This is a genomic window from Streptomyces sp. NPDC002787, from assembly GCF_053592095.1.
On record NZ_JBSFVC010000028.1, the window covers coordinates 57672 to 115004 of the forward strand.

At 70.9% G+C, this 57333-nt stretch carries 53 protein-coding genes and 1 pseudogene (2 of these 54 running past the window's edge); 42 read left to right on the plus strand and 12 right to left on the minus strand.

The features are described 5' to 3' along the window. The 3 genes from ACWD26_RS33165 to ACWD26_RS33175 all read left to right on the plus strand — a co-directional run. Positions 1-780, plus strand: partial view of a CobW family GTP-binding protein gene (locus ACWD26_RS33165; RefSeq protein WP_451275659.1) — the 3' portion only. 465 nt of this gene lie to the left of the window's left edge; only the last 780 of its 1245 coding nucleotides appear in the window; its start codon lies beyond the left edge, outside the window; it ends in the stop codon at positions 778-780. Between the two features lie 6 nt (positions 781-786). Beyond that, positions 787-1020, plus strand: a complete 234-nt coding sequence (rpsR, locus tag ACWD26_RS33170; RefSeq protein WP_451275660.1) for a 30S ribosomal protein S18 — start codon at positions 787-789, stop codon at positions 1018-1020. Between the two features lie 451 nt (positions 1021-1471). Then, positions 1472-1738, plus strand: coding sequence for a DUF397 domain-containing protein (locus ACWD26_RS33175; protein WP_451275661.1), 267 nt, complete (start codon positions 1472-1474; stop codon positions 1736-1738). Positions 1739-1820: 82 nt separating this feature from the next. Here the strand turns inward: ACWD26_RS33175 and ACWD26_RS33180 are convergent, their stop codons facing one another. Further along, the gene (locus tag ACWD26_RS33180; protein ID WP_451275662.1) at positions 1821-2336 is read right to left on the minus strand and encodes an ATP-binding protein; all 516 of its coding nucleotides are present in this window, start codon (positions 2334-2336) and stop codon (positions 1821-1823) included. A gap of 325 nt (positions 2337-2661) precedes the next feature. On the opposite strand from ACWD26_RS33180, the gene ACWD26_RS33185 reads away from it, so the two are divergent. The 6 genes from ACWD26_RS33185 to ACWD26_RS33210 all read left to right on the plus strand — a co-directional run bounded on the left by ACWD26_RS33185 (position 2662) and on the right by ACWD26_RS33210 (position 8189). Continuing rightward, positions 2662-3486, plus strand: a complete 825-nt coding sequence (locus tag ACWD26_RS33185; protein WP_451275663.1) for a helix-turn-helix domain-containing protein — start codon at positions 2662-2664, stop codon at positions 3484-3486. A 132-nt stretch (positions 3487-3618) separates the two neighbouring features. After that, entirely contained in the window at positions 3619-5079 is a 1461-nt protein-coding gene (locus ACWD26_RS33190; RefSeq protein WP_451275664.1) for an aldehyde dehydrogenase family protein, read from the plus strand. A 66-nt stretch (positions 5080-5145) separates the two neighbouring features. Further along, complete coding sequence (locus ACWD26_RS33195) at positions 5146-5295, plus strand: type II toxin-antitoxin system prevent-host-death family antitoxin (RefSeq protein ID WP_451275665.1); 150 nt, start codon at positions 5146-5148, stop codon at positions 5293-5295. A 357-nt stretch (positions 5296-5652) separates the two neighbouring features. Next, complete coding sequence (locus ACWD26_RS33200) at positions 5653-6294, plus strand: PadR family transcriptional regulator (protein ID WP_451275666.1); 642 nt, start codon at positions 5653-5655, stop codon at positions 6292-6294. A 111-nt stretch (positions 6295-6405) separates the two neighbouring features. Further along, positions 6406-7395, plus strand: coding sequence for an ATP-binding cassette domain-containing protein (locus ACWD26_RS33205; RefSeq protein WP_451275727.1), 990 nt, complete (start codon positions 6406-6408; stop codon positions 7393-7395). Continuing rightward, positions 7392-8189, plus strand: coding sequence for an ABC transporter permease (locus ACWD26_RS33210; RefSeq protein WP_451275667.1), 798 nt, complete (start codon positions 7392-7394; stop codon positions 8187-8189). The genes ACWD26_RS33205 and ACWD26_RS33210 overlap by 4 nt, the downstream gene beginning before the upstream one ends. A gap of 112 nt (positions 8190-8301) precedes the next feature. On the opposite strand, the gene ACWD26_RS33215 is transcribed toward ACWD26_RS33210, so the two are convergent. After that, complete coding sequence (locus ACWD26_RS33215) at positions 8302-9738, minus strand: glutamate decarboxylase (RefSeq protein WP_451275668.1); 1437 nt, start codon at positions 9736-9738, stop codon at positions 8302-8304. Positions 9739-9959: 221 nt separating this feature from the next. On the opposite strand from ACWD26_RS33215, the gene ACWD26_RS33220 reads away from it, so the two are divergent. The 3 genes from ACWD26_RS33220 (at position 9960) to ACWD26_RS33230 (ending at position 14216) form a co-directional block, all read left to right on the plus strand. Next, positions 9960-11906, plus strand: coding sequence for a helix-turn-helix domain-containing protein (locus ACWD26_RS33220; protein WP_451275669.1), 1947 nt, complete (start codon positions 9960-9962; stop codon positions 11904-11906). A gap of 422 nt (positions 11907-12328) precedes the next feature. Further along, the gene (locus tag ACWD26_RS33225; protein ID WP_451275670.1) at positions 12329-13090 is read left to right on the plus strand and encodes a MerR family transcriptional regulator; all 762 of its coding nucleotides are present in this window, start codon (positions 12329-12331) and stop codon (positions 13088-13090) included. A gap of 190 nt (positions 13091-13280) precedes the next feature. Next, positions 13281-14216 carry a DedA family protein gene (locus ACWD26_RS33230; protein WP_451275671.1) on the plus strand — a complete coding sequence of 312 codons (936 nt, stop codon included), beginning with the start codon at positions 13281-13283 and terminating at the stop codon, positions 14214-14216. 130 nt (positions 14217-14346) lie between these two features. Here the strand turns inward: ACWD26_RS33230 and ACWD26_RS33235 are convergent, their stop codons facing one another. Continuing rightward, a complete protein-coding gene (locus tag ACWD26_RS33235) occupies positions 14347-16077 on the minus strand; it encodes a threonine/serine ThrE exporter family protein (protein ID WP_451275672.1) in 1731 nt (576 codons plus the stop codon). A 139-nt stretch (positions 16078-16216) separates the two neighbouring features. After that, positions 16217-16708: an inorganic diphosphatase gene (locus ACWD26_RS33240; RefSeq protein ID WP_048819635.1), complete on the minus strand. Its 492-nt coding sequence runs from the start codon at positions 16706-16708 to the stop codon at positions 16217-16219. A gap of 79 nt (positions 16709-16787) precedes the next feature. Between ACWD26_RS33240 and dacB the strand changes: the two genes are divergently transcribed. From dacB to ACWD26_RS33295, 11 genes are all read left to right on the plus strand, one after another. Beyond that, a complete protein-coding gene (gene dacB / locus ACWD26_RS33245; protein WP_451275673.1) occupies positions 16788-18440 on the plus strand; it encodes a D-alanyl-D-alanine carboxypeptidase/D-alanyl-D-alanine endopeptidase in 1653 nt (550 codons plus the stop codon). Positions 18441-18588: 148 nt separating this feature from the next. After that, positions 18589-19713: a zinc-dependent metalloprotease gene (locus ACWD26_RS33250; protein ID WP_451275674.1), complete on the plus strand. Its 1125-nt coding sequence runs from the start codon at positions 18589-18591 to the stop codon at positions 19711-19713. Positions 19714-19904: 191 nt separating this feature from the next. Then, a complete protein-coding gene (gene tilS, locus ACWD26_RS33255; protein ID WP_451275675.1) occupies positions 19905-21071 on the plus strand; it encodes a tRNA lysidine(34) synthetase TilS in 1167 nt (388 codons plus the stop codon). A 93-nt stretch (positions 21072-21164) separates the two neighbouring features. Further along, a complete protein-coding gene (gene hpt / locus ACWD26_RS33260) occupies positions 21165-21725 on the plus strand; it encodes a hypoxanthine phosphoribosyltransferase (RefSeq protein ID WP_451275728.1) in 561 nt (186 codons plus the stop codon). Between the two features lie 201 nt (positions 21726-21926). Beyond that, positions 21927-23942, plus strand: coding sequence for an ATP-dependent zinc metalloprotease FtsH (ftsH, locus tag ACWD26_RS33265; protein ID WP_451275676.1), 2016 nt, complete (start codon positions 21927-21929; stop codon positions 23940-23942). 178 nt (positions 23943-24120) lie between these two features. Beyond that, positions 24121-24726 (plus strand): GTP cyclohydrolase I FolE, encoded by a 606-nt coding sequence (gene folE, locus ACWD26_RS33270; RefSeq protein ID WP_184905107.1) that lies wholly within the window; start codon positions 24121-24123, stop codon positions 24724-24726. Between the two features lie 60 nt (positions 24727-24786). Continuing rightward, entirely contained in the window at positions 24787-25653 is an 867-nt protein-coding gene (gene folP, locus ACWD26_RS33275) for a dihydropteroate synthase (protein ID WP_451275677.1), read from the plus strand. Beyond that, on the plus strand, positions 25650-26153 hold the full coding sequence (locus tag ACWD26_RS33280) for a nuclear transport factor 2 family protein (protein ID WP_451275678.1): 504 nt from the start codon (positions 25650-25652) through the stop codon (positions 26151-26153). Before folP ends, ACWD26_RS33280 begins: the two co-directional genes overlap by 4 nt. Positions 26154-26422: 269 nt before the next feature. Continuing rightward, positions 26423-26782, plus strand: a complete 360-nt coding sequence (folB, locus tag ACWD26_RS33285) for a dihydroneopterin aldolase (protein ID WP_451275679.1) — start codon at positions 26423-26425, stop codon at positions 26780-26782. Next, the gene (gene folK, locus ACWD26_RS33290) at positions 26779-27390 is read left to right on the plus strand and encodes a 2-amino-4-hydroxy-6-hydroxymethyldihydropteridine diphosphokinase (RefSeq protein ID WP_451275680.1); all 612 of its coding nucleotides are present in this window, start codon (positions 26779-26781) and stop codon (positions 27388-27390) included. Before folB ends, folK begins: the two co-directional genes overlap by 4 nt. A gap of 120 nt (positions 27391-27510) precedes the next feature. Further along, positions 27511-27996, plus strand: a complete 486-nt coding sequence (locus ACWD26_RS33295; RefSeq protein ID WP_451275681.1) for a DUF3180 domain-containing protein — start codon at positions 27511-27513, stop codon at positions 27994-27996. 45 nt (positions 27997-28041) lie between these two features. Here the strand turns inward: ACWD26_RS33295 and ACWD26_RS33300 are convergent, their stop codons facing one another. Next, positions 28042-29823: a phosphatidylglycerol lysyltransferase domain-containing protein gene (locus ACWD26_RS33300; RefSeq protein WP_451275729.1), complete on the minus strand. Its 1782-nt coding sequence runs from the start codon at positions 29821-29823 to the stop codon at positions 28042-28044. Positions 29824-30177: 354 nt separating this feature from the next. On the opposite strand from ACWD26_RS33300, the gene ACWD26_RS33305 reads away from it, so the two are divergent. Next, on the plus strand, positions 30178-31302 hold the full coding sequence (locus tag ACWD26_RS33305; protein ID WP_451275682.1) for an alpha/beta hydrolase: 1125 nt from the start codon (positions 30178-30180) through the stop codon (positions 31300-31302). Between the two features lie 357 nt (positions 31303-31659). After that, entirely contained in the window at positions 31660-33444 is a 1785-nt protein-coding gene (locus ACWD26_RS33310; protein ID WP_451275730.1) for a hypothetical protein, read from the plus strand. Between the two features lie 310 nt (positions 33445-33754). On the opposite strand, the gene ACWD26_RS33315 is transcribed toward ACWD26_RS33310, so the two are convergent. Together ACWD26_RS33315 and ACWD26_RS33320 are read right to left on the minus strand one after the other, a co-directional pair. Beyond that, positions 33755-35050, minus strand: coding sequence for a PH domain-containing protein (locus tag ACWD26_RS33315; RefSeq protein ID WP_451275731.1), 1296 nt, complete (start codon positions 35048-35050; stop codon positions 33755-33757). Between the two features lie 146 nt (positions 35051-35196). Beyond that, positions 35197-35703 (minus strand): PH domain-containing protein, encoded by a 507-nt coding sequence (locus tag ACWD26_RS33320; RefSeq protein ID WP_451275683.1) that lies wholly within the window; start codon positions 35701-35703, stop codon positions 35197-35199. 25 nt (positions 35704-35728) lie between these two features. Between ACWD26_RS33320 and ACWD26_RS33325 the strand changes: the two genes are divergently transcribed. After that, entirely contained in the window at positions 35729-36895 is a 1167-nt protein-coding gene (locus tag ACWD26_RS33325) for an NADH-quinone oxidoreductase subunit D (protein ID WP_451275684.1), read from the plus strand. Between the two features lie 15 nt (positions 36896-36910). On the opposite strand, the gene ACWD26_RS33330 is transcribed toward ACWD26_RS33325, so the two are convergent. Then, positions 36911-37858, minus strand: coding sequence for an SAM-dependent methyltransferase (locus ACWD26_RS33330; protein ID WP_451275685.1), 948 nt, complete (start codon positions 37856-37858; stop codon positions 36911-36913). 237 nt (positions 37859-38095) lie between these two features. Here ACWD26_RS33330 and ACWD26_RS33335 point away from each other — a divergent pair, with 237 nt between their 5' ends. From ACWD26_RS33335 to ACWD26_RS33345, 3 genes and pseudogenes are all read left to right on the plus strand, one after another. Then, on the plus strand, positions 38096-39298 hold the full coding sequence (locus ACWD26_RS33335; protein ID WP_451275686.1) for a sensor histidine kinase: 1203 nt from the start codon (positions 38096-38098) through the stop codon (positions 39296-39298). Between the two features lie 79 nt (positions 39299-39377). Further along, the gene (locus ACWD26_RS33340; RefSeq protein ID WP_451275687.1) at positions 39378-40049 is read left to right on the plus strand and encodes a response regulator; all 672 of its coding nucleotides are present in this window, start codon (positions 39378-39380) and stop codon (positions 40047-40049) included. Positions 40050-40075: 26 nt separating this feature from the next. Beyond that, a pseudogene (locus ACWD26_RS33345) lies at positions 40076-40608 on the plus strand (ATP-binding protein); the annotation flags it as partial. A 35-nt stretch (positions 40609-40643) separates the two neighbouring features. On the opposite strand, the gene ACWD26_RS33350 reads toward ACWD26_RS33345, so the two are convergent. Continuing rightward, positions 40644-41756: a DUF5937 family protein gene (locus tag ACWD26_RS33350; RefSeq protein WP_451275688.1), complete on the minus strand. Its 1113-nt coding sequence runs from the start codon at positions 41754-41756 to the stop codon at positions 40644-40646. Positions 41757-41855: 99 nt separating this feature from the next. After that, positions 41856-43046 (minus strand): threonine aldolase family protein, encoded by a 1191-nt coding sequence (locus ACWD26_RS33355; RefSeq protein ID WP_451275689.1) that lies wholly within the window; start codon positions 43044-43046, stop codon positions 41856-41858. A 177-nt stretch (positions 43047-43223) separates the two neighbouring features. Here ACWD26_RS33355 and ACWD26_RS33360 point away from each other — a divergent pair, with 177 nt between their 5' ends. The 10 genes from ACWD26_RS33360 (at position 43224) to ACWD26_RS33405 (ending at position 51584) form a co-directional block, all read left to right on the plus strand. After that, positions 43224-44180: a Rossmann-like and DUF2520 domain-containing protein gene (locus ACWD26_RS33360; protein ID WP_451275690.1), complete on the plus strand. Its 957-nt coding sequence runs from the start codon at positions 43224-43226 to the stop codon at positions 44178-44180. Further along, a complete protein-coding gene (gene panC / locus ACWD26_RS33365; protein ID WP_451275691.1) occupies positions 44177-45169 on the plus strand; it encodes a pantoate--beta-alanine ligase in 993 nt (330 codons plus the stop codon). Before ACWD26_RS33360 ends, panC begins: the two co-directional genes overlap by 4 nt. Beyond that, a complete protein-coding gene (locus tag ACWD26_RS33370; RefSeq protein WP_451275692.1) occupies positions 45166-46881 on the plus strand; it encodes an L-aspartate oxidase in 1716 nt (571 codons plus the stop codon). The genes panC and ACWD26_RS33370 overlap by 4 nt, the downstream gene beginning before the upstream one ends. Positions 46882-46886: 5 nt before the next feature. Next, positions 46887-47873 carry a carboxylating nicotinate-nucleotide diphosphorylase gene (gene nadC, locus ACWD26_RS33375; protein ID WP_451275693.1) on the plus strand — a complete coding sequence of 329 codons (987 nt, stop codon included), beginning with the start codon at positions 46887-46889 and terminating at the stop codon, positions 47871-47873. A gap of 14 nt (positions 47874-47887) precedes the next feature. Then, on the plus strand, positions 47888-48685 hold the full coding sequence (locus ACWD26_RS33380; protein WP_045562636.1) for a type III pantothenate kinase: 798 nt from the start codon (positions 47888-47890) through the stop codon (positions 48683-48685). 221 nt (positions 48686-48906) lie between these two features. Next, positions 48907-49599 carry a hypothetical protein gene (locus ACWD26_RS33385; protein WP_451275732.1) on the plus strand — a complete coding sequence of 231 codons (693 nt, stop codon included), beginning with the start codon at positions 48907-48909 and terminating at the stop codon, positions 49597-49599. 19 nt (positions 49600-49618) lie between these two features. After that, positions 49619-49810 (plus strand): hypothetical protein, encoded by a 192-nt coding sequence (locus tag ACWD26_RS33390; RefSeq protein ID WP_451275694.1) that lies wholly within the window; start codon positions 49619-49621, stop codon positions 49808-49810. A 123-nt stretch (positions 49811-49933) separates the two neighbouring features. After that, the gene (locus tag ACWD26_RS33395) at positions 49934-50395 is read left to right on the plus strand and encodes a BlaI/MecI/CopY family transcriptional regulator (protein ID WP_451275733.1); all 462 of its coding nucleotides are present in this window, start codon (positions 49934-49936) and stop codon (positions 50393-50395) included. 9 nt (positions 50396-50404) lie between these two features. Then, positions 50405-50938 (plus strand): amino-acid N-acetyltransferase, encoded by a 534-nt coding sequence (locus ACWD26_RS33400; RefSeq protein ID WP_451275695.1) that lies wholly within the window; start codon positions 50405-50407, stop codon positions 50936-50938. Between the two features lie 310 nt (positions 50939-51248). Further along, entirely contained in the window at positions 51249-51584 is a 336-nt protein-coding gene (locus ACWD26_RS33405; RefSeq protein WP_451275696.1) for a histone-like nucleoid-structuring protein Lsr2, read from the plus strand. A gap of 35 nt (positions 51585-51619) precedes the next feature. On the opposite strand, the gene ACWD26_RS33410 is transcribed toward ACWD26_RS33405, so the two are convergent. After that, positions 51620-52261, minus strand: coding sequence for an SCO3374 family protein (locus ACWD26_RS33410; protein ID WP_451275697.1), 642 nt, complete (start codon positions 52259-52261; stop codon positions 51620-51622). Between the two features lie 430 nt (positions 52262-52691). On the opposite strand from ACWD26_RS33410, the gene ACWD26_RS33415 reads away from it, so the two are divergent. Next, complete coding sequence (locus tag ACWD26_RS33415) at positions 52692-55223, plus strand: ATP-dependent Clp protease ATP-binding subunit (RefSeq protein WP_451275698.1); 2532 nt, start codon at positions 52692-52694, stop codon at positions 55221-55223. A gap of 506 nt (positions 55224-55729) precedes the next feature. After that, positions 55730-56332 carry a M23 family metallopeptidase gene (locus tag ACWD26_RS33420; protein WP_451275699.1) on the plus strand — a complete coding sequence of 201 codons (603 nt, stop codon included), beginning with the start codon at positions 55730-55732 and terminating at the stop codon, positions 56330-56332. 64 nt (positions 56333-56396) lie between these two features. Here ACWD26_RS33420 and ACWD26_RS33425 read toward each other — a convergent pair whose 3' ends face one another. After that, complete coding sequence (locus ACWD26_RS33425; protein ID WP_451275700.1) at positions 56397-57074, minus strand: TetR/AcrR family transcriptional regulator; 678 nt, start codon at positions 57072-57074, stop codon at positions 56397-56399. 166 nt (positions 57075-57240) lie between these two features. Between ACWD26_RS33425 and ACWD26_RS33430 the strand changes: the two genes are divergently transcribed. Then, positions 57241-57333, plus strand: partial view of an MDR family MFS transporter gene (locus ACWD26_RS33430; RefSeq protein WP_451275701.1) — the 5' end (the start) only. The gene runs 1527 nt beyond the window's last position; the window shows 93 of its 1620 coding nt (coding positions 1-93); it begins with the start codon at positions 57241-57243; its stop codon lies off the right edge, out of view.

Genomic DNA, 57333 nt, shown 5'->3' on the forward strand with positions numbered 1-57333 from the left:
ACCGTCGCGGACACCTTCGCCCGCCAACTCGAATACGCCCCGATCCTGGCCGTACTCGACTCGGAGGAAGCGGACGACGAGGACAGGGCCCTCCTGGCCCAACTGCACCCGACGGCGCAACGGGTGCCCATTCACAGCGGGGTCGGAGCGCAGGAACGGGCCGCAGGTCCGAAAAGGGGCGCGGGGAACTGCGCGACCAGCCACGAAGCACTTGCGCCCGACAACGTGCCCCACCCCCGACGGCGCCTGGTCGAAGCCGCGCTTGCCGGAGGCTTCGACGTTGAGGCCGCCGCCGCAGCCCAACACCCGGCGTGCGCCCTCCTCCCCACCGACGCCGACGAGCACGGCGTCACCACCCTCGTCTGGCACCGCCACCGCCCCTTCCACCCGGAGCGGCTGTACGCGGCGCTGGAAGACCTCTGCTGCGCGGCCGCCCGCAGCCGCGGCCGGTTCTGGCTCGCCGAGCGCCCCGACACCCTGCTGCACTGGGACGCGGCCGGCGGCGCCCTCTGCGTGGAGTCGGTCGGCCCCTGGCTCGCCTCGCTCCCGGACGCCGCCTGGGACATGGTCCCCCCGGTCCGCCGGGCCGCCGCCGCCCTCGACTGGCACCCGGAACACGGCGACCGCTGCCAGCACCTGGTCTTCACCTCCCCGGGCCTGGATCGCGACGGACTCGAACGGCTCCTGGAGTCCTGTCTGCTCACCGACGCCGAGTACGCCGCCGGGCGCGCCGCCTGGGAGCGGCTGCCACGCCCCTTCGACACCTTCCTGGAGGTCTGAACCGTCATGCCCCGCAAGCCGGAGCGCAAGCCCGCCAAGTCCCGCCCCAATCCGCTGGACCAGGCCAAGATCACGTACATCGACTACAAGGACACCGACCTGCTGCGGCGGTTCATCTCCGACCGCGGCAAGATCCGCAGCCGCCGGGTCACCCGCGTCACCGCCCAGCAGCAACGACAGCTCGCCCGCGCCATCAAGAACGCCCGCGAGATGGCGCTCCTGCCGTACTCCTCGCGCTGACGCCACCCACCGAACCACCGCCGCCCACCGAACCCCCCGCACCCGCCGAACCACCGCCCCCCACCCAGCCCCGGAGAGGTCCACCCACCTCCCCGGGGCCGCTCGTTTCCCGCCAACCTGCGCATGGCCGTCCCGCCGCCTGAACCGCACGGGCCCGCACCCCGTAGGGAGGGACAGGGGGACATGGGGACACGAACCAGGACGACATGAGCCCCGGATGGAACAGGAACGCCCCGGCGTACGTCTCTCCAGTGCGGTAACCGCAGGAACACGCCTCGTGCACGTGCATCTGCTCGTGCATACGCAGATGCATACGCTCCTGCATTAGCACATGAACAAAGCTATGATCCGGGGCAGTTGACCACCGCATCACTGGCATCAATGGCATCACTGGCCACACCAGTGCCGATGCGCATCAAGCGCACCACTGCACCACCCCGGGGAGCGACCTGTGGACCACGACGTGTACGGCGTGGATGACGTGTACAACGGCATGGCCGCGAGGGAGCTCACCGAGCTCCACGCGGTGGCCTGGCAGAAGAGCCGGCACAGCAACTCGCAGGGCAACTGCGTGGAGTTCGCCCGGCTGCCCGGCGGTGAGGTGGCGGTGCGCAACTCCCGCTTCCCCGACGGTCCGGCGCTCGTCTACACGCGCGCCGAGATCGAGGCGATGCTCCTGGGAGTCAAGGACGGCGAGTTCGACCACCTGGTGGGATAACCGCGCTCGGTGACGGGGGAGCCGACGGGCCCGACCCGTGTGACACGCGTAGAACCGCGGCACGGAAAAGTGCCGCGGTTCCTCAATGGGCGGACGGGCGGACCGGTGCCGACGGCACCTGGAACAGCGCCCACACCACCTTGCCGCTGAGCGCGCCGCCGAGTGGGTGCCAGCCCCAGCTGTCCGCGAACGAGTCGACCAGGAACAGTCCGCGCCCCGACTCCGCCGAGAAGTCCTCCGAGTCGCCGGCGACCGGACTGTCGTGGCTGGGGTCGCGCACCGCGCAGACCAGCCGCTCGGTCCAGCGCATCAAGTGCAGCCGTACGGGCGGGTCCTGGGCCGGACACGGTCCGTTGCCGGTGGGCAGGCCGTGCCGCAGGGCGTTGGTGACGAGTTCCGAGACCACGAGGCAGACGTCGTCGAAGTGGTCGTCCAGCCGCCACTGGTCGAGCGTGCCCCGGGTGAACTGCCGTGCCTCGCGCACCGCTTCGTAGCGGGTCGGCAGCGCGCAGGACGCGGCGTTGGACACGGTCGCGGGATCAAGTGGCGGGAGTCCCTGCCGTAAGGGTTCGAGCATGGTCGATCCATTCGTCCCCATGCGAGGCACTCCCGGGTGTTCGCGGTCGTTGCGATGCAGCGGTGGCGCGAGACCATGGTTTCTGATGCGCCCTGCAGATGCAAGGGCAGATGCACGTGCACGCGCCCGAAATGGACCTTCCCATACCGCTTGTTCAACATTTCTTCTGCGGCCTGCCCCGGGTGCTCCCTCGTCCCATCCGTCTCAGCTGTTGAAGACTTTCCCTTTCTGTAACCGCGCGAGTGCGGATCGGAGTGGTTTAGTGGCAGACTGCGGCCCTTGAAGAAGTTGGGGAGGCTGGACGAACGTGGGCGCCGGTGAATCGAGCGGGTCGGTGGTGAGGCGGATGCTGCTGGGCTCGCATCTCAGGCGGCTGCGCGAGTCGCAGGGGATCACCCGGGAGAAGGCCGGGTACTCGATCCGCTCCTCCGAGTCGAAGATCAGTCGGATGGAACTCGGCCGGGTCAGCTTCAAGACCCGTGACGTGGAGGACCTGTTGACCCTCTACGGCGTCACAGACGAGACCGAGCGCACCTCACTGCTCTCCCTGGCGAAGGAAGCCAATGTCGCCGGCTGGTGGCACAGCTACTCGGACGTCCTGCCCAGCTGGTTCCCCACCTACGTCGGCCTGGAAGCCGCGGCCCACCTCATCCGCAGCTACGAAGTCCAGTTCGTGCACGGCCTGTTGCAGACCGAGGCGTACGCCCACGCCGTCGTCGCCCGGGGCATGAAAGGCGCGAGCGAGGCCGAGATCGACAAGCGGGTGGCCCTGCGCATGGAGCGCCAGAAGTACCTGGTGTCCGAGAGTGCCCCCGAGTTCCACTGCGTCCTCGACGAGGCCGCGCTGCGCCGGCCGTACGGCGACCGGGAAGTGATGCGGGGTCAGCTCCAGCATCTGATCGAGATCTCGGAGCGCCCGAACGTACGGCTGCAGGTCATGCCGTTCAGCTTCGGCGGCCACTCCGGCGAGAGCGGCGCCTTCACGGTGCTGAGCTTCCCCGAGTCCGACCTCACCGACGTCGTCTACCTCGAACAGCTCACCAGCGCGCTCTACCTGGACAAGCGCGAGGACATCGCCCAGTACGAGCGGGCGATCAAGCAGCTCCAGGACGACAGCCCGTCCCCGGCCGAGAGTCGGGACCTGCTGCGGGGACTGCTCCAGCTCTCCTGAGGCACGTCCTGAGGCCCGCCGGCTCCCCTGAGAGTCTTCACGGAGTCTCCCGAGTAACTCTCCAACTCCCCTTACTCACAAGTACGATGACGTGTGATCAATCTTGATCGATGCCGACTGATTGAGGATCACATGTCGTCCTACTTCACCGACCTGGCCCAGCAGTACATCGGTGGCGAGTGGCGCCCGGGCTCAGGCTCCTGGGACATCATCGACTTCAACCCGTACGACGACGCGAAGCTCGCCTCGATCACGATCGCCACGGTCGACGAGGTGGACGAGGCCTATCGGGCCGCCCAGGCCGCTCAGAAGGAATGGGCCGAGGTCAACGCCTATGCGCGTCGTGCGGTCTTCGAGAAGGCCCTGAAGGTCATCGAGGAGCGCGAGCAGGAGATCACCGAGGTGATCATCGCCGAGCTCGGCGGTACGCGTCTGAAGGCCGGGTTCGAGCTGCACCTCGCCAAGGAGTTCCTGCGCGAGTCCGTCCAGCTGGCGCTGCGCCCCGAGGGCCGGATCATCCCGTCGCCGATCGACGGCAAGGAGAACCGCCTCTACCGGGTGCCGGTCGGTGTGGTGGGCGTCATCAGCCCCTTCAACTTCCCGTTCCTGCTCTCCATCAAGTCGGTCGCCCCGGCCCTCGCGCTCGGCAACGGCGTGGTGCTGAAGCCGCACCAGAACACCCCGATCACCGGCGGCACCCTGGTCGCGAAGATCTTCGAGGAGGCCGGCCTGCCGGGCGGTCTGCTCAACGTCGTCGTCACCGACATCGCCGAGATCGGCGACGCCTTCATCGAGCACCCGATCCCCAAGCTCATCTCCTTCACCGGCTCCGACAAGGTCGGCCGCCATGTCGCCACGGTCGCCGCCTCGCACTTCAAGCGCTCGATCCTCGAACTGGGCGGCAACAGCGCGCTGGTGGTCCTGGACGACGCGGACATCGACTACGCCGTCGACGCGGCCGTCTTCTCGCGCTACGTCCACCAGGGCCAGGTCTGCATGGCCGCCAACCGCGTCCTCGTCGACCGCTCGATCCAGGCCGAGTTCACCGAGAAGTTCGTGACCAAGGTGAAGTCCCTGAAGGTCGGCGACCCGAGCGACCCGCAGACGGTCATCGGCCCGGTCATCAACTCCTCCCAGGCGGACGCCCTCTCGTCCGTCGTCGAGCAGGCCCTCGCCGAGGGCGCCACGGCGCTCCTCCGAGGCACCACGACCGACAACCTGGTCGAGCCGTCCGTCCTCACCGACGTGCCCGCCGACTCCGCCCTCCTCCGGCAGGAGGTCTTCGGCCCCGTCGTCTTCCTCATCCCCTTCGACGGCGAGGAGGAGGCCGTCCGCATCGTCAACGACACCCCGTACGGCCTCAGCGGCGCCGTCCACACCGGTGACATCGAGCGGGGCGTGCACTTCGCCAAGCAGATCGACACCGGCATGTTCCACGTCAACGACGGCACCGTCCACGACGAGCCCCTCGTCCCCTTCGGCGGCGAGAAGCACTCCGGCATCGGCCGCCTCAACGGCGAGACCACGGTGGACGCCTTCACCACCCAGAAGTGGATCTCGGTCCAGCACAAGCGGAGCTTCTTCCCGTTCTGAGGTTCGCACCTTCCGGACGCCCGGGACCGCACGTAAGAGACATGCATCTAGCCGGACACTAGGTGCATGTCTGCCACGTATCCGATCGCGGAAGCGCGGGGAAGACTCGGGGAACTCGCCCGCCGAGCCGCCCAGCACGAGCACATCACCCTGACCGACCGCGGCGTTCCGGCCGCCGTCCTCATCTCCCCCACGGAGCTCGAGGAACTGCACTGACAGGTGCTGTGGGAACCGGCGGCGCTCAATACGGCTGCCGGGTATCTCAAGGACGACCCGGGCAGTCCGACGCGCTACTGCGGGCCACCGACCCACTCGCCGCGAACGAGCGGCCGTGGGCTCGCGTGCCTGGGGTACGGACCACCACCGCCGCCGCCTGCACCACGGCCCTCGGCGCGTCCTGTCCCGCGTCGACTCGGAGGCACGCACACCCCACCACAGCGAGCACCTCGGCCGCACCGGCGCGAAAGGCGCCCCGGGGACCGGGGCCCGGGGCGATAGTCGGCGGCTTTCGAGGCCGCCCGTCGGGGAGCGGGGCGTGTCCCGCCGCTGACCTGGCGGCCCTACGCTGGGCCCATGTCAGCGATCCGTCTTCTCGTGCTCGGCGCCGTGCGCCAGCACGGGCGGGCCCACGGCTACCAGGTACGCAACGACCTGGAGTACTGGGGCGCGCACGAGTGGTCCAACGCCAAGCCCGGTTCGATCTACCACGCCCTGAAGCAGATGGCGAAACAGGGACTGCTGGTCGCGCACGAGATCGCCCCCTCCACGGTCGGCGGGCCGCCCCGCACGGAGTACACGATCACCGACGCCGGCACCGAGGAGTTCTTCGCGCTGCTGCGGGAGTCCCTCGCCACATACCACCAGAAACCGGACGTCCTCTCGGCCGGGCTCGGCTTCATGGTCGACCTCGGCCGGGCGGAGGTGCTCGGCCTCCTGGAGGAGCGGGTGAAGGCCATCGGCGCCTGGCGCGAGGGCATCACCGACTACTATGCGCCCGAGGAGGGCCCGGCCCAGTTCGGGCACATCGGCGAGATCATGAACTTCTGGCTCGACACCTCCGACAGCGGCGCCGCGTGGACCCGCAGCCTCATCGAACGCATCCGCGGCGGCGCCTACACCTTCGCGGGGGAGGGCGAGCCGTTCGTCGGTGTCCTCGCGGAGGGCCAGGACAACCCGTACGCGACGGGGGAACGGCACCCGGGGGACGACCACTAATCAAGTTTGACCACCAGCCTTCGAGGCGTTATCTTCATCTGTGTAGTCAAGTTTGACTGCCATGGGCGAAGGTGAGCGGTGAAGCGAAAAGCGATCGAGGGGAAGGTCCCGATGGCGGACGCGGCGATCACTGTTGAAGGGGTGCGCAAGACCTACGGCGGCGGAAAGAGCGGCAAGGGCGACCAAGGGGGCAAGGTCGCCCTCGACGGACTCGACCTACAGGTGGCGCGTGGCACCGTGCACGGGGTGCTCGGGCCCAACGGCGCGGGTAAGACGACCCTGGTCAGGATCCTGGCGACCCTGCTGCGGCCCGACGCGGGCCGGGTCGAGGTCGCGGGGCACGATGTGGTGGCGCAGGCACGAGACGTGCGCTTCCGCATCGGCCTGCTCGGCCAGCACGCCGCGCTCGACGAGGAGCTCGGCGGCCGGCAGAACCTGGAGATGTTCGGCCGCCTGTACCACCTGGGCGCCCGCCACGCGCGCGTGCGGGCCGACGAACTCCTGGAGCGGTTCGGCCTCGGCGACACCGGCCGCAAGGCCGTCAAGCTGTACAGCGGCGGGATGCGGCGCCGCCTCGACCTCGCCGCGTCCCTCATTACCGAACCGGAGGTGCTCTTCCTGGACGAACCGACGACCGGCCTCGACCCGCGCGGCCGCACCGAGGTCTGGGACTCCGTCCGCTCCCTGGTCGGCGGCGGTACGACGGTCCTCCTCACCACCCAGTACCTGGAGGAGGCCGACCAGCTCGCCGACCGGATCTCCGTGGTCGACGGCGGCCGGGTCGTCGCCGACGGCACGGCGGACGAGCTCAAGCGCCTGACCGGCGGCGACCGCATCGACATCGTCCTGCGCGACGCCAGGCAACTGGGCGCAGCCGTCGCCCTGTTGCCCGTCCCCGAGGACGACGTCTCGGTCGACACCGACCGCCGCCGGCTCAGCGCCCCGGTCACCGACCGCATGACGGCCCTCACCACGGTCGTACTGGCCCTCGCGGACGCCCGCATCGAGGCCGAGGACATCGCCCTGCGCCGCCCGACCCTGGACGAGGTGTTCCTGCACCTCACCGGGGACGACCGTACGAAGGAGGCCGTACGCGCATGACCACGACGACACCGACGACCACCCACACGGGCGTGGGCGTGCACGCGTTGATCGACTCCTGGACCATGACCCGCCGTGAACTCGCCCACTGGGCGCGGCAACCGGTGCAGCTGCTGGTCGGGCTGGTCTTCCCCGTGATGCTGCTGCTGATGTTCGGCTATCTGATCGGCGGCGGCCGCGGGGTGACCGGCGACTACCTCGACTACCTGGTCCCCGGCATGCTCGCGCTCACCATGGCCTTCGGTCTGGAGGGCACGATGCTCGCCGTCACCCAGGACCTCAACAAGGGGGTGATCGACCGCTTCCGTTCGATGCCGATGGCCAACGGGGCGGTCCTGGTGGGCCGTTCGGTCGCGGACATGCTCCAGTCGGCGGTGGGCCTGGCCGTTCTCATGGCGGTCGCCTTCGCGCTCGGCTGGCGCGCGCACGGCGGGCCCGCGGCCTTTCTCGGCGCGGTCGGACTCCTCCTGCTCTTTCGCTTCGCCATGCTGTGGATCGGCATCCACCTCGCGATGCTGGCTGGCCGACCCGAACTCCTCACCGCCGTACAGATCCTCGTCTGGCCGATCGGCTTCCTCTCCAACGCCCTCGCCACCCCCGCCTCCATGCCCGGCTGGCTCGGCACGGTCGTCGACTGGAACCCGATGTCCCACACGGCGACGGCCGTACGCCACCTGTTCGGCACGCCGGGCGTCGAAGCCCCCCACCTCTGGACAGCGATCGCCTGGCCCCTGGCCTTGCTGGCGGTGTTCTTCCCGTTGGCGGTCCGTAGGTTCGCCCGCCTGAGCAAGTAGGGCCCCGGGCAGAAAAGCACGGGGCGCAGCCCCGGCTTTTCTGCAGGGGCGCCGGGAACTGCGCGAGAACCCCCACCGAACCCGCACGCACCCACCCCGAACCGCCCACCCCCTAGTGGTGAAACCCCGTCGCCGCTCCCCTGTCCCGCACCGTCGGCCCCGACTGCCGCCGAAGCTCGGGCAGCAACCGCCCCAGATCCTCCAGGAACAACCCCGCCAGATCGGAGGTGAACCCGTTCCGGCACACCACCCGCAGCACGGACAGATCCTCCCGGTTCTCCGGAAAGGTGTACGCCGGCACCAGCCACCCCCTCTCCCGCATCCGCCGGGCCACGTCGAAGACGTCGAACGCGCTCACCCCCTCCGCCGTCGTGAAGGCGAACACCGGCAACTCGTCCCCCCGAGTGAGCAGCCGGAAGTCACCGAACCCCCCGATCTCCTCCGCGAGCCCCCGCGCGACATCCCGCGTGGACTGCTGCACGGCCCGGTACCCCTCCCGCCCGAGCCGCAGAAACGTGTAGTACTGCGCGACGACCTGCGCCCCGGGCCGGGAGAAGTTCAGCGCGAACGTCGGCATGTCCCCGCCCAGGTAGTTGACCCGGAACACCAGCTCCTCCGGCAACTCCGCGGCGGACCGCCACAACGCCCAGCCGACCCCCGGATACACCAGCCCGTACTTGTGCCCCGAGGTGTTGATCGACGCCACCCGGGGCAGCCGGAAGTCCCACACCAGCTCCTCGTCGAGAAAGGGCGCGACCATCGCCCCGGACGCGCCGTCGACGTGCACGGGCACATCCAGACCCGTACGTTCCTGAAGGTCGTCGAGGACCGCGCACAACTCGGCGATCGGCTCGTACGACCCGTCGAAGGTGGAGCCGAGGACGCCCACGACCCCGATGGTGTTCTCGTCGCACAGCGCGGCCGCGGCCGCCGGATCGAGATGGAACCGGTCGCCCTCCATGGGCACCTGCCGGGCCTCCACCTCCCAGAAGTTGCAGAACTTGTCCCAGCAGACCTGGACGTTGACCCCCATGACGAGATTGGGCCGGGCCTCCGGCGAGGGATACCGGTCGGCGTTCCGCTTGGCCCACCGCCGCTTGAGGGCCATCCCGGCGAGCATGCACGCCTCACTGGACCCGGTGGTCGAACAGCCGACGGCGGCGGCCGGGTCCGGCGCGTTCCACAGATCCGCGAGCATCGACACGCACCGCCGCTCCAGCTCGGCCGTACGCGGGTACTCGTCCTTGTCGATCATGTTCTTGTCCCGGCACTCACCCATCAGGACACCGGCCTCCGGCTCCATCCAGGTGGTGACGAAGGTGGCGAGGTTCAGCCGCGCGTTGCCGTCCAGCATCAGTTCGTCGTGGACGAGCTGATACGCCGTCGAAGGGGCCAGCGGGGCATCCGGCAGCCGGTGTCGGGGCGGGGCCTCGGCCATCCCGCCGACCGGGTTGGCCTGGCCGTAGAAGGGGTTCACGGGGAGCCGGTGTCGCTCGTCGCGGTCGTGTCCGTCCTGCGGGGCGGCGCTGTCCCATCGGTGCAGTGGCATGCCTTCGACGGTAGGTCCGGCGGGGAGCCCGCGCACGTCACCGCAGCGTGTAAGGGGTGCGAGTGGCCTGTGGGCATGATGTGTGGTTCGTCGCCCGCGTCCATTACGCTGCCGAGGCACACCACGGGGGACAAGAACAGACACGGCAGGCGGAGTTGAGCGCCCTGTGGATCCACACGCGTTGACCGGGGAGGGACGGCGAGTTGCCCACCCTTGAGTACTTGATCAATGAGCGGCCCGCGCTGCGGCTGCGCTTCCTGCAGCCCGGCCACGCGTCCCGCTACGGCGCGACCAGGGTCACCGATGTCGTGGCCCGGCCGGTGACCGAGCCGCCCCACCCGCTCGGCGACTCCTCGTTCGAGAACGGGACGCTGTTCCTGGTCACCCTGGACACACCCCAGCTGTCACGAACCGGCGTCCAGACCCTCGACCACCTCATCCGCCTCCTGGCCCGTGACAAGGCGGCCGGGCTGGTGCTCAACACCCCCGGCCACGACCTCCGGACCCTCCCCGAGGCCACCCTCGCCGCCGCGAACCGCCTCCAACTGCCCCTGCTGGCGACCTCCGCCGAGACCACCGCGTGGGACCACGTCAACGAGGATCTGCGGCTGCGGCGCGCCCAGTTCGCGGAGCGGCAGGTCGCCCACCTAGACGGTCTCCTGAACCGGCTGCCGGCCCGGCTGGCCGACCCCACCGCCGTACGGCGCATCGTCGACTGGCTCTCCGTCGCCCTGGACGCCGAGGTCCTCGTCTCCTCGGTCCGGCGCGGCGTCCTCGCGGCCGCGCCCGACAGCGCGCCCGCCGGTCTGGCCCACGCCGTCATCACCGGCGCCCACGAGGCCACGCCGGGCGCCCCGGGGACCACGCCGGGCGCCCCCGGCGGCGCCATGCACACCAGGATCGTGTCCATATCCCCGGGCGGCGACGACGAGGCCCGCCTGGCCATCGCCTCCCACACCCCCTTCGACAGCGCGGGCACCACCCTCGTCCAGCACGCGGCCAAGCTCCTGGGACTGTGCGACCAGGCCCGCCGGGAGCACCAGACCAGGGTGGAGACCCCGCGAGCCGTACGGCACGCCGCGTTCCAGCTGCTCATGCGCGGCGAAACGGTTCTGGCGCAGGTCGTCTACACGGGCGCCGCACAGGCCCTGCTGGACACCGACACCGCCCGGGTCTTCGTCGTCGACACGGGACCGCAGGAGCGCGAGGAGACCCTGAGCTGGTGCGAGCGGGCCCTGGCGGAACAGGCCATCGTGTCGGCCTGCCCGGGCAAGCCGAAACACATCCTCATCCTCGACCCCGTCCGCGACAGCGACCGGGTCGAGACGGTCCTCAAGGACATGATCGCCGCCCGCCAGGGCCATCTGCTGGGCCAGAGCCGGCCGCACCCGCTCGCCGAGACCGCGGTCGGCTATCTGGAGGCGCTGACGGCGGTGGGCGACGCGGCCGGGACCCCGCACCGCATCGGGCTCGGCGGCTCCAAGGCCAAGTTCGCCCCACTGCTGCCCAGGCGGGAGGCCAGGGCCTGGGCCGCCGCCCTCATGTCCCCGCTGCTCGACGCCTTCCCGGGCCGGGGCGACGAGCGGAAGCTGCTGCTCGAAACCCTCCCGACCGCCCTCAGCTTCAAGCACACCGAGGCCGCCGGCGGCCTCGGCGTCCACCGGAACACCGTCACCCAGCGCCTCAACAGGGCGGGGAAGATCCTCTCCCTCGACCTCCGAGGCTCGGCCAACGACCGCATCCTCGTCCTCCTGGCCCTCGACATCCTCGCCCTGCCGCACCCGCCCGGCCCCGCCGGGATGCCCGCCCCCGCCGAGGAGGCACCCGACTTCGCCGCGCTGATGGCGGCCGGCGCGGCGGACGGCGGGCCCCGGGCCTGGGCGGAGGAACGGCTCGGAGCCGTACGGGCCGATCAGCGGGATCTCGTCGGGACCCTCTGCGCCTGGCTGGAGAACAACCTCAGCACCAAGGAGACGGCCCGCGCGCTCGGGCTGTCCGAGGCCACCGTCCGCAACCACACCCGGGACGCGGCCACGCTCCTCGGCATGGACTTCTCCACGAAGATGGTCGGCATCACCGACACCGACGTGGTCACCGTCGCGGACATCGCCCTCGCCCTGCACGTCCTGCTGGGCCGTCCGGCACTGACCCAGCCGGCCCGCCGCTGACCCTGCCGGTTCACACCGGGAGGCGACCCTGTCCGCCCACCTGGCCGAACGCCTGGCCCGCACCCCCGTGACGGGCCACGCGTTTCGTCCACGGACACACCGGACCGAGCAGTGGCCGACTCGTCCGGACCGCCCCACGGGACGGCTCCGGACGAAGTGCGCCCAGCGTAGGAAGACCCCGGGGGAGCGGACCATTGCACATGTGCACGGTCTGCGCGCCGGGCCTTTGCGTTGTGCACAGTGAGACGCCTGTGACAGATGAGCAGTGCGTTTCGCGAAGGTCCCGCCTTGCGGAAGTGCACAGTCCGCTACGCTCCCGCGCCCGCCGACGGATCCCGGCGTACGGGGCGGGCCAAAGGACTTGCACCTCACGTGACGTGAGGACCCAGCCTGGAACGCGTACCGAGAAAGGGAGCGGAAGCATGAGCTACACCGTGGGGCAGGTCGCGGGCTTCGCCGGGATCACGGTGCGCACGCTGCACCACTACGAAGAGATCGGTCTGCTCGTAGCGAGCGAGCGCACCCACGCGGGTCACCGCCGCTACGGAGACGGCGACCTCGACCGGCTCCAGCAGATCCTGTTCTACCGGGAGCTCGGCTTTCCCCTCGACGAGGTCGCGACCCTGCTCGACGACCCGGACGCGGACCCGCGTGCGCATCTGCGCCGCCAGCACGAGCTGCTGACCGCCCGGATCGAGAAGCTGCAGCAGATGGCCGCGGCCGTGGAGCACGCCATGGAGGCACGCAGGATGGGCATCAACCTCACCCCCGAGGAGCGGTTCGAGGTCTTCGGCGACAAGGACCCCGAGCAGTACGCCGAGGAGGCCGAACAGCGCTGGGGCGGCACGGAGGCGTACGCCGAGTCACAGCGCCGCGCCGCCACGTACACCAAGGAGGACTGGAAGCGCATGCAGGACGAGGTGGCCGACTGGGGCGCGCGGTACGACGCCCTGATGACCGCCGGCGAGGAGCCGACCGGCGAGGCGGCCATGACCATGGCCGAGGAACACCGGCAGCACATCTGCGGATGGTTCTACGACTGCCCGTACGAGATGCACCAGGGCCTCGGCGAGATGTACGTCGCCGACGAGCGCTTCAAGGCCTTCTACGACTCCATGCGCCCCGGGCTCGCCGAGCATCTGCGGGACGCGATCAACGCGAACGCGGCCCGGCGGCGCCCCTGACCGCACCGCTGACCACACAGCTTGGTCTCGGTGCGCCCACAGGGCACTCTGGAGGAACCGGTGGAACCTATGGGCGTGACCGTGCGTTGATAGCTTTGGTCACCCCTATGGGTCCCGCCCCCTGTGCGACCCGCCTTTGGGTCCTCACCCACAGGCCTTCACTTTCTCTCACCCCCAGGAGTCCGGAACCGTGCAGACGATCGCCCTCGGACCGAGCTGGCTGGATCCGGACTACCTGCTCAACTCTTTCGGCATCTGGGGCCTGCTCCTGATCGTGTTCGCCGAGTCCGGCCTGTTCTTCGGGTTCTTCCTGCCCGGTGACTCGCTGCTGTTCACGGCCGGCATGCTCATCACGTCCGACACGCTGGACTTCCCGCTGTGGCTGGCGATCGTGCTGATCTGCGTCTCGGCGATCCTGGGCGACCAGGTGGGGTACATGTTCGGCAAGAAGGTCGGCCCCTCGCTCTTCAGCCGTCCCGACTCCCGCTTCTTCAAGCAGGAGAACGTCACCAAGGCCCACGAGTTCTTCGAGAAGCACGGCCCGAAGTCCCTGATCCTGGCCCGCTTCGTGCCCATCGTGCGGACGTTCACGCCGATCATCGCGGGCGTCAGCGGCATGCGGTACCGCACGTTCCTCGTCTTCAACGTCGTCGGCGCCATCCTCTGGGGTGCGGGTGTCACCCTCCTCGGATCGTGGCTCGGTCAGATCGAGTTCGTCCACAAGAACATCGAGGCGATGCTGATCCTCATCGTCTTCATCTCGGTCCTTCCGATCATCTTCGAGCTCCTCAAGGCGAGGAAGGCGAAGAAGAACCAGCCCCAGCAGTCACAGCAGCCCCCCGCCGCCCCGGTCCTGGACGACGCGACGACCCAGCTCCGCCGCATCCCCTCGACCGACCAGCCCCAGCAGCAGCCCTACGACCAGAACCAGGGCTACGGCAACCAGGGTTACGACAACCAGGGCTACCAGCAGCAGGGCTACCAGGAGAACTACGGCTACCAGCAGCCCCCGCAGCAGCCCTACGCCCAGCAGTACCCGCAGGGAGGCCAGTACCCCCAGGGCGGCCAACACCCCCAGAACCAGAACCAGCAGGGCTACCAGGACCAGGACTACCCGCGCTACTGACAACCAAGGTCCCGCGCCCCGCTTTTCAGGGGCGCGGGGCTGTGTCTATGTGCGGCTCCGCCGCGTGGGCGCGAGAAGCCCCACGAACCCGCGGCCGCCAACACCCCCGCACCCCCGAGCTGTCGGGCGCTCAGAACCCCCGCGTCCTCTTCGCCGCCTTCCGGCCGGCCCGCGCAGCCCCCGGCAGGAACAGCCGGAACGTCTCGGACCCCAGGTTCACCCCGATGGCAATGGCCATGGCCAACGCCGCGGCCTTGGTGAGCGAAACCAACCCCGCGTCCACATCGTTCTGCGCGAAGGCCAACAACCCGAAGTACGTGGCCGATCCCGGCAGCAGGGGCCCGATCGCCGCGGTCGTGTAGGGCAGCGCGGAGGCGAAGCGGTACCGCGACAGCAACTGCCCGAACAGCCCCACCACCCCCGCGGCCACCGCCGTGGACGCCACCGGCGAGATCCCGCCCGCCTCGTGCATGGCCCCGTACACGGCCCAGGCGACGCCCCCGTTGAGGGTCACCGCCAACACGGTGGATCGTTCCTGCTGAAGCAGGATCGCGAAGGTCAGCGACAACAGCATCGACGCCCCGAGCTGCCACAGCGGCCGGTCGGCGCTGCCCAGCGCCGCGTCGGGGTTCAGCTCCGCGCCCAGCTTCACACCGAAGTACAGGACGAGCAGCACCCCCACCACGATGCCCACGAAGAGGTACATGACCTCCAGGAGCCGGGCCGACGCGGTGATGTAGAAGCCGGTCAGCCCGTCCTGCACCCCCGCCACCAACGCCCGCCCCGGCAGCAGCGCGAAGAGCCCACCGGTGACGACGGCGGACGCCTCCACGTCCACATGGGCCACGGTCAGCGCCACCCCGATCGCGGCCGGAGGCATCGCCGCCACCAGGAACTGGTAGAACTCCGGCAGCCCCCGCCCCGAGCACAGCCACGCCAGCCGGTCGCCCAGCATCGCGCCCACCGCCGCGGCGACGAAGACGACGACCCCACCGCCGACCAGCGCGGACGCGGCGCCCGCGAGCAGTCCGCTCGCCGCGGTCAGCGCCCAGCCGGGATACGGGTGCCGGTTACGCCGTATCTCCGCGAGCCGCCGGTACGCCTCCTCCAGCGAGATCGCGGTCTCCGGGTCGCTGAGGTCGTCCACCAGCCGGAAGACGGCCGCCAGCCGGTTGTAGTCGGTGGCCCGGCGCCGGACGATCCTCGACGCCGTGACCGGGTCGTCCACGAGCGACGGCTGGTAGGTGACCGACAACTGGGTGAAGGTCACGGTCGGCTCGCAGCGGTCGAGGCCGTAGGACCGGCAGACGGCGAACATCGCCGCCTCCACGTCCTCCGCGCCCTCACCGCCCGCGAGCAGCAGCTCGCCGATCCGCAGGGTGAGGTCGAGCACGCGCGGCACGGCCGGCCCCGACTCGCCCTCGACGCGCGCCGCCGCCCACTCCGGCGCCGGCCGTTCCGCCACCGGCATCCGCAGCATCGTGCGCATCCGGTCCTGCCAGGGCACGTCCTTGGTCAGGCTGACGGCCGGAATCCCGCTGGGCGGCGTGAACGCGACCGGCGCGTGCCGCGCGCTGTAGGTCCGGGGCACGCTGAACGCGGACCCCTCCTGGTCGACGGCGACCGGCTCGGGCGGCGCCAGCCCCTTCGGCAGGGCGAACTCGGAGGTCGTCTGCGCCTCGGAATCCGCCCCGGCGGCCTGTACGTCCAGCCCGGCCGGGATCGCGAACTCCGAGGTCACCGACCCATCGCCGTCGATCCCCGGGGCGATCCCCACCTGCACGAAGGCGCTGCTCGCCTCGTCCGACACGGGCTTGCGGTCCTCCTTCGGACCACGGTCCTCGGGTTCCGTCACTCCCACTCCGCCGCGCTCCCTGTACGACACCTCCGGTACGCCTCAGTATGCGCACCGACAGGCACTGATACGCGAACGGGCCGCGCGCCCCACAAGGGAGCACGCGGCCCGTCCGTGACAACAGTCGGCAAGTCGGCCCGGAAGCTCAGTGGCCGCCCTGCTCCTTGAAGCGCTTGTACGACTTCTCGACCTCGGCCTCCGCCTCGGCGCGGCCGACCCAGTCGGCGCCCTCGACGGACTTGCCGGGCTCCAGGTCCTTGTAGACCTCGAAGAAGTGCTGGATCTCCAGGCGGTCGAACTCCGAGACGTGGTGGATGTCACGCAGGTGCTCCACACGCGGGTCGGTTGCCGGGACGCACAGCAGCTTGTCGTCGCCGCCGGCCTCGTCCGTCATCCGGAACATGCCGATCGCACGGCACTTGATGAGGCAGCCCGGGAAGGTCGGCTCGTCCAGGATGACCAGCGCGTCCAGCGGGTCGCCGTCCTCGCCGAGGGTGTTCTCGACGAAGCCGTAGTCGGTCGGGTAGGCGGTCGAGGTGAAGAGTCGACGGTCCAGGCGGATCCGACCGGTCTCGTGGTCCACCTCGTACTTGTTCCGCGAACCCTTCGGAATCTCGATCGTGACGTCGAACTCCACCGGTGGCTCCTCCATGATCAACACATAGTTCTGGTGGTTAAGTGTCCCTCACGCAGGTGTGTGATCGCGAAAGGGGCTGGTGGTCGTGCCTGAGCCGAAGGTCTGGCGGGCCGCGAGACCGCATGTGGTGCGGGTGGTGCGGGGCGTGAAACCGGGGATCGTGCGCGTGACGCACGCCGTGAAACCCGGTGCCGCGCGCGTCGCACAGGTGGTGAAACCCGGTGTCGTACGCGTCGCGAGCGCCGTCACGGCACACTCTTCGCGGCTCGCGGGGAACACGAAGAAGCTCACGACCCTCCAGTTCACCGCCGGTGCGGCCACCTTGGGGCTGGTGCTCTCGGCCGGGGCGGTGGCCGCCGCCGGACCCTGGGACTCCTCCGGTCAGCGTACGGCCGAGCGTGACTGGGCGGCATCGCGGGGTGGCGAGGGTGGCACAGATCACGGACGTAGTTCCGGTACGTCCTCCGGTACGTCGGCGGGGGCGCCCAAGCCCGCGCCGAGCGCTGCCTCCGTGCTGGCCGGCCTGGGCGGTGACTCCGGCGCGGGCTCGGCCCCCCGATCGGCCGCCCTGGCCGCCGCCCTCGACCCCTTCCTGAACTCCTCCGTCCTGGGCCCCCGCCGAGCGGCCGCCGTCGTCGACGTCGAGACCGGCGAGCAGCTGTACGCCCAGAACGCGGACGACGCGGTGACCCCCGCCTCCACCACCAAGATCGCCACGGCCGCCGCGGCCCTCTCGGCGACCGGCCCCGACCACCGCATCGAGACCCGTACGGTCCTGGAGCCCGACTCCACCGAGGTCGTCCTCGTCGGCGGCGGCGACCCGACCATCAGCGCCCACGAGGACACGGACGGTTACGCGAGCCTGCGCGCCCTGGCCGACGAGACGGCCGCCGCCCTCGGCAAGCGTCACCTGAACGAGATCACCCTCACCTACGACGCCTCCCTCTACGAGGGGCCCGTCAGGCACTCCATCGGCGAGAACGACAACCTCGCCCCCGTCACCGCCCTCATGGTCGACGAGGCCCGCCTCGACGGCTCGTCCAGCGGCACGGCGAAACGCGGCCAGGACCCGGCGGCGGACGCGACCGCGAAGTTCGCGGACCTCCTGGAGGAACGGGGCATCAAGACGACGACCGACGGCCCTGCCGAGGCGGCAAAGAACGCCGAGGAGCTCGCGGCCGTCCCCTCCGCGCCCCTCTCCACGCTCGTCGAGCGCATGCTCACCAACAGCGACAACGACATCGCCGAGGCCCTGGCCCGCCAGGTCGCCCTCGCGACGGGCGAGCAGCCGAGCTTCGAAGGCGGCGCGGCGGCGATCAAGAAGGAACTCAAGAAACTCGAAGTGCCCCTGGACGGCGTCGAGTTCGCGGACGGCAGTGGCCTCAGCCGAGGCAACGAACTCACCCCCGCCCTCCTCACCGCCCTCCTCGCCAAGTCCGCGTCCCCCTCCCACCCCGAACTCCGCCCCGTCCTCACCGGCCTCCCGGTGGCCGGCTTCACCGGCACCCTCAGCTCCCGCTACACCGCCGATGCCGCCGGCACCGGCGTGGTACGCGCCAAGACGGGCACCCTGAGCGGCGTGAACACCCTCGCCGGGACTGTCGTCGACGCGGACGGCCGCCTCCTCTCCTTCGCCTTCCTGGCAACGGAGACGGACCTGATGAACACGAGACCGGCACAGCAGGCCCTGGACGGAGCAGCCTCGACCCTGGCGACATGCGACTGCCGTTGAGGTGCGCTCCTGAATCGGCCGGAGGCCATGAAAGGGGCGCGGGGAACTGCGCGAGCAACCACAACCCACCCGCACCCGAGTCACAAGCGCGACCACGCCCCGCCTCACGGCCTGCCCCCAGCGGCAGCGCTCACGTACGGTTGACAACATGACTCGTATCGGTGGTGCCGAGATGGTCGACTGGAATCTCGCGGTGGCGACCGCGACCCGGCTCGTACGGCCGGGCCCCGAGGTGAGCCGCGACGAGGCCAGGGCCATCGTCGCCGAGCTCCGCCGGCACGCGAAGGCGTCGGAGGGGCACGTCCGCGCGTTCACACAAATGCTCCCCGACACGGGCGACGACACCCCCGTCCTCGTGGTGGACCGCCCCGGCTGGGTCCGGGCCAACGTCGCCGGCTTCCGTGAGCTGCTGAAGCCACTCCTCGACAAGATGCAGGAACGTCGCGGCAACACCCCGGGCGGGGCCGTCCTGGGCGCGGTCGGCGGCAAGGTCACCGGCGTGGAGCTGGGCATGCTCCTGTCGTTCCTGGCCTCCCGCGTCCTCGGCCAGTACGAGACGTTCGCCCCGGCGACGCGTGAGCTGCCGGCGGGCGAGAACGGCGGCGGCCGACTGCTCCTCGTCGCGCCGAACATCGTGCACGTGGAGCGCGAACTCGACGTACAGCCCCACGACTTCCGCCTCTGGGTGTGTCTGCACGAGGAGACGCACCGGACGCAGTTCACGGCGGTCCCCTGGCTGCGGGACCACCTGGAGGGTGAAATCCAGTCGTTCCTGGGGGAGACCGAGGTCGACCCCACGACCTTCCTGGAGCGCATCAGGGAGGCGGCCCAGTCACTCGCGGGTGGCCGGCCCGAGGGAGAGGTCGGCGACGACGGTCACTCGATCGTGGAGTTGGTGCAGACCCCCGCCCAGCGCGAGATCCTCGGCCGGCTGACCGCCGTCATGTCCCTCCTGGAGGGCCACGCCGACTTCGTGATGGACGGCGTCGGTCCGGCGGTCGTGCCGTCGGTCGCCGAGATCCGCGAGAAGTTCCAGCAGCGGCGCGCCAAGGGGGCCTCGCGTCTGGACCAGGCCCTGCGCAAGCTGCTGGGTCTGGATGCCAAACTCAGGCAGTACCGGGACGGCGAGCGGTTCGTACGGGCGGTCGTCGAACAGGTCGGCATGGACGGTTTCAACCGTGTGTGGACCTCCCCGAACACCCTGCCCACCAAGGCGGAGATCGCCAAACCGGCGGACTGGGTCGCGCGGGTGCATCGCAAGGCGGAGTCGTGAGCCGCGCGCGAGCGGGGTGAACGAATCCGGCCGACGGCAGGCGAACGCCCCACCAATCACCCGTCCGAGGGACCGTGAGCCATGGGTAGGCGTGCAATGCTCGGGGAACGGCCCGGTTCTGTCACCATCTACACACTCTGAGTGACCGAGCTCGGGCTCACCTCCCGACAATTTCATGAAGGGAACCGGACATGGGTCCCCACCCCGCGGTCGCGGCGATACGCCTGGCGGTCCGCCGCGTACTCCACGACCTCCTCACCGAACACCACACGAACACCACCCTGGACGCGCCCGCCCACGCGACCCCCGGCGCGCCCTCGCTCACGAGCGCACAACCGGTGCCCGCGCCCCCCACGGCCGTACCCCCCGCGGCCGTGCCCTCGGCGGCCGCGCCCCCCAGAACCACGCTCAGCGTCTCCGCGCGCGCGGAGACCGCCGCCGAGGGGCAGCCGCTCGTGCTCGTGGCGTGCTCCGGCGGCGCCGACTCCATGGCGCTCGCCTCCGCCCTCGCCTTCGAGGCGCCCAAGCTCGGCGTCCGCGCCGGTGGCATCACCGTCGACCACGGACTGCAGCCCGGCTCCGATCTGCGCGCCGAGGAAGTCGCACTGCGCCTGAGGGAACTCGGCCTCGACCCGGTCGAGTCCGTCGCCGTGACCGTCGGCCGCGAGGGCGGCCCCGAGGCAGCCGCCCGTGACGCCCGCTACACCGCCCTGGACGCCGCCCTGGAACGCCACGGAGCCATCGCCGTCCTCCTCGGCCACACCCGCGACGACCAGGCCGAAACCGTCCTGCTCGGCCTCGCCCGCGGCTCCGGCATCCGCTCCCTGTCCGGCATGGCCGCGGTCTCGGGGGCCGACGGCCGCTACCGCCGCCCCTTCCTCCAGCTCGACCGGCAGACCGCCCGCAAGGCCTGCATGGCCCAGTCGCTGCCCGTCTGGGACGACCCCCACAACGCCGACCCGGCCTACACCCGCTCCCGGCTCCGGCACGAGGGCCTGCCCGCCCTGGAGAAGGCGCTCGGCAAGGGCGTCGTCGAGGCCCTGGCCCGTACGGCCCAGCTCTCCCGTGACGACGCCGACGCCCTCGACACCTGGGCCCGCCAGGCCGAGGCGTCCGTCCGCGACGCCGCGGGCCTGCTGGAGTGCGCCAAGCTCTATGCCCTGCCGCCCGCCGTACGCCGCCGCATCCTGCGCCGCGCCGCCATCGAGGCCGGTGCCCCGGCGGGTTCCCTCTTCGCCCGGCACATCGAGGAGGTCGACCGTCTCATCACCGGCTGGCGCGGTCAGGGGGCCATCAATCTCCCCGGCCGGGTCGTCGCCCAGCGGCAGGGTGGCAGACTGGTGATTCGGCAAGGCTGAAACCGGACGCCGACGGGGCCCCTCACACGGGCCCCGGCCCCCTCGAACGGGACGGGCGTCCGGGAGCGGCCCTGGGACGACCGACCGAAAGTGATGCGGGTGGACGCGAAAGACATGGGTGCCGACCTCAAAGAGGTACTCATCACAAAGGAAGAGATCGACGCGAAGCTGGCGGAGCTGGCCGCGAAGATCGACACGGAGTACGCGGGCAAGGACCTGCTCATCGTCGGAGTCCTCAAGGGCGCGGTGATGGTCATGGCGGACCTCGCCCGGGCGCTGTCCACCCCGGTCACCATGGACTGGATGGCCGTGTCCTCCTACGGCGCGGGCACCCAGTCCTCCGGTGTGGTGCGGATCCTCAAGGACCTCGACACCGACATCAAGGGCAAGCACGTCCTGATCGTCGAGGACATCATCGACTCGGGCCTGACCCTGTCCTGGCTGATCTCCAACCTGGGCTCCCGCGAGCCCGAGTCGCTGAAGATCTGCACACTGCTGCGCAAGCCCGACGCCGCCAAGGTCGCCATCGACGTGGAGTGGGTCGGCTTCGACATTCCCAACGAGTTCGTCGTGGGCTACGGCCTCGACTACGCCGAGAAGTACCGCAACCTTCCGTTCGTCGGTACGCTCGCGCCCCACGTCTACGGCGGCTGAGCCCCCGTCCTCACGAGGACGGGCCAGTCTGTGTAAGACGCCCGGGAACCCCAGCGGGTTTCGCGCCGTTGGAGCATGCGAGGACGGTATTGCCATCGGTCCCCTGCGGCTTCGGGTGCCAATGCTGGGGTACCGTCCGAAGAACAGTCTTTTATCAAACTCACTATGGCAGGAGGGACGGGGCGACACCGCTCCGTATGGATGGACGTGAAGCGATACTTCCGTGGGCCAGTCATGTGGATCGTGCTGGCCGTCCTTGCCGTGGTCGTGTTGATGCAGGTCGTCGGCTCGTCCGGCGGCTACAAGACGGTGGACACCGGCCAGGTCGTCCAGGCGATCAATGACAACAAGGTCAAAGAAGCCAAGCTGACCACCGGCGAAGAGTCGACCATCAAGGTTCAGCTCAAGGACGGCCAGAAGATCGAGGACAGCTCGAAGATCCAGGCGAGCTACATCGGCGACCAGGGCGTCACCCTCGCCAACACCCTGCAGGACAAGTTCCAGAACAAGCAGATCCCCGACGGCTACACGGTCTCCCCGACCAAGCAGAACGCTTTCGTCGGCATCCTGCTGTCTCTGCTCCCCTTCGTCCTCATCGTGGTCGTCTTCCTGTTCCTGATGAACCAGATGCAGGGCGGCGGCTCCCGGGTCATGAACTTCGGGAAGTCCAAGGCCAAGCTCATCACCAAGGACACCCCGAAGACGACGTTCGCGGACGTCGCGGGCGCGGACGAGGCCGTCGAGGAGCTCCACGAGATCAAGGAGTTCCTGCAGGAGCCCGCCAAGTTCCAGGCCGTGGGCGCCAAGATCCCCAAGGGTGTGCTGCTCTACGGCCCGCCCGGAACGGGCAAGACGCTGCTCGCGCGCGCCGTCGCCGGCGAGGCGGGCGTCCCCTTCTACTCGATCTCCGGTTCCGACTTCGTCGAGATGTTCGTCGGTGTCGGTGCCTCCCGGGTCCGTGACCTCTTCGAGCAGGCCAAGGCGAACGCCCCGGCGATCGTCTTCGTCGACGAGATCGACGCGGTCGGCCGCCACCGCGGCGCCGGCCTCGGCGGTGGTCACGACGAGCGCGAGCAGACGCTGAACCAGCTGCTCGTCGAGATGGACGGCTTCGACGTCAAGGGCGGTGTGATCCTCATCGCCGCGACGAACCGCCCGGACATCCTCGACCCGGCGCTGCTGCGTCCGGGCCGCTTCGACCGCCAGATCGCCGTCGACCGCCCGGACATGCAGGGCCGTCTGGAGATCCTGAAGGTCCACCAGAAGGGCAAGCCGGTCGCGCCCGACGTCGACCTGTCCGCCGTCGCCCGCCGCACCCCCGGCATGACGGGTGCCGATCTGTCCAACGTCCTGAACGAGGCCGCGCTCCTGACGGCCCGCAGCGACCGCAAGCTGATCGACAACCACATGTTGGACGAGGCGATCGACCGTGTGGTCGCGGGCCCGCAGAAGCGGACCCGGATCATGTCGGACAAGGAGAAGAAGATCACCGCGTACCACGAGGGCGGACACGCCCTGGTCGCGGCGGCCTCGCCGAACTCCGACCCGGTCCACAAGATCACGATCCTGTCGAGAGGCCGTGCCCTCGGCTACACGATGGTCCTGCCGGACGAGGACAAGTACTCGACCACCCGTAACGAGATGCTCGACCAGCTCGGCTACATGATGGGTGGCCGCGCCGCCGAGGAACTGGTCTTCCACGACCCGACCACGGGCGCCTCGAACGACATCGAGAAGGCCACCAACCTGGCCCGCGCGATGGTCACGCAGTACGGCATGACCGAGCGTCTCGGCGCCATCAAGTTCGGCGGCGACAACAGCGAGCCGTTCCTCGGACGTGAGATGGCTCACCAGCGCGACTACTCGGAAGAGGTCGCCGCGCTCGTGGACGAGGAAGTCAAGAAGCTCATCGAGAACGCGCACAACGAGGCCTGGGAGATCCTGGTCGAGAACCGCGACGTCCTCGACAACCTGGTGCTTCAGCTGCTGGAGAAGGAGACGCTGGGCAAGGAGGAGATCGCCGAGATCTTCGCCCCCATCGTCAAGCGTCCGCCCCGGCCCGCCTGGACCGGCTCCTCCCGCCGCACGCCCTCCACCCGTCCGCCGGTGCTCTCCCCGAAGGAGCTCGCACTGACGAACGGCGCCAACGGCGCGACGCCGTCGATCACCGCCAAGGCGCCGGTCGAGGTGACGCCGGAGGAGAGTCCGGAGAGCTGACGCCCACCCGGTGAGAACCGGCCACCGGAAGCCCCGGCTCCCGGCCCCGGCCGCCTCATCAGGACCGGAATGGATGCCGCGCCCCCCTGGATTTAGCCTGGGGGCGCGGCATTTTCGTATGGCCGAAAGATGAGACGCGTAACCCGTACGCGTCGCAGGCTCAGGATCGAGGCACGACATGACCGACCCCGTGACGCTGGACGGCGAGGGCACCATCGGCGAGTTCGACGAGAAGCGCGCCGAGAACGCCGTACGGGAGCTGCTGATCGCGGTCGGTGAGGACCCGGACCGGGAGGGGCTGAGGGAGACGCCGGCGCGGGTGGCGCGGGCGTACCGGGAGATCTTCGCGGGGCTGTGGCAGCAGCCGGAGGACGTGCTGACCACGACGTTCGACCTCGGTCACGACGAGATGGTGCTGGTGAAGGACATCGAGGTGTACAGCACCTGTGAACATCATCTGGTGCCGTTCAGGGGCGTCGCCCATGTCGGGTACATCCCGTCCACCAGCGGCAAGATCACCGGCCTGTCGAAGCTGGCGCGGCTCGTGGACGTCTATGCCCGGCGCCCGCAGGTGCAGGAGCGGATGACGACGCAGATCGCCGACTCGCTGATGGAGATCCTGGAGCCGCGCGGCGTGATCGTGGTCGTGGAGTGCGAGCACATGTGCATGTCGATGCGGGGCATCCGCAAGCCCGGCGCGAAGACCATAACGTCGGCGGTGCGCGGCCAGCTCCGGGACGCGGCCACCCGCAACGAGGCGATGAGCCTCATCATGGCCCACTGACCGTTCCCCGGTGCCGGGAGCGGCGGAACACGGCCGGTGCCGGGGGCCTAGGCTTTACGCATGAGCAAGCAGAACCGGCGTGGGCATGTCGCCGGAATGCCCGAGTGGGACCGTTGCGCGGTGATGGGTGTCGTCAATGTCACCCCGGACTCGTTCTCCGACGGCGGCCGCTGGTTCGACACCACGGCGGCCGTGAAGCACGGACTGGACATGGTGGGGGAGGGCGCGGACCTGGTGGACGTGGGCGGTGAGTCGACCCGTCCCGGTGCCGTCCGCGTCGACGAGGCGGAGGAACTGCGCCGGGTCGTCCCGGTCGTGCGGGGACTGGCCTCCGAGGGCGTCACCGTCTCCGTGGACACCGTGCGCGCCTCCGTCGCCGAGCGGGCCCTCGCTGCCGGTGCCGCCCTCGTCAACGACGTCAGCGGCGGCCTCGCCGACCCCGCGATGGTCCCGGTCGTCGCCGACGCGGGCGCCCCCTTCGTGGTGATGCACTGGCGCGGCTTCCTCCAGGGCGGCAACGTCAAGGGCGTCTACGAGGACGTCGTCGCCGAGGTCCTGGACGAACTGCGCGCGCGCGTGGAGGCGGTTGTGGAGGGCGGTGTCGCGGCGGACCGCGTCATCGTCGACCCGGGCCTCGGCTTCTCCAAGGACGCCGAGCACGACCTCGTCCTCCTCGCCCACCTCGAACGACTGCACGGCCTCGGTCACCCCCTGCTGGTCGCCGCCTCCCGCAAGAGGTTCCTCGGCCGGGTCCTGGCGGGCCCGGAGGGCTCCCCGCCGCCCGCCCGCGAACGGGACGCCGCGACGGCCGCCGTGTCCGCCCTCGCCGCCCAGCAGGGCGCCTGGGCGGTCCGGGTGCACGAGGTCCGCGCCACCGCCGACGCGGTCCGGGTGACCCGCGCCATCGAAGGGGCCCGGGAGCGGTGAGCGCTCCCCACACCGACGTCGAACAGGTCGAACTCGCCAACCGCGCCTTCTACGAGGCGATGGAACAGGGCGACTTCGAGACGCTCTCCTCGCTCTGGCTGGTCCCCGCCGACGTGGGCGTGGACGAGGAGTACCACGACCCCGCCGAGGCCGGCGTGATCTCCTGCGTGCACCCCGGCTGGCCGGTCCTCACCGGGCGCGGCGAGGTGCTGCGGTCGTACGCGCTGATCATGGCGAACACGGAGTACATCCAGTTCTTCCTCACCGACGTGCATGTGTCGGTCACCGGGGACACCGCGCTCGTCACCTGCACCGAGAACATCCTCAGCGGCGGTCCGGCACCGGACGGCAGTGACGAGCTGGGGCCGCTCGTGGGCCAACTGGTGGTCGCCACGAATGTGTTCCGTCGCACATCCGACGGCTGGAAGCTCTGGTCGCACCACGGCTCTCCCGTGCTGACCGAATCCGACGACGACGAAGGCGAGGAGTCACCTTCCTGAGTGGGCAGGCGGTCCTCACGGGCCAGGAGGTGATTGGGAACACGGGACCGCGGGTATGGGCGGCTTCCGACCCGTGAGCCGTCGTGTTCCCTCGGGGAAACGCTCGATGAACCCTGTCTGTACGAGGGGGGACCCGAGCGTCCGTGGGGGAGCGCTGTCGGTGCCCGCAGGTAGATTCGGGTGTGGCCGGTGTGCCGACCGCACCCGCAGGACATCGGCCGTCACCGACGACCGCAGGGTCGTCACCGACGATTGCAGGAGTGATTCGCGTGGATCGTGTCGCGCTGCGCGGCCTCAGGGCCCGTGGGTACCACGGGGTGTTCCCGCATGAGCGCGAGGAGGGCCAGACCTTCGTGGTGGACCTCACGCTGGGTCTGGACACCCGGCCGGCCGCGGCCGACGACGACCTGGCGAAGACCGTGCACTACGGGATCGTGGCGGAGGAGGTCGTCGGCATCGTCGAGGGCGAGCCGGTGAACCTCATCGAGACGCTCGCCGAGCGCATCGCCCAGGCATGCCTGAAACACGAGGGGGTCGAGGAGGTCGAGGTCAGCGTCCACAAGCCGAACGCGCCGATCACGGTCCCCTTCGACGACGTGACCGTCACCATCACCCGGAGCCGAGTATGACCGCGTTCTTCACCGAGGGTCAGAGCGACCCGACCGTACAGCCGGTGCCCGCCTCCGTCGTGCAGAAGGTGGACGAGGCCGACACGACCCTGCACAACCCCCGCCGGGCGGTGATCTCCCTCGGCTCGAACCTGGGCAACCGCCTGGAGAACCTCCAGGGCGCCATCGACGCGCTGGAGGACACCCCGGGCGTCCGCATCAAGGCCGTGTCGCCGGTGTACGAGACCGAGCCGTGGGGTGTGGCGCCGGGCAGCCAGCCGTCGTACTTCAACGCGGTCGTGGTCCTGAAGACGACGCTGCCGCCCTCCTCGCTGCTGGAGCGGGCGCAGGCGGTCGAGGAGGCCTTCCACCGGGTCCGGGACGAGCGCTGGGGGCCGCGCACGCTCGACGTCGACATCGTCGCGTACGCGGACGTGGTCTCCGACGACCCGGCGCTGACGCTGCCGCATCCGCGCGCGCACGAGCGGGCGTTCGTCCTCGCCCCGTGGCACGACGTGGAGCCGGAGGCGCAGCTCGCCGGCCGAGGCCCGGTCGCCCTGCTCCTCGACGGCATCACCCGCGACGGCGTGGCGCCCCGCGCCGACCTGGAACTCCAGCTGCCCGAGTAGTCGTTAAGGTCTACCGGGTCGGGATCATCACCCGACGCCGTCGGGACCCCCGGCCGGGCCGACCACCCGGTCCCGCGGATCCCGGCGTCCGTGGACCATCGGGCTCGTCGAAGGGGCATCGTGAAAGAGCTGCGCATCAGGACGCTGGCCGCGGTGTTCGTCGTGGCGGGGGTGCTGTCCTGGGCCGGGGCCCGGCTGTGGAACTCGGTGGGCACGCTGCCGAGCGTCCCGCTGGCCGCCCCCATCGTGCTCGCCCTGATCGCCACCGTCCTGACGGCCACCGCGCTGTCCATCCGCAGCCGGCTCAAGGCCCAGCGGGAGCGCCGGCCCGACGCCAAGGGCGTCGACCCCCTGATGGCCGCCCGCGCGGTCGTCTTCGGCCAGGCCAGTGCCCTCGTCGCCGCCCTCGTCTCCGGCATGTACGGCGGCGTCGGCGCCTTCCTCCTGGAGTCCCTGGAGATCCCCGCCCGCCGCGACCAGGCCATCTACGCCGGCTTCTCCGTCCTCGCGGGCATCGCCGTCATAGTGGCCGCCTTCTTCCTGGAGCGCGTCTGCAAACTCCCGGAGGACGACGACACGAACGGCGGGGCGGCGCGGGCGGCGTAGCCCCGGGCGCGAGGCGTCCGGCCCGCCGTGGGCGGGCCGGACCGTTCACGCGGCGCCGCGCGCCGAGTGTTCCGCGGAGCGCACCGCATGGGCGCAGGGGGCCGGAGCCTTCGCGCGGCGGCGCAGCAGGCGGGGCAGGGCGAGGTTGACGAAGCCCTCGGCCTGCATGGCGGCGAGGCCTATGCGGGGCAGGTCGCGTGAGGCGGCGTAGACGACGAAGCGGGGCTCCCAGCGGGGGCGGAACTTGGCGTTGAACTTGTACAGCGACTCGATCTGGAACCAGCGGGAGAGGAAGACCAGCAGCCCGCGCCAGGCACGCAGCACCGGGCCCGCGCCGATCTTCTCGCCCCGGGCCAGGGCCGAGCGGAACATCGCGAAGTTCAGGGAGACCTGCTTGACACCCAGGCGGGGGGCCGCCTGGAGGGCCGCGACGATGAGGAGTTCGTTCATGCCGGGGTCGGCGGAGCGGTCGCGGCGCATCAGGTCCAGGGAGGCGCCGTCCGGCCCCCAGGGCACGAAGTGCAGTACGGCCTTGAGGTCGCCGTACGGGCCCGGGACCTCGTCCGCCTTGTGGGCCGTGGCTATCAGGCAGTCCCCGTCGGCGGGGTCGCCGACGCGGCCGAGCGCCATGGAGAACCCGCGCTCGGTGTCGGTGCCGCGCCAGTCCTCGGCGGCGCGGCGGATCCGGTCCAGCTCCGCCTCGCCGAGGTCACGGACGCGTCGTACCCGGGTCTCGTAACCGAGCCGCTCGATGCGCTTCACCATTTGACGCACGTTGCGCATCGCGCGTCCGGTGAGGGAGAAATCCGCGACGTCCACCACCGCCTCGTCGCCCAGTTCGAGGGCGTCGAGGCCGGTCTCGCGGGTCCACACCTCGGCGCCCGTCTCCGAGCAGCCCATGACGGCCGGGGTCCAGGAGTGGGCCTTCGCCTCGTCCATGAAGCGCTCGATCGCGCCGGGCCAGGCCTCGACGTCGCCGATCGGGTCGCCGCTGGCGAGCATCACGCCGGAGACGACGCGGTACGTCACCGCCGCCTTGCCGCTCGGCGAGAAGACGACCGCCTTGTCGCGGCGGAGCGCGAAGTGGCCGAGGGAGTCGCGGGCGCCGTGCTTCTCCAGCAGGGCGCGCAGCCGTACCTCGTCGTCGTCGGTGAGGCGGGCGGCCGGGTGCTCGGGGCGGAAGGCCAGGTAGATGGTGGTGATGGCGGTCAGCAGACCGAGGGCGCCGAGGGAGAAGGCCACCGTCCAGGACGTGTCGCCGGCGTAGCCGACCGGGCCCTCGAAGCCGAACAGGCCGTAGATGACGTGTTCGAGGCGGGCCGCCAGGCTCGGGTCGCCGACCATACGGCCGGGGTGGGCGCTGACGACGACCAGGCCGAGGACGATCGAACCGGCACCCATCAGCATGAAGTTGGCGAGCGCCCGCCAGCGGCTGGTCGGGTCGGGCAGGGCGCGGAACTCGTCGCGGTGGCGCAGCAGCGGGATCAGCAGCGCGAGGGAGACGAGGACGCCGATGAGTGAGTGACGGTAGGTGAACTGGGCGATCGCCCCGGCCGGCAGCAGGATCACGGCCGCGCGCCAGGCCCGCCGCTTGCGCCGGCGCAGACCGTGGGCGAGCAGGAGCAGCAGGACGCCGGCGCTCAGGGAGAGGGCCGCCGCGAACGGGCCGAGCGCGCCGGGCAGCACCTCCGCCAGCGCGTGCATACGGCTGTTCCGGAACCGGGGGAACACACCCGCGGCGATGTCCACGAGCCCGACGAGCGTGCAGGCCCTGGCCACCAGTGCGGGCACGGCCTCGGGGCGCGGCCCGCGCAGCACGCCGCGCAGGGCGCTGGTCCTCGTGCGGCGCGTCGCACTGTGCGTCGTGCCGCTGGTCGTCGTGCCGCTGGTCGTCGTGCTGTTACTCGTCTTGCCGCGCGTCGCGCCGTTCACGCGCTGGTCGGCGTCCGGCGGGTTCCGGTCCGACCGGACCGGAACCCCACCCGACTTTTCCCCATCTGTCCTGACAGACATCGCATCCCGTAGTTCCGCGAGAGAGCTTGGATCCGGTGCCTTTCCGGCATCCGGCGACATTGCGCCCTCTAGGACGACGCCTTGCCGACGGAGGTTCACTCTCCAGCGGAAAGCTGAACCAAAAGGCAAGGAAAGACAAGGAAAGAAAGGGCGGCGGGAGACAACCCGATGGGTCTTACGAGCAACAAGGTGCTGGCGTTGGCGGTCCTGTCCGCCGTGCTGCTGTTCATCGGCACGGTGTGGCTGTGGCCCCGGCTGGCCCGCCGGGGCTGGCGGGCCGTCGCCGGACGGATCGGCGTGCTGCTGGCCACACAGGTCGCCCTCTTCGCGTCGGTCGGCCTCGGCGCGAACCAGGCCTTCGGGTTCTACGCCAGCTGGGCCGACCTCCTCGGCCAGGAGACGGGTCAGGGCGTGGTCGTCGACCACGACGGCGCCGACACCGGCGGGCCGTTGCGGGTCGTCGACACCCAGCAGGTGAACGTGGCCGGCGGGGCCCGCCCCACGGTCGGCGGCCAGATCCAGAAGGTCGAGATCGTCGGCCGTACGAGCCGGATCGCCAGCCCGGCGTACGTGTACCTGCCACCGGAGTACTTCCAGCCCCAGTACCGCACCCGCACCTTCCCCGCCGCCGTCGTCCTCACCGGCTACCCGGGCACCGCCGAGGCGCTCATCAAGGGCCTCCACTTCCCGCAGACGGCCCACAAGTTGGCGCGGGACGGCAAGGCGCAGCCGATGATCCTGGTCATGCTGCGGCCGACGGTGGCTCCGCCGCGCGACACCGAGTGCGTGGACATCCCCGGTGGACCGCAGACCGAGTCGTTCTTCGCCAAGGACCTGCCGGACGCCGTGGGCCACCACTACAGGGTCGGTAAGAAGCCGGGGAGTTGGGGCATCATCGGCGATTCCACCGGCGGCTACTGCGCGCTGAAACTCGCCGTCCACCACCCGAAGGTGTACGCCGCCGGCGCGGGCCTCTCGCCCTACTACAAGGCACCGATCGACGCGACGACCGGCGATCTCTTCCAGGGGAACAAGACCCTCCGGAACGAGGCCGACCTGTTCTGGTATCTGAGGCACCGACCGGCGCCGGACACCTCTCTGCTGGTCACCAGCAGCAAACAGGGGGAGACCAACTACAAGGCCACGACGGAGTTCATCGAGTTGGTGAAGGCGAAGCAGCCGACACGGATCTCGTCGATCATCCTCGACAGCGGCGGACACAACTTCAACACATGGCGGCGGGAGATACCGGCGACGCTGCAGTGGATCAGCGGGCGGTTGAGCGACCGGTGAAGGGCCGGCAGGTCACGCGTCGGTGGCGAGTCGGCCACGGGTTCGGCAATTCGTCGAATTGCCCGGCGGGGGATAGAGGCAGATGTGGCCAAGGCGTATCTGGATTCAACGGGGTTGATCCAGTAGAGGAGTCGCCGGTGGGCGCATTGGCGCGCCGGCGGTGAGGGAGCTTGTGAGGGCTTGTGAGAGGTTAAGGGGCGGCTGAGTTTTTACGGCCCGGGGCACCATCATTCGCCTACGCGCGGTAAGTTTCTGGCCATGCCACGTGGACGTCACCGCCATTCACCGCCTCTGCACAGGCTGCTGCCCCCCACGGCGATCGCAGGCGTCTCGCTCGTCTGCGCCCTCGGGCCCTGGATGTTCTCCGAGCCGGCGGTGCTCCGGGTCACCGCCGCCGTCGCCGCGGCGACCGCTGCCGTGGGTGCGGCGGTCATGCGCCGCTGGGACGTCGAGGCGGGCAAACGGGTCGCCGACCTCACGCGCGCGCGTGCGAGCGACGAGTGGCGTCACGAGGAGAAGGTCGCCGAACTGGAGACCGACCTCGACGAGTCCCGCGAGCTGCGCACCAAGCTGGAGCACAAGCTCCGTGCCAAGCGCACCGAACTCGCGAACCTCCGCAACGAGCACGCCGCGCTGCTCCGCCGCTACGCCACCGCCGAGACCGAGCGGGCCAGCGCCCTGGAGGGCCGCCGCCTGCTGGAGATCGAGGCGACCGCTCCCGAGGGGGCGCGGGCGCTGCCGGCGGCCGACGCGGACGCCGGTGCGGGTGCGGGTGCGGGTGACGGTGGCAAGGCCGGTGCGGCGGGTCAGGCTTCGCCGGTGCCGCCGCAGGGGGTTCCCGCCGCGGGGTCGCCCTGGGCCTCGTGGGAGGTCGCGTCCAAGGCGGCGAAGTCCGGGGCTGTGGCTGCCTCGGCCGGCGCCGGGGTGGATGCGGAGGCCGACGGCGAGGTCGAGGGCGAGGAGGCGGACGCCGAGGCGAAGACGCCCGCCCCCGGGGTGTTCTCGCCGGCCGGTTCCGCGCTCTTCCTGCGCGCGAACTCGGCGTTGGACCGGATCATCACCCAGCGAGACTCCTCGGTGGAGGGGCCGGGTGAGGGTGCGGCTGCTGCGGACGAGGCTGAGGCTGAGGCTGAGGCCGACGTCGAGGGCGAGGTCGACGCCGACACGGAAGCCGACGCCGAAGTCGACAGCGACGCGGAGGCCGAAGCCAAGGCGGACGTGGAAGCCGAGGCCGAGGTCGATGGAGAAGCCGAGGTCGATGGGGAGGCCGCAGTCGACGGGGAGGCCGAAGTCGCCGTGACCGAGGAGGCGGACGCTTCCGAGGCCGAGGCCGAGGGTGAGTCCACGGAGAGGCCCGCTTCCGTCGACGCCCCCGCGGACGGGCCCAGCGGTGCGGCCGCTGACGAGTCCGCAGAAGCGGTCACCGACGAGCACGCCGACGACTCCGCCGCTGTGACCGCCAAGGAAGGGGCGGCGGCGAAGGGCGGTTCTCCCAGGGGCCCTTCCCCCAAGGGTGACCCGGACGGGCCGACCGATGGTGGTACTCGGCAGGGACGTTCCGCCGAGGCGGCGGAGGAGCCGGTTCCGGTGCTCACCGCCGAGGAGGACGACGCGACGGGGAAGTCCGTGGCGGTCGGCGCGCATGAGCGCGCGGCCGCCGAGCCCGTACGCGCGGCTTCCGCTCCGGCACGGTCGGGGCGGGCGGCGGACCCGACGCGGGTGGAGGAGCTGACGAGGGTGGAGCCGTCGGCGCGGGTCGAGCGCGGAGAGCGTGGGGAGCGGGCGGAGCAGGCCGCTGCGGCGGCGTTGCCCGCGCTGCCGGCCCTGCCGCCCGCCGGTCACTTCACGGTGCCCACCGCCGTGGCCGTCGTACCGGCCGCGCCGCAGCGGCGCACGGCTGTCGAGGGCGGGTTCGACTTCTTCGGTACGCAGAAGGGGGCGGACGCGCTGGAGGCCGTGCAGAACGAGGACCTCGCCGACGTGGTCGGCCAGGAGGCCCTCGCGCTGCACAAGGCCGAGTCCGAGGCCCGGTTCAAGCACGCCGACGAAACGTCCCGCGCGATCGGCCAGGTCATCGACCTCACGGCCTACGACGAGACGGAACAGATCGACGTACAGAGCCTGCGCACGGCCGCGTCGTAACCGCCGGGCCTGAGGGCCGTCACCCCGACCAACCCCGAAACTGCCCGTGGCCGCACGCCGGCCACGGGCAGTCGTCCATCACCACCTCACGCCGCTGCTCCCGGCCCGCACAGCTGCGGGCAGTCGTGCCGCTGGGGCGGCACGGGTGGGCGCAGCGGCGCCCGGCCGGCGCCGGTGAGCGAACCCACCCCCGCCCAGCCGAAGCCGCCGGGCCCGCCCACTGCCGGCCACCCCCGCCCAGCCGAAGCCGCCGGGCCCCCGACCCACTGCCGGCCACCCCCGCGGACCCCACCGCAGGGCAGCCCTCCCGCTACGCCATCCACCGATCCGGCCGCGCTTCCCGCCGCCCCGTCCGCGACCGCTCCGCCTGTGCCCGCAGCAGCTCCGCCGCCTCGCCCGCGTCACGCAGCCGCGCGGTCACGGTCTTGTTGGCCCCGGTGTCGACGTGGACGTCGGCGAGCCCCTTGTACCGCGCCCAGGGCCCCTGCGACAGCCGTACGCTCTGCACCTTCGCGTGCGGCACGAGGTCGACCCGCCGCCGCAGCAGCCCGTGCCGCGCGACGAACACCGTGTCGCTGACGGCGAGTCCGAACCCACGCCACCACAACGGCACGCACCACCGCGCCCGCCCCGGCGGCCGTACGAGATCCGCCGCGCCGGGCACGGCCACCCCCGGCAGCACGCGCGCGATCACCGCCTCGGCCACCTCGCGCGGCGCGACCGGCATGAGGACGGAGTTCGAGGACCCGGCCACGTCCAGCTCGACCCGCACCCAGCCGCGCCGCCGCCACAGCAGCGGTTCGACGACGCGTACGGTCTGCACGCGCCCGGGCGGCACCGTCTCGTGCGCCCGGTCGAGGAGCCCGTGGTCGATGCGGAGCCCGTCGGGGGACTCGCCGACCGTCCAGTCGTACTCCGCGACGAACCGCCCCACACTGCTCGCCCCGGCCGCGCCGAGCAGCGGCAGCCCGGTCGCGAGGACGGTCCACACGCTCTCCGTGGCGAACCACAGCACGGACGGCACCACGACCGCCGCCACCAACGTCCCCCACGTGGCGCCCGTGAGCACCAGCGACACGGCGAGCACGCCCGCCGGGACCTTCAGCAGCTCCCGCACGGGCGCCTCCCCGACCTCGTGCGCGGTCTCGGGGGCGAAACCGGCGGCGCGGGCGAGGAGTTCGGCCCGCAGGGCGGTGGCGTGGGCCTCGCCGAGGTAGGCCAGCTCGTCCTTCTTGTCCGTTCCGACGACATCGAGTTTGAGTTTGGCGACGCCCGCGATCCGGGCCAGCAGCGGCCGGTTGACGTCGACGGCCTGGATGCGTTCGAGGCGGATGTGGGCGGTACGGCGGAACAACAGGCCGGTACGGATGCGCAGTTCGCTGTCGGTCACCGCGAAGTGGGTGAACCACCAGGTCAGAAGGCCGTACAGGGCGGCGGCCGGGACGAACACCGCGAGCGCTATCAGCAGGGTCGTCGTGTCGAGCCGCATGAGCTGCCGCTGCGCCCCGTCCGGATCGTGCACGGCCCACCCGATCAGCACCGCGACGGGCGCCCAGGCCCGCCGCAACGGCGTCACCGGATGCAGCCGATGCTCCACGACCTCCACGACCGGCTTCCCGGCCGCCCCGCCCTCGCTGGCCTGGGGCCCCGATCCGTCACCGTCGGCCGCCTGGGGCGCCGGCCCGTCACCGTCGGCCGCCGCGTTCGTCCTCTCCGCCCGTACCGCGTCGTCCGCGTCCTGGGTCGGCACGGTCACAGCCCTGCCGATCGGGCCTCGCCCAGCTGGGTCAGGCGGTCGCGGAGGCGTTCGGCCTCGGCGGGATCGAGGCCCGGGATGCACGCGTCGGTGGCGGCAGCGGCCGTGTGCAGCTGCACGCTCGCCAGGCCGAAGTGGCGCTCGACGGGCCCGGACGTCACCTCGACCAGCTGCATCCGCCCGTACGGCACGACGGTCTCCTCCCGCCACAGCACACCCCGGCTGATCAGCAGGTCGTCCGCCCGCTCGGCGTACCGCCACGACCGCCAGTTGCGGCCCAGCATCGGCCAGCCCCACAGCAGCAGGCCCAGCGGCAGCAGCGCGAAGGCCGCCCAGGGCGGACCCGCCAGCCAGCCGAGCAGGACCGCCGTACCGATGGCTATCGGCCCCAGCCACACCACCAGCAACAGCCGCCTCATCCGCAACAGCCCGGGCGGCAGTCCCGTCCAGACCGGCTCGCCCTCCGCGCGTTCAGCGCCGTCTTCCAAGGTCCCCGTCTCCATTCCGCCAGCGTACGTAGGACAGACTGTGTTCATGACTCCCCCGACGGAGACCCGAGAGACGACGGTCGGTATCGGCGGTGCCGCCGAGAGCACGGACATGGTGCTCAACATCGGCCCGCAGCATCCGTCCACGCATGGTGTGCTGCGGCTGCGGCTCGTCCTCGACGGCGAGCGCATCAGGCACGCCGAACCGGTCATCGGCTATATGCACCGGGGCGCGGAGAAGCTCTTCGAGGCGCGCGACTACCGCCAGATCATCATGCTCGCCAACCGCCACGACTGGCTCTCCGCCTTCTCCAACGAACTCGGCGTCGTCCTCGGTGTCGAACGCATGCTCGGCATGGAGGTCCCCGAACGCGCGGTCTGGATGCGCACGCTCCTCGCCGAGCTGAACCGGGTCCTGAACCACCTGATGTTCCTCGGTTCCTACCCCCTGGAACTCGGCGGGATCACCCCGGTCTTCTACGCCTTCCGGGAGCGCGAGGAGCTCCAGAACGTCATGGAGGAGATCTCCGGCGGGCGCATGCACTACATGTTCAACCGGGTCGGGGGGCTGAAGGAGGACCTTCCGGCCGGCTGGACCGCACGCGCGCGTGCCGCCGTCGCGGACGTCCGCTCCCGCATGGACGTCTTCGACGACCTCGTCCTCGGCAACGAGATCTTCCGTGGCCGTACGCGCGACGTGGGCGTCCTCTCCCCGGAGACCGTGCACGCGTACGGGGTCAGCGGTCCGATCGCCCGCGCCTCCGGCGTCGACTTCGACCTGCGGCGCGACGAGCCGTACCTGGCGTACGGGGAACTCCAGGACGTCCTCGAGGTCGTCACGCGCGAGGAGGGCGACTGCCTCGCCCGCTTCGAGTGCCTCCTGGAGCAGACCCACAACTCCCTCGCCCTCGCCGACGCCTGCCTCGACCGTCTCGCCGACCTCCCGCCCGGCCCGGTCAACCAGCGGCTCCCCAAGGTCCTCAAGGCCCCCGAGGGCCACACCTACGCCTGGACCGAGAACCCGCTCGGCATCAACGGCTACTACCTCGTCAGCAAGGGCGAGAAGACCCCGTACCGCCTCAAGCTCCGCTCCGCCTCGTACAACAACATCCAGGCCCTCACCGAACTGCTGCCGGGGACCCTGGTGGCCGACATGGTGGCGATCCTGGGGTCGCTGTTCTTCGTGGTGGGGGACATCGACAAGTAGGACCACCCGGCGGGGTCAGCCGCCCAGCGGGTCCGGAATTCCGACCGGCCGCAGCAGCCAGCCGAAGTCGCCCAGTCCGCCGGGCGCGGTCAGCTCGGCGGCCTCGCCCGCGCCCGCGAGGGCCCGTACGTACGCAGCCGGATCGGTGGTCGCCAGGGACAGCGGCGGGCGGCCGCCGGTGACTCCCAGGGCGCGCAGGGCCTCTCGCTGGGTGAGCAGCCGGGACCCCGGCGGCGCGCACGCGTCCAGCGCCACATGCGCGGTGATGTCGCAGGACCCGTCCGGGACGGGCGCGGTCTCCCGCCCCTGCCGGAACCCCGTGAGCGTCCCGAAGGGCGGCCGGGCGCCGGCGAGGTGCGCGTAGTCGACGGCGACGGCGAGCCCCCGCTCGACGCACGCCACGGCGGCGGCCCACGCCCGGTCCCGGGGCAGCCCGATCTCGGCCCGCAGCCCCTCCTCCGGGGCCAGGGGCCACCACCGGTCCAGCCACTCCGCCTCCTCACCGCCGACGGGCTCCCCGAGCAGCTCGCTGCCGTCCTCCCGTACGAGCACCAGCCGGGGCACGCCCGCGGCGTCCACCTCGACGACCTCCACGGGGACGTTGTCCAGCCACTCGTTGGCGAACAGCAGCCCGGTGATCCCCTCCGGCGACTCGGCGAGCCACTCGATGCGGTGATCGAGGCCGCCGGGCCGCTCGGCGACCTCGACCGCGTACGCGCGCGTGCGCTCCGCCACACCGGAGGGGAGCGCGGCCAACACCCCGCTCACCAGTTCCCCCCGCCCGGCCCCCATGTCCACGAACACCAGCTCGCCGGGCCGCCCCAGTGCCTCGTCCACCCGGCACAACAACCTGGCCACGGCCCCGGCGAAGAGCGGGGAGGCGTGCACGGAGGTCCGGAAGTGCCCCGCGGGCCCTTCCAGCCGCCGGTAGAACCCCTCAGGCCCGTACAGCGCCTCCTCCACCGCCGCCCGCCAAGGCCGCGCCCCCTCGGGGGCGCGGGGAACTGCGCGAGAAGCCCCACACGACCCGCACTCGCAAGCCAACACACCCTCCCGAGTTCGTAGGCGTGTCCTGTCCGCCTGCCCCAACGCTAAGCGGAACGGGTAACCCGACCTCCACCTTGGGGAGTACGTGCCCCGGTCACGGATCGACCCTCCGGTTGACCCCGGCACACCCCCGGCTTCCCTACGCTGGGTTACGTGCAACGCCTCTATGACTTCCTCCGCCGGCACCCGACATGGGTCGACAGCTTCTGGGCCGTCGTCCTGCTCGGGATGACCGTGGTCGGCGGAGCGATCGACACGGACTACGCGAAGGACATGAACGAGACCGCGTTCGTGGTGATCTCGCTCGCGCTCTGTCTGTCGATCGCCCTGCGGCGCCGCATGCCCGAGAAGATGCTGATGCTGGCCGCCGCGGCGGGCATCGCCCAGCTGATCGTCAACGTGCCGAGAATTCCCGCCGACTTCGCGATGCTCGTGGTCATCTACACGGTCGCGGCGAACGGCGCCCGCTGGGCGTCCTGGTTCGCCCTGGGCGGCGGCCTCTGCGCGGCGTCGCTGGGACAGCTGCGCTGGACCGAGGAACAGACGAGCACGCTGGGCAACGCGGTGCTCGCGATCGTCCTGACCGTGCCGTTCGCGCTGGCCTGGGTGCTCGGCGACTCCCTGCGCACCCGCCGCGCGTACTTCGCGCAGCTGGAGGAGCGCGCCGCCCGGCTGGAGAAGGAGCGCGAGGCGCAGGCCAAGGTCGCCGTCGCCGCCGAGCGCGCCAGGATCGCCCGCGAGCTGCACGACGTCGTCGCGCACAACGTCTCCGTGATGGTCGTCCAGGCCGACGGCGCCGCGTACGTCCTCGACGCCGCCCCCGACCAGGCGAAGAAGGCCCTGGAGACGATCTCCTCCACCGGCCGCCAGGCCCTCGCCGAGATGCGCCGGCTGCTCGGTGTGCTGCGCACCGGTGAGCACCAGGAGGTCGGCGAGTACGTCCCGCAGCCCGACGTCGAACAGATCGACGACCTCGTCGAGCAGTGCCGGGTGGCCGGTCTCCCCGTCGACTTCAAGATCGAGGGCACCCCGCGCCCGCTGCCCAGCGGCGTGGAGCTGACGGCGTACCGCATCGTCCAGGAGGCCCTCACCAACACCCGCAAGCACGGCGGCCCGAACGCCGGTGCGAGCGTCCGGCTGGTCTACTTCGACGACGGCCTCGGTCTGCTCGTCGAGGACGACGGCAAGGGCGCGCCCCACGAGCTGTACGAGGAGGGCGGCGTGGACGGTCAGGGACACGGCCTCATCGGCATGCGGGAGCGCGTCGGTATGGTCGGCGGAACGCTGGACGCGGGCCCCCGTCCCGGCGGCGGTTTCCGGATCAGTGCCCTGTTGCCCCTGAAGCCCGCACACTGACACGGTCATGACGCGACAGGGTCATGCCGCGCGCTGACACTGGTCACGGCCACCGACACGGACACGGAAGAGGACCCCGATGGCGATCCGCGTAATGCTCGTCGACGACCAGGTGCTGCTGCGCACCGGGTTCCGGATGGTGCTGGCGGCCCAGCCGGACATGGAGGTCGTGGCGGAGGCGGGCGACGGCGTCGAGGCCCTGCAGGTGGTGCGGTCGACCGAGGTGGACGTGGTCCTCATGGACGTCCGGATGCCGAAGCTGGACGGCGTCGAGGCAACCCGCCGCATCTGCGCGGAGGCCGACCCGCCCAAGGTGCTCATCCTGACCACCTTCGACCTCGACGAGTACGCCTTCTCCGGGCTGAAGGCGGGAGCCTCCGGCTTCATGCTCAAGGACGTGCCGCCGGGCGAACTGCTGGCAGCGATCCGTTCCGTGCACAGCGGCGACGCCGTCGTCGCGCCCTCCACGACCCGGCGTCTGCTCGACCGGTTCGCCCCGATGCTCCCGAGCACCGGCGCGGAACCCAAGCACAAGGAGCTGGAACGGCTCACCGAGCGCGAACGCGAGGTCATGATCCTCGTCGCCCAGGGCCTCTCCAACGGCGAGATCGCCGCCCGCCTCGTCCTCTCCGAAGCCACGGTCAAGACCCACGTCGGCCGCATCCTCACCAAGCTGGGCCTGCGCGACCGCGTCCAGGTGGTCGTCCTGGCGTACGAGACGGGGCTGGTACGGGCGGGAGGACAGGGGTGAGGCCGGAACGGGGAGGCGGGGGCTAGCACCCCGGATTCGGTCTGCACCGCATGCTCCCGCCCGAACTGCGGGGCGACTTCCGGGACCTGGCCGCCTGGCGGCAGGGGGTCGTCGACGTCCTGGACCTCGCGCTGAGCGAACGGGAGGGCGTGGTGATCGCCCCCATGACGGCCACCGATCCCGGCCACTTGCGGACACCGTCGGCCGTCTGCGTGAACTCGGCCACGACGTACGGCACTTCACGCTCCTCGCCGAGCGGGGGACCGTAGTGAGGCGGCTGCGCGCACGGGGCCTCGGGCACCTCCTGCAGTACGTCGCCGGGAAGAACGCCCCGCTCCGCCGGGAGAGCTGGGCCCTCTCCCAGCTCGACCACTGCCTGGCACGGCTACGGGAACCGGAGTTCGCCGAGCACCTGTGGACCGACCGCACGACCGTCCCGGAGACCGCCGACCGTGTCGCCGCCCTGGCCGGCCTCCGGCTCGCGCCGAACGGCGAGGGCGCGCTGCGGACACGGCTGCGGCAGGCGATGGTGGGCGCACGGCACATCCGGTTCGACTGAGGGCGCCGCGATCGCGTCCGTCAGCCCTGTCTGACCTATCTGAGCACCCCTTCCAGGAAGTCGCTCCCCAGCCGCGCCACCACCGCCGCGTCCAGCTCGTGCAGCACGTACCGACCCCGGCGGCGCGTCGTCAGAAGGTCCGCCTTCTTCAGGACGGCCAGGTGCCGGGATATCTCCGGTGGTGTCATACCGAGCATCTGGGCCAGCTCGCCCGTGGTGTACGCGCTGCGCGCGAGGCTGCGGCACATGCGCATGCGGACCGGGTGGGACAGGGCGGTCATGCGCCGGGTGATCTGCTCGACGGAGGGCGGGGCGGAGGGCTCCGTGGCGCTCACCGGGTACTGGATGACGGGCTGCCAGCCGAACCGGTGCAGGACGGTGAGATGGGGCCGGCCGAGGCTGGTCGGCACGAGCAGCAGCCCGCCGTCGCCGGTGTTCGTACGGCTCTCGATCAGCTTGTCCACGGTGATTTGGGCCGCGCCCTCGTCGAAGGTCATCGAGGGGGACGCGGCGGCCAGCGCCTCGGCCATGCCCCTGTGGCGCAGCAACTCGGTCTTGTGGCGGGCGTCCGCGGCGAGCGGGTGGGCCAGCCGGGACCAGGTCTCGGCGAAGAAGGCCTCGTCGCAGTCCTCCAGGAACTGCCGCAGCCAGGCCCGCACACCGGGCGGGTCCGCCAGCAGCCGTGCGGCGAACCGCAGTTGCCTCGGTCCGCGCGCGGTGGCCCGGTCCAGGGCGCGCCGCCCCATCTCCGCGTCGGACAGGGGGCCGGGACGCTGGGAGTCGTACGCGTACGCGGGGGAGCAGACGATCTCCAGTCCGGCGTCCACGAACTGGTCGTCCGTCAGCTTGTCCAGCAGATCCAGGTCGTCGGCGAGCGTCGCGCCCGGCAACGTGTCCCGACCCGGGATGCCGGCGAACGGCATGAACAGGTCCGAGAACGTCGAACGCCACAGGAAGTCCGCCTCGGACATCCGGTCGGCGAGATGCGCGTCGAGCCGGGCGGTCACCCCGGTCACCCAGCCCTGCCGCCCCGGATGGTGTCCGGGCTCGGCCAGCACGTGCAGCGCCATGCCGAGCTCGGCCAGTGGCGAGGGCACGACGGCCACCCTCTCCGGCCGCAGTCCGGTGATGTCGATGCGCACACTCATGACCACATGGTGCACCCGCCCACTGACAACACGGCGCCGAGCACGGACCGGTCGCCGGAAGCGCGGCCGAGCCGCCCGCCCCGGGCACGTCCCCGGCGGCTATTCACCCGCGACCTTCTCCACCAGCGCCACGAAGTCCCCGACCGCCCGCCGGACGTCCTGAGCCGTCCACTCCAGCGCCGAGGCCCGCACCTCGACCTCCGTGACGGCCAGCCCCGGCCCGCCCCGGTCCCAAGGACGCGCGAAGAGCAGCGCGTCGGTCCGCTCGCCCTGCCGGACCGAGGCCTCCGCGACGACGTCGGCCTCGTACGGCAGCCAGACCTGGAACTCGTGGGTGTGCGGCACCTCGGGGTGCACCCGCGACCACGGCACCCCCGCCGCCGCGAACCCCTCCCGCAGCGCGGCGGCGACCACGCGCGCGTGGCGCACGTACTCCGGCAGCCGCGGCAGTTCGCGCTCCAGGCCGACGAGGGCCGACAGGGCGGTCGGGAACTGCTGGAACACCTGACCGCCGTACCGGTGCCGCCAGGCCTTCGCCTCGTCGACGAGGGTCCTGGGGCCGGCGATCGCGGCACCACCGTAGGCGTCGAGGGACTTGTAGTACGACACGTAGACGCTGTCGGCGAGGGCCGCGATCTCGTCGACGGGGCGGCCGAAGTGGGTCGACGACTCCCAGAGGCGGGCCCCGTCGAAGTGGACCACCGCGTCCCGCTCGCGTGCCGCCTCGGTGACCTCCGTCAGCTCCTCCCAGGACGGGAGCACGAAACCGGCCTCCCGGAGGGGCAGTTCGAGCATCAGCGTCCCGAAGGGCTCGTCGAGGCCGCGTACCTCGTCGGCGGTCGGCAGCCGCGGCTCGCTCGTCAGCCGGACCGGACGCAGGCCGCTGACCTGGCTGAACGCATGCCGTTCGTGCATCTCGGGGTGGGCGAGCGCGTGCAGGGCGACGGCCGGGTTCCCGGTGCGGGCCGCCCAGCAGCGCAGGGCCACCTGTTGGGCCATCGTGCCGGTCGGGAAGAACGCGGCGGCCTCCATGCCGAGCAGCGCGGCGGTGCGTTCCTCCAGGGTGTCGACGACCCCGTTGCCGTAGATGTCCGCCGGCTCGTCCAGGTCGTACACGTCCCCTGCCGCGTCCAGCAGCGCCAGTCGCTCCCGGACCGTGGCCAGCGCACTCGTCCGTGACAGCACCCGCCCGGCCGCCCGGTGAGCGGCCCGCCGCCGTTGGTACCGCACCATCGCGGGGGACTCCTCGGTCGCTTCGTCTTCCCCTGCCGTCCCCGCCGTATCGCTCATCCCCGGATCATCCTCCGGCCCCGTCGAGTCCGGCACCCCGTTTTCGCGTCGGCGGCCCACAGCCTGTGGACAACCGAAAGCCTGTGGACAACCGAACGACCCTCGGACCAATCGCGTTAACATGACGAGAAATCGTCCGGTACCCGGAGCGGACTGGAACGGGAAGGCCACCAGCGAGTGAGTACATTCCAGCAACCAGAGCCGAAGGACCGCCCCGCGCGGCTCACCGTCGGCGTCGTCGGCGCCGGCCGGGTCGGTCCCGCGCTGGCGGCGTCGCTTCAGCTGGCGGGGCACCGCCCGGTGGCCGTGTCCGGCGTCTCCGACGCCTCCAGGCGCCGCGCCGCCGCGCTGCTGCCCGACGTGCCGCTGATGTCCCCGGCCGACGTGCTGCGGCGCGCGGAGCTGGTCCTGCTGACCGTCCCGGACGACGCCCTGCCGGGTCTCGTCGAGGGGCTCGCCGAGACCGGTTCCGTACGGCCGGGGCAGCTGCTCGTGCACACCTCGGGCCGGTACGGCGCGAAGGTGCTGGATCCCGCGCTGCGGGCCGGGGCCCTGCCGCTGGCGCTGCACCCCGCGATGACGTTCACGGGGACCCCGGTGGACGTCCAGCGGCTCGCCGGGTGCTCCTTCGGGGTCACGGCGCCCGACGAGCTGCGGCTGGCCGCCGAGGCGCTGGTGATCGAGATGGGCGGCGAGCCGGAGTGGATCGCCGAGGCGAACCGCCCGCTCTACCACGCGGCCCTCGCGCTGGGCGCCAACCACCTGGTCACCCTGGTCGCCCAGTCCATGGAGCTGTTGCGCACGGCCGGCGTCGAGGCCCCCGACCGTATGCTCGGCCCGCTCCTGGGCGCCGCCCTGGACAACGCCCTGCGCTCCGGGGACGCGGCCCTCACCGGCCCCGTCGCACGCGGGGACGCGGGCACGGTTGCCGCGCATGTCGCCGAGCTGCGGACGCACGCCCCGGCCGCCGTCGCCGGATATCTGGCGATGGCCCGCGCGACCGCCGACCGGGCCCTCGCCCACGGTCTGCTGAAGCCGGAGCTCGCCGAGGACCTTCTCGGGGTACTCGCGGGCGGGACGGCCGGAACGACCGGCGCGGACGGGACCGACGGGACCGAAGGGAACGGCCGATGACCATCACCGTGCTGCACACCGCCGACGAACTGCACGCACGCGCGCGTGCGGGACGCCGGGCGGTCGTGATGACCATGGGCGCCCTGCACGAGGGCCACGCCACGCTGATCCGTGCCGCGCGCGAGATCGCCGGCGGCACGGGCGAGGTCGTCGTCACCGTCTTCGTGAACCCCCTGCAGTTCGGCGCGGGGGAGGACCTCGACCGCTATCCGCGCACCCTGGACGCCGACGTCAAGCTCGCCGAACAGTCCGGCGCCGACGTCGTGTTCGCCCCCTCGACGGACGAGGTCTACCCCGGCGGCGAACCCCAGGTCCGCATCACGGCGGGGCCCATGGGCGAGCGCCTGGAGGGCGCCTCCCGGCCCGGCCACTTCGACGGCATGCTCACCGTCGTCGCCAAGCTGCTCCACCTCACCCGCCCCGACGTGGCGCTCTACGGCCAGAAGGACGCCCAGCAGCTCGCCCTCATCCGCCGCATGGTCCGCGACCTGAACTTCGGCGTGGAGATCGTGGGCGTGCCGACCGTCCGCGAGGCCGACGGCCTGGCCCTGTCCAGCCGCAACCGGTACCTGTCCACCGCCGAGCGCCGTACGGCCCTGGCGCTCTCCCAGGCGCTGTTCGCGGGCCGCGACCGGCACGCCGCGCAGGAGGCGCTGCGCGCGCGTGCCCGCGAGGTGCCCGCCACACGCGCGCGTGCCGAGGCCCTGAGCGCGCTCGGCGAGTCCCGCGCGGCGGCCGACGCACACGCCATGGCCAAGGCCGTGCCCGGCGGCCCGGCCGCCGTCCGTGCCGCCGCCCGCCTGGTCCTCGACGAGGCCCTGCGCATGAAGCCGCCGCTCACCCTGGACTACGTCGCCCTGGTCGACCCGGCCGACTTCACCGACATCCCCGACGACTTCACCGGCGAAGCCGTCCTCGCCGTCGCGGCCCGGGTGGGGACGACCCGGCTGATCGACAACATCCCCCTGACCTTCGGAGCCGCCTCGTGACCAGCACCGGCATACGACTGCACGCGCCCGCCCCGGGATGGTCCATCGCCGCCGACGTCGTGGTCGTCGGCTCGGGCGTGGCCGGCCTGACCGCCGCGCTGCGCTGCGAGGCCGCCGGCCTGCGCACGGTCGTCGTCACCAAGGCCCGCCTCGACGACGGCTCCACCCGCTGGGCCCAGGGCGGCATCGCCGCGGCCCTCGGCGAGGGCGACACCCCCGAACAGCACCAGGACGACACCCTGGTGGCCGGCGCGGGCCTGTGCGACGAGGACGCCGTACGACTCCTCGTCACCGAGGGACCCGACGCCGTACGCCGACTGATCGAGACCGGCGCCCACTTCGACGAGTCGGAGGAGGGCGGCCTGGAGCTGACCCGCGAGGGCGGCCACCACCGCCGCCGCATCGCCCACGCGGGCGGCGACGCGACCGGCGCCGAGATCTCCCGGGCCCTCGTCGAGGCCGTACGCGCGCGTGGGCTGCGCACGGTGGAGAACGCGCTCGTCCTGGACCTGCTGACCGACGCCGACGGCCGCACCGCCGGTGTCACCCTGCACGTCATGGGCGAAGGCCAGCACGACGGCGTGGGAGCCGTCCACGCCCCCGCGGTCGTCCTCGCCACCGGCGGCATGGGCCAGGTCTTCTCCGCCACCACCAACCCGTCCGTCTCCACCGGCGACGGCGTGGCCCTCGCCCTGCGCGCGGGCGCGGAGGTCTCCGACCTCGAATTCGTCCAGTTCCACCCGACCGTGCTGTTCCTGGGCGCGGACGCGGAGGGCCAGCAGCCCCTCGTCTCCGAGGCCGTACGCGGCGAGGGCGCCCACCTCGTCGACGCCGAAGGCACCCGCTTCATGCTCGGGCAGCACGAGCTGGCCGAACTGGCGCCCCGGGACATCGTCGCCAAGGGCATCATGCGCCGTATGCAGGAACAGGGCACCGAACACATGTACCTGGACGCCCGGCACTTCGGCGCCGCCATGTGGGAGCACCGCTTCCCGACGATCCTCGCCGCCTGCCGCGCCAACGGCCTCGACCCGGTCACCGAGCCCATCCCGGTCGCCCCGGCCGCCCACTACGCCTCCGGCGGCGTCCGCACCGACTCCCACGGCCGCACGACCGTCCCCGGCCTCTACGCCTGCGGCGAGGTCGCCTGCACCGGCGTCCACGGCGCCAACCGGCTCGCCTCGAACTCCCTCCTGGAGGGCCTGGTCTACGCCGAGCGCATCGCCACCGACATCGCCGCGGCCCACGCCGAGAACGGCCTCCACACGCGTGTGCCCCAGCCCGTCCCGTACGCCGAGAAGCCCGCGCACCCGCTGCTCGCCCCCGAGATCCGGTTCGCGATCCAGCGGACCATGACCGAGGGCGCCGGCGTCCTGCGCTCCGAGGCCTCCCTGGCGACCGCCGCCGCGGCCCTGGACCGGCTGCACGCGGACGCCCGCGACGCCCTCGCCGAGAACGGCAAGACGGCCGAGGCCGGCGTCGACACCTGGGAGACCACCAACCTCCTGTGCGTGGCCCGCGTCCTGGTCGCGGCCGCCCGGCTGCGCGAGGAGACCCGCGGCTGCCACTGGCGCGAGGACCGCGCCGAGCGCGACGACACCGCCTGGCGCCGTCATATCGTCGTACGGCTGAATCCGGACCGGACGCTCGCCGTACACACCACGGATACCGCAGACTTCCCCCCGACCCGGCCGCACCACCAGGAGCAGTGACAGACGTGAGCACCTCTGACCTTCCCCTCGCCTCCTCGGGCGGCTGCGGCGACGGCTGCGCCTGCGGCGCCGACGACGGGCTGACTGATGAGGAGTACCTGGAGTGCGGGCTCGATCCCGCGCTCGCCCAGCTCCTGGCCGACGCCGGACTCGACCCCGTGGAGGTCGAGGACATCGCCAACGTCGCCATCCAGGAGGACCTCGACCACGGTGTGGACGTGACCACGGTCGCCACCATCCCCGAGGACGCCCGCGCCACCGCCGACTTCACCGCCCGCGAGGGCGGCGTCGTGGCGGGCCTGAGAATCGCCGAGGCGGTCCTCTCGGTGGCCTGCACGGACGAGTTCGAGGTCGAGCGCCACGTCGACGACGGCGACCGCGTGGAGGCCGGGCAGAAGCTCCTCAGCGTCACCGGCGCCACCCGCGACCTCCTCACCGCCGAGCGCAGCGCCCTGAACCTGCTGTGCCGCCTCTCCGGCATCGCGACCGCCACGCGCGCGTGGGCGGACACCCTGGAGGGCACGAAGGCGAAGGTCCGCGACACCAGGAAGACGACGCCGGGCCTCAGGTCCCTGGAGAAGTTCGCGGTCCGCTGCGGCGGCGGGGTGAACCACCGGATGTCGTTGTCCGACGCGGCCCTCGTCAAGGACAACCACGTGGTCGCCGCGGGCGGTGTCGCCCAGGCCTTCCGGGCCGTGCGCGAGATGTTCCCCGAGGTGCCCATCGAGGTCGAGGTCGACACCCTCCACCAGCTCCGCGAGGTCGTCGACGCGGGCGCCGACCTGATCCTCCTGGACAACTTCACACCGGTCGAGTGCGAGGAGGCCGTCGGGATCGTCGAGGGCCGCGCGGTCCTGGAGGCCTCGGGCCGCCTCACCCTCACCAACGCCAAGGCGTACGCGGACACGGGCGTCGACTACCTGGCCGTCGGGGCCCTCACCCACTCCTCCCCGATCCTGGACATCGGGCTCGACCTGCGCGCGGCCGAGTAGGGCGGGGACGGGCCATGCTGCTGACCATCGACGTGGGCAACACCCACACCGTCCTCGGCCTGTTCGACGGCGAGGACATCGTCGAACACTGGCGCATCTCCACGGACGCGCGCCGCACCGCCGACGAACTGGCGGTGCTCCTCCAGGGCCTCATGGGCATGCACCCGCTGCTCGGCGAGGAACTGGGCGACGGTATCGACGGCATCGCGATCTGCGCGACCGTCCCGTCCGTCCTGCACGAGCTGCGCGAGGTGACCCGCCGCTACTACGGCGACGTCCCGGCCGTCCTCGTGGAGCCGGGGGTGAAGACGGGCGTCCCGATCCTCACCGACAACCCCAAGGAGGTCGGCGCCGACCGCATCATCAACGCCGTCGCCGCCGTCGAGCTGTACGGCGGGCCGGCCGTCGTCGTCGACTTCGGTACGGCCACGACGTTCGACGCGGTCAGCGCGCGCGGCGAGTACGTGGGCGGGGTCATCGCCCCCGGCATCGAGATCTCCGTCGACGCCCTCGGCGTCAAGGGCGCCCAGCTCCGCAAGATCGAGGTCGCCCGGCCGCGCAGCGTCATCGGCAAGAACACGGTCGAGGCCATGCAGTCCGGCATCGTGTACGGCTTCGCCGGCCAGGTCGACGGGGTGGTGAGCCGCATGGTCCGTGAGCTGGCCGACGATCCCGAGGACGTGACGGTCATCGCGACGGGTGGTCTGGCGCCGATGGTGCTGGGCGAGTCCTCGGTGATCGACGAGCACGAGCCGTGGCTGACACTGATCGGACTGCGATTGGTGTACGAGCGGAACGTGTCGCGTCTCTGAGCGCACTTCCCCCCCCCCCCCCCCCCGCGCCCCTGCTTTTCAGGGGGGCGGGGGGAAGTGCGACCAGCCCCCACCCACCGCCCCCACCCGCACCCGACAACGCACCCCTCGCGACCCCCACCCGGGTGGTCCCGTCGCGCCACGCGCTCTCCGCGCAGCTCTTTTGTCTGATTAGCGCGTATCGTCGCCGCATGCCCACGCCCCACGGAACCCGCGGCGGCATGGCGTTCGGCGCTGACGAGCTGCGTGTGCTCCGTCGTGCCCTCGCCCTCGCCCTCAACCCCAGTCCCGCCTCGGCACAGGACGTGCAGGACTGCCTCCGGCTCGCCGAGTCCGTCGACGAGGCGACCCGCGAGGACGCCCGTCTGAGGGCCTTCCTGCTGGCCGACCTCACCCGCTACCGCGCCGCGCTCCCCGGCACGGTCACCGGCTACGCGGCGCTCCTGGCACAGGCCCTGGACGCCGGGTACCGCCCCCGCCCGGACGACCTCGCCGCGCTGCGCGCCCTGCGCGGCAACCCCGCCGCCGCCGGCCTCCTGGAGCGCTGCCGCCCCCTCGCCGAACAGGACGTGCGCGCCCGCTTCGCGGGGCGCGCGGCCACACCGGTGGTCGTCGTCCCCGCCTCCCGCTCCGCCTCCGGCACCCGCTCCCGGCTCCGGCTCACGGCCCTCCCCGGCGGTCTGTCGGAGCGGGGCGCACGCGCGCGTGCCGGCGCCGAGGAGCCGGCCGAGCCGAAGCCCGTCCGTCCGGCCCGTCGCCCCGCCGAGCCCGCCGACAAGCCGGGGCCCGTCCCCCGTCCCGACGCCCCGCGCCCGTCGCGCCGCCCCATCCCCACCCCCGGCGAGGTGTTCCCGCCCAAGCGGAAACCGGCGGCCCCGCCCGCGAAGCCGCCCCAGCAGCTGGCCGCCGTCTAGCCCTGGCTACCCTGGACGCATGGACTACGTCTCCGCGCTGCTGCCCCCCTTCGTGATGGCCGTGTTGTTCATCAGCGTCATCAGGGTGATCGTGAAGACCCAGGGCGGCCCCAACAAGGCCAAGGAGGACGCGGTCGTCGACGCGGCGCTCGCCCGCGCGGAGAACGCCCGCCAGGCCGCCGGCACCGACCCCAAGGGCACCGGCGTCTGACGCGACGCGCCCCATCGGCGTACGACTCGTGTGTTTTTCGAGTCGTACGCCCTTTTTGTTCCGCTCCTCCGGATATCGTGCGGAACTGTGCCTCGCCCATTGGGAGAACTCGAAGACGCGGTCATGACGCGGGTGTGGAAGTGGAACCGCCCGGTGACCGTTCGAGAAGTCCTGGAAGACCTTCAGCGGGAACGGTCCATCGCCTACACCACGGTGATGACCGTTCTGGACAATCTCCATCAGAAGGGCTGGGTGCGCCGTGAGGCGGAAGGCCGGGCCTATCGATATGAGGCCGTCTCCACTCGCGCCGCCTACGCGGCCGCACTGATGAACGAAGCCTGGTCGCAGAGCGACAACCCCGCGGCCGCTCTCGTCGCCTTCTTCGGGATGATGAGCGAGGAACAGCGACAGGCGCTCACCGACGCCGTACGCATCGTGCAGGGCCCCGACGCAGTCAAACCCGAACCGGCCGCGCCCGCCGCCCCGGCCGGTGAAACCCCTGTCGAAACCGTCGGCGAATCCGTCGAATCGTCCGGCGAAACACGGGCGACCCCCGGCGAATCCCCGGATCTCCCCGGACGATAGCGTCCGCTCATGCCAGCAACGAGTCCCGAAGTCACCGCAAAAGCCATCACCGTCAGGCGGGCTCGGACCAGCGATGTCCCGCACGTGCGCCGCCTCCTCGACTCGTACGTCCAGCGCCGCATCCTGCTCGACAAAGCGACGGTCACGCTTTACGAGGACATCCAGGAGTTCTGGGTCGCGGAACGGGACGACAGCGCCGAGGTCGTCGGCTGCGGAGCGCTGCACGTGATGTGGGAAGACCTCGCGGAAGTCCGCACTCTCGCGGTGGACCCGGACGCCAAGGGTCTCGGCGTCGGTCACCAGTTGCTGCAGAAGTTGCTGCACACCGCTCGCTGGCTGGGTGTTCGCCGGGTTTTCTGTCTGACCTTCGAAGTCGAGTTCTTCGCGAAGCACGGCTTCGTGGAGATCGGTGAGACTCCGGTCGACACCGATGTCTACGCGGAGCTGCTGCGTTCCTATGACGAGGGCGTCGCGGAGTTCCTCGGTCTCGAACGAGTGAAACCGAACACCTTGGGCAACAGCCGGATGCTTCTGCATCTGTGATCGTCTGCGGAGACGTATTCCGCCGAGACCTTCCGGCGCTCTTCGGCTCTCTTCGGCGCTCTTCGCCGGCTCTTCCGGTGAGGGGCGCCTTGCCCATGGTGCCCTATGTCCGAAACGCGCATGTTTCCGGTCTTCTCAGGGCTCCTCGCCCTCTCCGTAGTCTCTCCCCGGTCTCTCCCAGGGGTTTGTGTTTTTCCAGGAAAAGCGGTTTGCTTTCCGACGTACTGCAGTACTGCATATAACAGGGGACGCGAAACAGCGGTGCACGCCGCAGGCCTCGGCCCTGAAGTTATCGATGAAAGGAAATCCGGTGGCACAGAAGGTTCAGGTCCTTCTTGTCGACGACCTCGACGGCGGCGAGGCGGACGAGACCGTGACGTTCGCGCTGGACGGCAAGACGTACGAGATCGACCTCACGACCGCCAACGCGGACAAGCTTCGCGGCCTTCTCGAGCCCTACGTCAAGGGTGGTCGGCGTACCGGAGGCCGTGCTTCGGGCGGGCGCGGCAAGGTCCGTGCCGCTTCCGGCGGCAGCCAGGACACCGCGGCCATCCGCGCCTGGGCGAAGGAGAACGGCTACGAGGTCAACGACCGCGGCCGCGTCCCCGCCTCCATCCGCGAGGCCTACGAGAAGGCCAACGGCTGAGAATCCGACGGGTGGGCGGCCCGTGGCCGAGCGGCCTACGAGAAGGCCAACGGCCCGGTGCTCGCGCGCCGCAGCCGGACGCGGTGGCAGTGTGTGGCCACCGTATCCACCACGCGCACGAGGTCGGGCACGCCCCCACCGCCCCCCAACGCCGACATGGTCGGCAGCGAGGGTTCCACCTCGCGCCCCGGCTCGGGGGGCCGCAACCACGCGGCGGCCCCCTGTGATCCGGCCGCCCGCAGCACGTCCCCGAGCCTTCCGGCCCCGCCCGGAGGCACCGGCGCCACCATGCGACCGCCCGTTCCGACGGCAGTGAGGTCCAGGTCGAGGCCGCCCCAGTCCAGCCACTCCAGCAGCCCCGGCAACTCCTCCGCGCTGCCCGCCGCGACCAGCAGCAGCATCCGCCCGCCGTGCAGAATCACCGGCGAGCCCGGCCCCGGCATCGGGCCCAGATGCCGGAGCGCCGCGATTCCCGCCTCCGCCGGCACGTCGAGCACATCGAAGCGCAGCCCCGTAATGAGATGTACGGGCGCCCCGGGCACTGTCGCCCAGCCGAGATCGTTCTCGTACCACTGCCGCACCGCGTCGCACGTGATATCGCCCGCAACATCGCGCTCGACGGCGCCCGGGTCGTCGCTCGGGTCGAGCGGTCGGCGGGGAAGGGGGACGATGGCCATGTCAGGAGCAACCGTGAGAAGGACCCCAGAGTTACGCTGGGTATCCACGCGGATGCGAGGAGTGCCGGGAAAGGGGGCGTTCCACGGTGGGTAGCGACGCAAGGATGTTCGCCCTTAGCGGAGGGAACCGGTGCATCCGGCATGGAGTGTCAGTGCCTACGGGTAAGACATCCCTAGTGGGAGGGGGCGACACGCAGGAAAGGCCGTCTCGCGTTCGCCATCGGCGTACTGATGGTGAGGGTAACTGCCTGGCCTGCGGGAACATCGTCTCGCACCATCGGGTTGGAGCAGATGTCGGCGTTCGGGGTCAGGAGGCCAAGGACGGTGTCGGCAGTTGGAATGAGCGGTCCCCGCTTGCGGGACTAAGCTGCGGAAGGACAGGGAGGGGAGCGTCCCCTTACTGCCTGACCGCTCTGAGGAGCGATTAACGATGTTCGAGAGGTTCACCGACCGCGCGCGGCGGGTTGTCGTCCTGGCTCAGGAAGAAGCCCGGATGCTCAACCACAACTACATCGGCACCGAGCACATCCTCCTGGGCCTGATCCACGAGGGTGAGGGTGTCGCCGCTAAGGCCCTGGAGAGCCTCGGGATTTCGCTCGAGGCGGTCCGCCAGCAGGTGGAGGAGATCATCGGGCAGGGGCAGCAGGCCCCGTCCGGGCACATCCCCTTCACCCCCCGTGCCAAGAAGGTCCTGGAGCTGTCGCTCCGCGAGGCCCTTCAGCTGGGCCACAACTACATCGGCACGGAGCACATCCTGCTCGGCCTGATCCGTGAGGGCGAGGGCGTCGCCGCCCAGGTCCTGGTCAAGCTGGGCGCAGATCTCAACCGCGTGCGGCAGCAGGTGATCCAGCTGCTCTCCGGTTACCAGGGCAAGGAGACCGCCACCGCCGGCGGGCCTGCCGAGGGCACCCCCTCGACGTCCCTGGTCCTCGACCAGTTCGGCCGGAACCTCACCCAGGCCGCTCGTGAGTCCAAGCTCGACCCGGTCATCGGGCGCGAGAAGGAGATCGAGCGGGTCATGCAGGTGCTGTCCCGCCGTACCAAGAACAACCCGGTCCTGATCGGTGAGCCCGGCGTCGGCAAGACCGCCGTCGTCGAGGGCCTCGCCCAGGCCATCGTCAAGGGCGAGGTGCCCGAGACCCTCAAGGACAAGCACCTCTACACCCTCGACCTCGGCGCGCTGGTCGCCGGCTCCCGCTACCGCGGTGACTTCGAGGAGCGCCTGAAGAAGGTGCTCAAGGAGATCCGCACCCGCGGTGACATCATCCTGTTCATCGACGAGCTCCACACGCTGGTCGGTGCGGGTGCCGCCGAGGGTGCCATCGACGCGGCTTCGATCCTGAAGCCGATGCTGGCCCGCGGTGAGCTGCAGACCATCGGCGCCACCACGCTGGACGAGTACCGCAAGCACCTGGAGAAGGACGCGGCCCTGGAGCGCCGCTTCCAGCCCATCCAGGTCGCCGAGCCCTCGCTCCCGCACACCATCGAGATCCTCAAGGGTCTGCGTGACCGGTACGAGGCGCACCACCGCGTCTCGATCACGGACGAGGCCCTGGTGCAGGCGGCGACGCTCGCCGACCGGTACATCTCGGACCGCTTCCTGCCGGACAAGGCGATCGACCTGATCGACGAGGCCGGTTCCCGGATGCGCATCCGCCGGATGACCGCGCCGCCGGACCTCCGCGAGTTCGACGAGAAGATCGCCGGTGTCCGCCGGGACAAGGAGTCCGCGATCGACTCGCAGGACTTCGAGAAGGCCGCCTCCCTGCGCGACAAGGAGAAGCAGCTCCTCGCCGCGAAGGCCAAGCGGGAGAAGGAGTGGAAGGCCGGCGACATGGACGTCGTCGCCGAGGTCGACGGCGAGCTGATCGCCGAGGTCCTCGCGACCGCCACCGGCATCCCGGTCTTCAAGCTGACCGAGGAGGAGTCCTCGCGTCTGCTGCGCATGGAGGACGAGCTCCACAAGCGGGTCATCGGCCAGGTCGACGCCGTCAAGGCGCTGTCGAAGGCGATCCGTCGTACGCGCGCGGGCCTCAAGGACCCGAAGCGTCCCGGTGGTTCGTTCATCTTCGCCGGCCCGTCCGGTGTCGGTAAGACCGAGCTGTCCAAGGCGCTCGCCGAGTTCCTCTTCGGTGACGAGGACGCGCTGATCTCCCTCGACATGTCGGAGTTCAGCGAGAAGCACACGGTGTCGCGTCTCTTCGGTTCGCCCCCCGGATACGTGGGCTACGAAGAGGGCGGCCAGCTGACCGAGAAGGTCCGCCGCAAGCCGTTCTCCGTCGTCCTCTTCGACGAGGTCGAGAAGGCCCACCCGGACATCTTCAACTCGCTGCTGCAGATCCTGGAGGACGGTCGCCTGACCGACTCCCAGGGCCGGGTCGTGGACTTCAAGAACACGGTCATCATCATGACGACCAACCTCGGCACCAGGGACATCTCCAAGGGCTTCAACCTGGGCTTCGCGGCCTCGGGCGACAAGAAGACCAACTACGAGCGCATGAAGAACAAGGTCTCGGACGAGCTCAAGCAGCACTTCCGGCCCGAGTTCCTCAACCGTGTCGACGACGTCGTCGTCTTCCCGCAGCTCACGCAGGAGGACATCCTGCGGATCGTCGACCTGATGATCAGCAAGGTCGACGAGCGCCTGAAGGACCGGGACATGGGCATCGAGCTCTCCCAGTCCGCCAAGGAGCTGCTGTCCAAGAAGGGTTACGACCCCGTGCTGGGCGCCCGGCCGCTGCGCCGGACCATCCAGCGCGAGATCGAGGACACCCTCTCCGAGAAGATCCTCTTCGGCGAGCTGCGCCCCGGCCACATCGTGGTCGTGGACACCGAGGGCGAGGGCGAGGGCGAGACCAAGACCTTCACCTTCCGGGGTGAGGAGAAGGCAGCGCTGCCGGACGTTCCGCCGATCGAGCAGGCGGCCGGCGGTGCGGGACCGAACCTGAGCAAGGACGTGTAACCGCTGCGCTCGGCTTGAGCGAGTGAAAGGGGCTGCCCTGGGACTTCGGTCCCGGGGCAGCCCCTTTTGCGTTTCAACGGCGGCGTGGGCCACCGCCATGCGGCGGTCCCGTCGTCCTCGGTGGGGCGCAGGGCCTGCCGCACCAGTTCGTCGACGAGCGACACGATCTCCCGCAGCTGAGAGGGGATCACACCGGATTCGGAGTGATGCGGGCCTCGTAGTCGGCGTCACATCGCGGGGGTTCGGGGGTCGGTGGCCGGTGACTTGCCGCACAGGCGATTTTTCCCCTACTAGGGGGAATAGTGCGCGGTGAGTGAGTACCACAAAGGGAGGAAGTGGGGGGTTTTCTAATGGAGTACGAGTTTCCGTCGTAGGTCACACGTTTGAGGGGTTTCGGGTGGCAGGGGTACCAAGGGTTGTCCCATTCGGCGGCAGCTGATGCGTGCCGGGTGGGATTCGTGTCCGTCGAGGCACCGTCCTTGTCTCCGTCCCCCGTGAGGTACTCCATGTCGCAGCGTGTTCGCACTCCCCGTTCCCGTACGTCCCAGCTCCGTGTCCGGGCCGCCGTGATGGCCGTCGGGATGGGGGTCTCGGGTGTGCTGGGTGCCGGGGTCGCGGCCGCAGCCGGTGGTGCTCAGACCGCGAGCACCGGCACCGGTACCGTCCAGGCCGCCGCCGCCAAGAAGGCGGCCTCCTGGGTCAGCCCGGTCAAGGCGTACAAGCTGAGTGCCCGCTTCGCGCAGGCCGGCAACATGTGGTCCGCCAAGCACAGCGGGCAGGACTTCGCCGTCAAGAGCGGTACGGCGGTCGTCGCCGCGCACGGCGGTACCGTCGTGAAGGCCGGCGGCAACGGCGCCGGTGACGGCCCGGCGTACGGCAACGCCGTCGTCATCAAGCACGGCAACGGCACCTTCTCGCAGTACGCCCACCTGTCGAAGGTCCACGTGAAGGCCGGGCAGATCGTCAAGACCGGGCAGCGTATAGCCCTCTCCGGCAACACCGGCAACTCCAGCGGGCCGCACCTGCACTTCGAGATCCGTACGACCGCGAGCTACGGCTCCGCCGTCGACCCGGTCGCCTTCCTCCGCACCAAGGGCGTCACCATCTGAGCCCCGCCTGTCGGTGTCGGCACGGGCCGTGGTGCCGGCCCGTGACGCACCTCGGGGCGTCGCATCAAGTGCTCCGGACCCCGCTGTGTGCCTGTGTCACCAGATCGATCGCGACCTCCAGGACCGCCTCGCGCTTGTCCTCGGGGTCGCCTTCGACGTCCCGGAGGTGGAACATGCCGGCGTGCATGGTGAACAGGGCGCTCATGCAGCGGACCTGGTCGGTCAGGGTCGCGTCCGGCTCCGTGATGGTGTCGATCAGGCGGATCATGCGGTTCTTGAACGTCTCGCCGACGCTCAGTTCGCGCACCGTCGCCTGGTTCTCCTGCATGAAGCGGAAGACGGGGGCCACATCGGCCAGGGCCACGCTGTAGCGGTGGAGGATCTCCCGCTTGGTGTCGAGGGTGCGCGGCTGGGTGCCGGCCCACTCGATCAGCTCGTCGATCGGCCGCTGCAGGTCCTGGAAGAGTCCGATGAGGATGTCTTCCTTGGTCTTGAAGTGGTAGTAGAGCGCCGCCTTCGTCACATCGAGGCGCTCGGCGATCTCCCGCAGCGAGGTCTTCTCGTACCCCTGTTCGGCGAAGAGTTCGAGGGCGACGTCCTGGATGCGCTGGCGTGTATCACCGCGACGCTGGCGCCTCGGCGTCGCGCCGGTCGTGGCAGGCGTGCCGGTCGCGCCGCCGTCGCCCGCTGTGCCGGTCACGCCGCCGTCGCCCGCCGCGACCTCGTCTGTCGTGCCGCTCATCGTCGTACTCCTCGCCGTCACGGAAGGCCTCGGCCGGTCAAGCCTCGGCCAAGCCCGTGCAACTTACTTGACGCCCGGCTAGTTACGGGCCTAGCTTCCTCAAGTGTAGACAACTAGCCGGTCGACAAGTAAGTGCACGTAGCTCCGGGGGGAGTGGAGGACCGCGATGGATGCGGAAACGAAGAAAGAAGTGAGCGAAGTGAGCGGTGGGGCCGAGACGGACGGGCCGAAGCCGCGCAGTGTGCGGGTGGTGCTGTTC

Bases quoted from the DNA above. Each gene is read 5' to 3' on its own strand.
- rpsR (WP_451275660.1), top strand. From the start codon at position 787: ATGCCCCGCAAGCCGGAGCGCAAGCCCGCCAAGTCCCGCCCCAATCCG.
- ACWD26_RS33180 (WP_451275662.1), bottom strand. From the start codon at position 2,336: ATGGGGACGAATGGATCGACCATGCTCGAACCCTTACGGCAGGGACTC.
- ACWD26_RS33185 (WP_451275663.1), top strand. From the start codon at position 2,662: ATGCTGCTGGGCTCGCATCTCAGGCGGCTGCGCGAGTCGCAGGGGATC.
- ACWD26_RS33190 (WP_451275664.1), top strand. From the start codon at position 3,619: ATGTCGTCCTACTTCACCGACCTGGCCCAGCAGTACATCGGTGGCGAG.
- ACWD26_RS33195 (WP_451275665.1), top strand. From the start codon at position 5,146: ATGTCTGCCACGTATCCGATCGCGGAAGCGCGGGGAAGACTCGGGGAA.
- ACWD26_RS33200 (WP_451275666.1), top strand. From the start codon at position 5,653: ATGTCAGCGATCCGTCTTCTCGTGCTCGGCGCCGTGCGCCAGCACGGG.
- ACWD26_RS33205 (WP_451275727.1), top strand. From the start codon at position 6,406: ATGGCGGACGCGGCGATCACTGTTGAAGGGGTGCGCAAGACCTACGGC.
- ACWD26_RS33210 (WP_451275667.1), top strand. From the start codon at position 7,392: ATGACCACGACGACACCGACGACCACCCACACGGGCGTGGGCGTGCAC.
- ACWD26_RS33215 (WP_451275668.1), bottom strand. From the start codon at position 9,738: ATGCCACTGCACCGATGGGACAGCGCCGCCCCGCAGGACGGACACGAC.
- ACWD26_RS33225 (WP_451275670.1), top strand. From the start codon at position 12,329: ATGAGCTACACCGTGGGGCAGGTCGCGGGCTTCGCCGGGATCACGGTG.
- ACWD26_RS33250 (WP_451275674.1), top strand. From the start codon at position 18,589: ATGACTCGTATCGGTGGTGCCGAGATGGTCGACTGGAATCTCGCGGTG.
- tilS (WP_451275675.1), top strand. From the start codon at position 19,905: ATGGGTCCCCACCCCGCGGTCGCGGCGATACGCCTGGCGGTCCGCCGC.
- hpt (WP_451275728.1), top strand. From the start codon at position 21,165: ATGCGGGTGGACGCGAAAGACATGGGTGCCGACCTCAAAGAGGTACTC.
- ftsH (WP_451275676.1), top strand. From the start codon at position 21,927: ATGGACGTGAAGCGATACTTCCGTGGGCCAGTCATGTGGATCGTGCTG.
- folE (WP_184905107.1), top strand. From the start codon at position 24,121: ATGACCGACCCCGTGACGCTGGACGGCGAGGGCACCATCGGCGAGTTC.
- folP (WP_451275677.1), top strand. From the start codon at position 24,787: ATGAGCAAGCAGAACCGGCGTGGGCATGTCGCCGGAATGCCCGAGTGG.
- folK (WP_451275680.1), top strand. From the start codon at position 26,779: ATGACCGCGTTCTTCACCGAGGGTCAGAGCGACCCGACCGTACAGCCG.
- ACWD26_RS33305 (WP_451275682.1), top strand. From the start codon at position 30,178: ATGGGTCTTACGAGCAACAAGGTGCTGGCGTTGGCGGTCCTGTCCGCC.
- ACWD26_RS33310 (WP_451275730.1), top strand. From the start codon at position 31,660: ATGTTCTCCGAGCCGGCGGTGCTCCGGGTCACCGCCGCCGTCGCCGCG.
- ACWD26_RS33320 (WP_451275683.1), bottom strand. From the start codon at position 35,703: ATGGAGACGGGGACCTTGGAAGACGGCGCTGAACGCGCGGAGGGCGAG.
- ACWD26_RS33340 (WP_451275687.1), top strand. From the start codon at position 39,378: ATGGCGATCCGCGTAATGCTCGTCGACGACCAGGTGCTGCTGCGCACC.
- ACWD26_RS33350 (WP_451275688.1), bottom strand. From the start codon at position 41,756: ATGAGTGTGCGCATCGACATCACCGGACTGCGGCCGGAGAGGGTGGCC.
- ACWD26_RS33355 (WP_451275689.1), bottom strand. From the start codon at position 43,046: ATGAGCGATACGGCGGGGACGGCAGGGGAAGACGAAGCGACCGAGGAG.
- panC (WP_451275691.1), top strand. From the start codon at position 44,177: ATGACCATCACCGTGCTGCACACCGCCGACGAACTGCACGCACGCGCG.
- ACWD26_RS33380 (WP_045562636.1), top strand. From the start codon at position 47,888: ATGCTGCTGACCATCGACGTGGGCAACACCCACACCGTCCTCGGCCTG.
- ACWD26_RS33385 (WP_451275732.1), top strand. From the start codon at position 48,907: ATGGCGTTCGGCGCTGACGAGCTGCGTGTGCTCCGTCGTGCCCTCGCC.
- ACWD26_RS33390 (WP_451275694.1), top strand. From the start codon at position 49,619: ATGGACTACGTCTCCGCGCTGCTGCCCCCCTTCGTGATGGCCGTGTTG.
- ACWD26_RS33395 (WP_451275733.1), top strand. From the start codon at position 49,934: ATGACGCGGGTGTGGAAGTGGAACCGCCCGGTGACCGTTCGAGAAGTC.
- ACWD26_RS33400 (WP_451275695.1), top strand. From the start codon at position 50,405: ATGCCAGCAACGAGTCCCGAAGTCACCGCAAAAGCCATCACCGTCAGG.
- ACWD26_RS33410 (WP_451275697.1), bottom strand. From the start codon at position 52,261: ATGGCCATCGTCCCCCTTCCCCGCCGACCGCTCGACCCGAGCGACGAC.
- ACWD26_RS33415 (WP_451275698.1), top strand. From the start codon at position 52,692: ATGTTCGAGAGGTTCACCGACCGCGCGCGGCGGGTTGTCGTCCTGGCT.
- ACWD26_RS33420 (WP_451275699.1), top strand. From the start codon at position 55,730: ATGTCGCAGCGTGTTCGCACTCCCCGTTCCCGTACGTCCCAGCTCCGT.
- ACWD26_RS33425 (WP_451275700.1), bottom strand. From the start codon at position 57,074: ATGAGCGGCACGACAGACGAGGTCGCGGCGGGCGACGGCGGCGTGACC.